The 57,671-nt window shown below is 56.4% G+C and carries 43 protein-coding genes (2 of these 43 only partly in view); 12 read left to right on the forward strand and 31 right to left on the reverse strand.

Annotated features, from left to right (window positions below; genetic code table 11):
- The 8 genes from D7M11_RS07290 to D7M11_RS07325 form a co-directional block, all read right to left on the reverse strand.
- On the reverse strand, positions 1 to 4,095 hold the 5' portion of the coding sequence (locus D7M11_RS07290; RefSeq protein WP_240040989.1) for an S-layer homology domain-containing protein. It extends 3,630 nt beyond the left edge of the window; 4,095 of the gene's 7,725 nt are visible here — the first part of the coding sequence; its start codon is at positions 4,093 to 4,095; its stop codon lies off the left edge, out of view.
- A gap of 221 nt (positions 4,096 to 4,316) precedes the next feature.
- Positions 4,317 to 4,706: a hypothetical protein gene (locus D7M11_RS07295; protein ID WP_120746510.1), complete on the reverse strand. Its 390-nt coding sequence runs from the start codon at positions 4,704 to 4,706 to the stop codon at positions 4,317 to 4,319.
- 168 nt (positions 4,707 to 4,874) lie between these two features.
- A complete protein-coding gene (locus tag D7M11_RS07300) occupies positions 4,875 to 6,197 on the reverse strand; it encodes an extracellular solute-binding protein (protein WP_120746511.1) in 1,323 nt (440 codons plus the stop codon).
- Positions 6,198 to 6,224: 27 nt separating this feature from the next.
- A complete protein-coding gene (locus tag D7M11_RS07305; protein ID WP_120746512.1) occupies positions 6,225 to 7,148 on the reverse strand; it encodes a carbohydrate ABC transporter permease in 924 nt (307 codons plus the stop codon).
- Entirely contained in the window at positions 7,145 to 8,053 is a 909-nt protein-coding gene (locus D7M11_RS07310) for a carbohydrate ABC transporter permease (RefSeq protein WP_120746513.1), read from the reverse strand. Before D7M11_RS07310 ends, D7M11_RS07305 begins: the two co-directional genes overlap by 4 nt.
- Positions 8,054 to 8,210: 157 nt before the next feature.
- Positions 8,211 to 8,585, reverse strand: a complete 375-nt coding sequence (locus D7M11_RS07315) for a Rieske (2Fe-2S) protein (protein WP_120746514.1) — start codon at positions 8,583 to 8,585, stop codon at positions 8,211 to 8,213.
- On the reverse strand, positions 8,582 to 9,736 hold the full coding sequence (locus D7M11_RS07320; RefSeq protein WP_120746515.1) for an amidohydrolase family protein: 1,155 nt from the start codon (positions 9,734 to 9,736) through the stop codon (positions 8,582 to 8,584). Before D7M11_RS07320 ends, D7M11_RS07315 begins: the two co-directional genes overlap by 4 nt.
- A 33-nt stretch (positions 9,737 to 9,769) precedes the next feature.
- Positions 9,770 to 11,110: an ABC transporter substrate-binding protein gene (locus tag D7M11_RS07325; RefSeq protein ID WP_147433404.1), complete on the reverse strand. Its 1,341-nt coding sequence runs from the start codon at positions 11,108 to 11,110 to the stop codon at positions 9,770 to 9,772.
- A 232-nt stretch (positions 11,111 to 11,342) separates the two neighbouring features.
- Between D7M11_RS07325 and D7M11_RS07330 the strand changes: the two genes are divergently transcribed.
- Positions 11,343 to 12,137: a helix-turn-helix domain-containing protein gene (locus D7M11_RS07330; protein ID WP_120746517.1), complete on the forward strand. Its 795-nt coding sequence runs from the start codon at positions 11,343 to 11,345 to the stop codon at positions 12,135 to 12,137.
- 497 nt (positions 12,138 to 12,634) lie between these two features.
- On the opposite strand, the gene mdh is transcribed toward D7M11_RS07330, so the two are convergent.
- The 3 genes from mdh to citZ form a co-directional block, all read right to left on the reverse strand.
- Entirely contained in the window at positions 12,635 to 13,576 is a 942-nt protein-coding gene (mdh, locus tag D7M11_RS07335) for a malate dehydrogenase (protein ID WP_120746518.1), read from the reverse strand.
- Positions 13,577 to 14,057: 481 nt separating this feature from the next.
- Positions 14,058 to 15,356 (reverse strand): NADP-dependent isocitrate dehydrogenase, encoded by a 1,299-nt coding sequence (gene icd, locus D7M11_RS07340; protein WP_120746519.1) that lies wholly within the window; start codon positions 15,354 to 15,356, stop codon positions 14,058 to 14,060.
- Positions 15,357 to 15,571: 215 nt separating this feature from the next.
- Positions 15,572 to 16,684 (reverse strand): citrate synthase, encoded by a 1,113-nt coding sequence (gene citZ / locus D7M11_RS07345; RefSeq protein ID WP_120746520.1) that lies wholly within the window; start codon positions 16,682 to 16,684, stop codon positions 15,572 to 15,574.
- Between the two features lie 201 nt (positions 16,685 to 16,885).
- Here citZ and D7M11_RS07350 point away from each other — a divergent pair, with 201 nt between their 5' ends.
- Positions 16,886 to 18,421 (forward strand): Ppx/GppA phosphatase family protein, encoded by a 1,536-nt coding sequence (locus D7M11_RS07350; RefSeq protein ID WP_120746521.1) that lies wholly within the window; start codon positions 16,886 to 16,888, stop codon positions 18,419 to 18,421.
- Here D7M11_RS07350 and ppk1 read toward each other — a convergent pair.
- From ppk1 to D7M11_RS07375, 5 genes are all read right to left on the reverse strand, one after another.
- Entirely contained in the window at positions 18,384 to 20,465 is a 2,082-nt protein-coding gene (gene ppk1 / locus D7M11_RS07355) for a polyphosphate kinase 1 (protein ID WP_120746718.1), read from the reverse strand. The genes D7M11_RS07350 and ppk1 overlap by 38 nt on opposite strands.
- 161 nt (positions 20,466 to 20,626) lie before the next feature.
- Entirely contained in the window at positions 20,627 to 21,025 is a 399-nt protein-coding gene (locus tag D7M11_RS07360; RefSeq protein WP_240040990.1) for an FxsA family protein, read from the reverse strand.
- Positions 21,022 to 21,507, reverse strand: a complete 486-nt coding sequence (locus D7M11_RS07365) for an acyl-CoA thioesterase (protein WP_120746522.1) — start codon at positions 21,505 to 21,507, stop codon at positions 21,022 to 21,024. Before D7M11_RS07365 ends, D7M11_RS07360 begins: the two co-directional genes overlap by 4 nt.
- A 311-nt stretch (positions 21,508 to 21,818) precedes the next feature.
- Positions 21,819 to 24,749, reverse strand: coding sequence for a hypothetical protein (locus D7M11_RS07370; RefSeq protein ID WP_120746523.1), 2,931 nt, complete (start codon positions 24,747 to 24,749; stop codon positions 21,819 to 21,821).
- Positions 24,750 to 24,776: 27 nt separating this feature from the next.
- The gene (locus D7M11_RS07375) at positions 24,777 to 26,138 is read right to left on the reverse strand and encodes an ABC transporter substrate-binding protein (protein ID WP_120746524.1); all 1,362 of its coding nucleotides are present in this window, start codon (positions 26,136 to 26,138) and stop codon (positions 24,777 to 24,779) included.
- A gap of 261 nt (positions 26,139 to 26,399) precedes the next feature.
- Between D7M11_RS07375 and D7M11_RS07380 the strand changes: the two genes are divergently transcribed.
- Entirely contained in the window at positions 26,400 to 28,643 is a 2,244-nt protein-coding gene (locus tag D7M11_RS07380) for a helix-turn-helix domain-containing protein (RefSeq protein ID WP_120746525.1), read from the forward strand.
- Here the strand turns inward: D7M11_RS07380 and D7M11_RS07385 are convergent.
- Entirely contained in the window at positions 28,600 to 29,460 is an 861-nt protein-coding gene (locus D7M11_RS07385; RefSeq protein WP_120746526.1) for an HAD-IIB family hydrolase, read from the reverse strand. The genes D7M11_RS07380 and D7M11_RS07385 overlap by 44 nt on opposite strands.
- A 122-nt stretch (positions 29,461 to 29,582) precedes the next feature.
- Here D7M11_RS07385 and D7M11_RS07390 point away from each other — a divergent pair, with 122 nt between their 5' ends.
- Positions 29,583 to 30,077: an LURP-one-related/scramblase family protein gene (locus D7M11_RS07390; RefSeq protein WP_120746527.1), complete on the forward strand. Its 495-nt coding sequence runs from the start codon at positions 29,583 to 29,585 to the stop codon at positions 30,075 to 30,077.
- A gap of 73 nt (positions 30,078 to 30,150) precedes the next feature.
- Here the strand turns inward: D7M11_RS07390 and pyk are convergent, their stop codons facing one another.
- From pyk to D7M11_RS07420, 6 genes are all read right to left on the reverse strand, one after another.
- Positions 30,151 to 31,905: a pyruvate kinase gene (gene pyk, locus D7M11_RS07395; RefSeq protein ID WP_120746528.1), complete on the reverse strand. Its 1,755-nt coding sequence runs from the start codon at positions 31,903 to 31,905 to the stop codon at positions 30,151 to 30,153.
- A 52-nt stretch (positions 31,906 to 31,957) separates the two neighbouring features.
- Positions 31,958 to 32,935, reverse strand: a complete 978-nt coding sequence (locus D7M11_RS07400) for an acetyl-CoA carboxylase carboxyltransferase subunit alpha (protein WP_120746529.1) — start codon at positions 32,933 to 32,935, stop codon at positions 31,958 to 31,960.
- A complete protein-coding gene (gene accD, locus D7M11_RS07405; RefSeq protein WP_120746530.1) occupies positions 32,928 to 33,806 on the reverse strand; it encodes an acetyl-CoA carboxylase, carboxyltransferase subunit beta in 879 nt (292 codons plus the stop codon). The genes D7M11_RS07400 and accD overlap by 8 nt, the downstream gene beginning before the upstream one ends.
- Positions 33,807 to 33,959: 153 nt before the next feature.
- Positions 33,960 to 34,148 (reverse strand): glutamate decarboxylase, encoded by a 189-nt coding sequence (locus tag D7M11_RS07410; protein WP_120746531.1) that lies wholly within the window; start codon positions 34,146 to 34,148, stop codon positions 33,960 to 33,962.
- 99 nt (positions 34,149 to 34,247) lie between these two features.
- Positions 34,248 to 34,772, reverse strand: coding sequence for a phosphatidylglycerophosphatase A family protein (locus tag D7M11_RS07415; protein WP_120746532.1), 525 nt, complete (start codon positions 34,770 to 34,772; stop codon positions 34,248 to 34,250).
- 494 nt (positions 34,773 to 35,266) lie between these two features.
- The gene (locus D7M11_RS07420) at positions 35,267 to 39,025 is read right to left on the reverse strand and encodes a DNA polymerase III subunit alpha (RefSeq protein ID WP_120746533.1); all 3,759 of its coding nucleotides are present in this window, start codon (positions 39,023 to 39,025) and stop codon (positions 35,267 to 35,269) included.
- Between the two features lie 168 nt (positions 39,026 to 39,193).
- Here D7M11_RS07420 and D7M11_RS07425 point away from each other — a divergent pair, with 168 nt between their 5' ends.
- The 3 genes from D7M11_RS07425 (at position 39,194) to D7M11_RS07435 (ending at position 40,632) form a co-directional block, all read left to right on the forward strand.
- The gene (locus D7M11_RS07425; protein WP_120746534.1) at positions 39,194 to 39,526 is read left to right on the forward strand and encodes a YtrH family sporulation protein; all 333 of its coding nucleotides are present in this window, start codon (positions 39,194 to 39,196) and stop codon (positions 39,524 to 39,526) included.
- A complete protein-coding gene (locus D7M11_RS07430) occupies positions 39,523 to 40,056 on the forward strand; it encodes a hypothetical protein (protein ID WP_120746535.1) in 534 nt (177 codons plus the stop codon). The genes D7M11_RS07425 and D7M11_RS07430 overlap by 4 nt, the downstream gene beginning before the upstream one ends.
- 282 nt (positions 40,057 to 40,338) lie before the next feature.
- On the forward strand, positions 40,339 to 40,632 hold the full coding sequence (locus D7M11_RS07435) for a YtpI family protein (protein ID WP_120746536.1): 294 nt from the start codon (positions 40,339 to 40,341) through the stop codon (positions 40,630 to 40,632).
- A gap of 52 nt (positions 40,633 to 40,684) precedes the next feature.
- Here D7M11_RS07435 and D7M11_RS07440 read toward each other — a convergent pair whose 3' ends face one another.
- The 8 genes from D7M11_RS07440 to D7M11_RS07475 all read right to left on the reverse strand — a co-directional run bounded on the left by D7M11_RS07440 (position 40,685) and on the right by D7M11_RS07475 (position 52,097).
- Positions 40,685 to 42,016: a DRTGG domain-containing protein gene (locus D7M11_RS07440; RefSeq protein WP_120746537.1), complete on the reverse strand. Its 1,332-nt coding sequence runs from the start codon at positions 42,014 to 42,016 to the stop codon at positions 40,685 to 40,687.
- Between the two features lie 562 nt (positions 42,017 to 42,578).
- Entirely contained in the window at positions 42,579 to 44,582 is a 2,004-nt protein-coding gene (locus D7M11_RS07445) for a glycosyl hydrolase family 28-related protein (RefSeq protein ID WP_120746538.1), read from the reverse strand.
- 50 nt (positions 44,583 to 44,632) lie between these two features.
- A complete protein-coding gene (locus D7M11_RS07450; RefSeq protein WP_120746539.1) occupies positions 44,633 to 46,786 on the reverse strand; it encodes a LamG-like jellyroll fold domain-containing protein in 2,154 nt (717 codons plus the stop codon).
- Positions 46,787 to 46,810: 24 nt separating this feature from the next.
- Positions 46,811 to 47,227: a sialidase family protein gene (locus tag D7M11_RS07455; RefSeq protein ID WP_120746540.1), complete on the reverse strand. Its 417-nt coding sequence runs from the start codon at positions 47,225 to 47,227 to the stop codon at positions 46,811 to 46,813.
- Positions 47,228 to 47,296: 69 nt separating this feature from the next.
- Complete coding sequence (locus D7M11_RS07460) at positions 47,297 to 48,571, reverse strand: sialidase family protein (protein WP_147433405.1); 1,275 nt, start codon at positions 48,569 to 48,571, stop codon at positions 47,297 to 47,299.
- Positions 48,572 to 48,593: 22 nt separating this feature from the next.
- Positions 48,594 to 49,910: an ABC transporter substrate-binding protein gene (locus D7M11_RS07465; RefSeq protein WP_158606493.1), complete on the reverse strand. Its 1,317-nt coding sequence runs from the start codon at positions 49,908 to 49,910 to the stop codon at positions 48,594 to 48,596.
- A 479-nt stretch (positions 49,911 to 50,389) separates the two neighbouring features.
- On the reverse strand, positions 50,390 to 50,671 hold the full coding sequence (locus D7M11_RS07470) for a hypothetical protein (RefSeq protein ID WP_193556134.1): 282 nt from the start codon (positions 50,669 to 50,671) through the stop codon (positions 50,390 to 50,392).
- Between the two features lie 115 nt (positions 50,672 to 50,786).
- Positions 50,787 to 52,097, reverse strand: a complete 1,311-nt coding sequence (locus D7M11_RS07475; RefSeq protein ID WP_158606494.1) for an ABC transporter substrate-binding protein — start codon at positions 52,095 to 52,097, stop codon at positions 50,787 to 50,789.
- A 329-nt stretch (positions 52,098 to 52,426) separates the two neighbouring features.
- Here D7M11_RS07475 and D7M11_RS07480 point away from each other — a divergent pair, with 329 nt between their 5' ends.
- The 5 genes from D7M11_RS07480 to D7M11_RS07500 form a co-directional block, all read left to right on the forward strand.
- Complete coding sequence (locus D7M11_RS07480) at positions 52,427 to 53,248, forward strand: helix-turn-helix domain-containing protein (protein WP_120746544.1); 822 nt, start codon at positions 52,427 to 52,429, stop codon at positions 53,246 to 53,248.
- 310 nt (positions 53,249 to 53,558) lie between these two features.
- Positions 53,559 to 54,932 (forward strand): YheC/YheD family endospore coat-associated protein, encoded by a 1,374-nt coding sequence (locus tag D7M11_RS07485; protein WP_120746545.1) that lies wholly within the window; start codon positions 53,559 to 53,561, stop codon positions 54,930 to 54,932.
- A gap of 15 nt (positions 54,933 to 54,947) precedes the next feature.
- Positions 54,948 to 56,093, forward strand: a complete 1,146-nt coding sequence (locus D7M11_RS07490) for a YheC/YheD family endospore coat-associated protein (protein WP_158606495.1) — start codon at positions 54,948 to 54,950, stop codon at positions 56,091 to 56,093.
- Between the two features lie 51 nt (positions 56,094 to 56,144).
- Positions 56,145 to 57,515 (forward strand): YheC/YheD family endospore coat-associated protein, encoded by a 1,371-nt coding sequence (locus tag D7M11_RS07495; RefSeq protein WP_120746547.1) that lies wholly within the window; start codon positions 56,145 to 56,147, stop codon positions 57,513 to 57,515.
- On the forward strand, positions 57,515 to 57,671 hold the beginning of the coding sequence (locus D7M11_RS07500) for a YheC/YheD family endospore coat-associated protein (RefSeq protein ID WP_120746548.1). Its footprint extends 1,007 nt past the window's final position; 157 of the gene's 1,164 nt are visible here — the first part of the coding sequence; it begins with the start codon at positions 57,515 to 57,517; the stop codon falls past the right edge of the window. Before D7M11_RS07495 ends, D7M11_RS07500 begins: the two co-directional genes overlap by 1 nt.

Genomic DNA, 57,671 nt, shown 5'->3' on the forward strand with positions numbered 1-57,671 from the left:
TTTCGTATCATAGCTGACATAGGAGGTTAAGGACTGCAGCTTCAAGCCGTTTGTTTCCACCTCGGCGCGGAGCGCGTGCATACCCGGATCGCCAAGATCGGGCAGCTCCACCTGGAGCGTCCAATATCCGTTTTGCGCCGCCGCCGCACTTCCCAGCAGTTCCCCGCCGTCGTACACTTTCACCGCGCTTTGCTTCGGCGCAACCCCGCTAATCGTCAGCTTCCGCTGGTAGACTCGTTCAGGCGCCTCGAGCGTCACAAGCGGTGCGTCAAGCAATATGGTGCCGATCGTCTCCTCGATTTGCGATCCGCCGATGGTCGCACGAATATGAGCGGAGGATCTCACCGAGCTTTGGTTAAAGGCCGGATCCGCCTTGATTTGGAAACTGACCGTACCGGACTGCTTCTTCGCCAGCAAACCGATCCGGATGCGCAGCGTCTGGCCGTCGAGAATCGCCTCACCGGTTTGCGGAACGCCGCTGACGACGATCCGGCCTGTGCCGTCTCTAACAACAGTCGTTCCCTCCGGTATATCGATCAGCAGCGACACGTCCTCTGCGTCGGCCGCATCCGCGTTTTTGTAGCCGACCTTGAACGTTACCGTCTCTCCCGGCGCGATCCGACTGTTCAAGACGTCGAAGTAGTTGCCGGAGTAATTTGCAAAAACGTTTCTTTGACTAAAACCGACTTGCCCAAGCTGTAAAATTTGTTTATCCGCCAACGTAAATTGAACGGTCGCATATTCGTATTTGACCGGGCGTACTTCTCCGACGCGTCTGGACAGCTCCATCACATAGGTGCCGGGCTCGGGCACATTAATATTGAACGTCCCGTCCGAATGGACATTGTTTTCTCCGATGTATGTCGAAGATGACTTGCGATTCCCGTTTTCCATTTTATAGAGCCATCCGGTTAAGGAGCCTTGATCGCCGGAAGCAAGCTTTCCTTGAATGCGCCCGCCCTTCTCCTCAAGATACAGCTTAGCCGTAGCATTGGCGTTCGCATCGAGCGTCACATCCGTGCAGGTTGTCATATACGCCGGCACCGTTCCCGTCACGCAAACGGACACCTGATCGCCGGGTGACCCTTGGAATTGGTACGCATTATGAAAATACCCGGTCATCCACCCAAACTTCGACTCCACCTTGGTCAGCATGCCCATCTGCTCCATGTCGACAGGCTCCCCGAAGTCGGTATCCTCGAGATATTTCAGCCGCACTTCCAGATTAACCACACCCCGGCTCGGCTGGTATACCGGAATATCCAATGGTGTCGTTTGACCTTCCGTCACTAGCGCCGTAATGATACCGTTCGTGCCGTACTCGTACGATGTCTCGTACGCTTCAATCCGAGCTTCGCCTTTCAGCAGCGACAGCATATACTCGCCATCCAGGTTCGTCCTTGCCTTACGAACAACCTGCTGCCCCCTGTACGTCTGAGTCGACGTGACGAGCGCGTTTCGAACGGCCTGCCCGTTCGGCGCCTTCACCAAGCCCCGCAGGATGCCCTCGCCTGGTGCCTTCAGCCGGATGACGGGTTCGTTAGTTCCAGGCATCAACACCACTTCTTGGTTCGGCACCGGCTCCATCATCATCTCGCCGATATCGAGCTTGGCGACGACCGTCTCCCCTGCCTTCAAGTTTTCGCCCCATCCGCTCCAGCCGTCGCCGCCGGTATAGAAGGAGCCGATAAACTTCTGCTCCGGGCCGAACAGTTCCAGCCGGACCCCGGATGCAGGCATTCCCGTCGGATCGACAACCTGAAAGCGGATTTTGGCCGGCCGCACGATCGTCATATCGACTTTTTTGCGTTTGCCCGCCTCCACCGGCACCTGCTCGAGCATTCCCCATACGTGGCGGTAATCCCGCGAACGAAGAACGAACGTATAGTTACCGCCTGGATACAATCCGTCTATAGTGATTGCATTCGAATTGGTCAGCAGTGCGACTTGCTCCCCGTATTGCATACTCATGGCGGAAAGTATGCTGCCGGCCAAATCGGCGTCGCCCCGGTTCGTAAACCCAAGCTCGATTGTTCCGGCCACTTGAAGCGGCAAACCGTCCGCCTGCTTCTCCTTCGCCTCGCCCGGCTTAAGCGGATCTACCAGCTTCACCGTTAAAGACTCAAGCCGGCTGACTCCATCCGCCAATTTCCACTCCCCAACGTAAGTTCCGGGGGATCCGGGGCGTTCCTTAAGCTCCAGCGACGCTTTGCGCGTCTCTTGCGACGTTTCACCCTCCCATGCCGAGTATGCCAGTTCCGCCGAAGCTTGCTTGTTCGGTTCCGCGAATGCAGTCACGGTCAGCTTGCTGCCCGGCATCGCGAGTCCGATGCGCATATTATCGATATCCCAAGAAACGCGAAAACCGCCCCCCGGATTTTCGCCGCCCTGACCGAGCTTGTAAGTCGGACCGCCAAAGCTTTCATTGAACTCCGCGTTTACCGCTTCCACCTGGAAGACAGGCTCGGTAACGGGATCAAGACCGGTCGCCGTAAACGTATAACCACCGCCGCCTGCGAACGGAACATAGCCGATAACTTGACCTTCCTTGTATACACGGTAGCCTAAAATACCGCTCGCATCCGAGGCGTTCTGCCATCCGAGCGTGACGGAATGATCCGTCCGGTTCGTCGCTTCCAGCTTGCTGCCCGCCGGCCATGCAGGAGCCGTCCCTCGAGAGGCGACGAAAATTCCGCTAAACTGTAAGTCTCCCGCCGAGCCGTATGTATCGATATATTCCGAGCTGTAAGCAACGAATTTTCCTCCATCGCCGACCGCCGGGGATAGACTCTGACCTACAACCCGATAAGGCGCGTTCTGAACCGTAACCTTGTAAGCAGCCTGTGCCGCAACGTCCGCAACATACGCTTCCTCCGGAATTTCGTCGTCCCCATTTAGCCACTCATGATCCAGGTGGAAGCCGACGTAGCGGCCATCTTTGCTGATGGAAGGGTTTACGCTGTCCCGGGTAAACGGAATGCCCCCCGGACCAACCGATACTCGAACGATGGACCCTATCCCGCGATTGTATACAAAAATATCTTTCAGGTCATTCTCATCGCCGTCAACCAAATTATTCGCATCCGATTCGAATGCGATCGACAATCCGTCAGCGCTGATCGACGGCAGCGTGCTGGCGCCATTCGCCCTTTCTCCGTTGATCCCGACGGTTATGCGCTCAAAGGAAGGGCCGCTTCCCAGAGTATCGTACACATAAATATGGCTATCGCCCCAGCCGTCTTCCTGACCGCCGGTCAGGTTGGCATTCGATTGAAAGGCGACGTAGCGGCCATCGGCGCTAATGGAAGGAGCTTCGCTGTCATCCCGGTCGAAATCCTGCATTCCCGCGCGCGTGCTGATCCGTTTCACAATCTTCTTTTCTTCGCGACTAAAAAGGAACACGTCGCGATAATTGTCCTGATCGTCCGCTACCAGCCCTTTTGCACTGGAATCGAATACAACATAACCGCCGTCGCCGGTGATGCTCACCCGATCGCTATGTTCGTAGCCCGTCGTTTCGATTTCCCCCGTAATGGCGGTAAGATTGCGTGTGACCCGATCGAACAAATAAAAACGCACCTTACTGTCCATAACTTTCTCGCTGCTGTATGAGAAAGCGATGTAGCGTGCATCCGCACTCATATCAAAATGCAGGATTTGATCGTAGGTTAAAGCGGCATTCGGAACCTGAATATCGTCCATGCTGCCCGTCACTCGATCGTAGACGGTAATAATCGGTTGAATCGACACCGGGTTTGTGTTAATCAACATCCGTTTGAACCCGATGTACTGTCCATTTGCGCTCAATTTCACTTCCTGAGATTCAGGCTCGTAGATCGTCGGTATCATACCCCGGTCTACCTTTGCGAGCAGATTCCATGACAGCGGCGGGGCAGGTATTGCAGCAACTTTCGGCCTCGCCGGTTTCATGCCATAAACTGCGTTCATCACCGCGTTCGCAACCAGATTGCCGAGCGGGTCTCCCCTCTCCGACTCGGCGGCCGACACGACCCCAAGTTCCGGAACCGTTAGCACGGCGGCCAGCAGCAACGCGGTCAGCTTTCTCCACATTCGTTTTCCATTTCGACTTAACAACTCGCAGCTCCCCATCCCATGATACAAATTGTAAATTATCGATACATTAGGTATCATTATAGCGAAGACATTACACCACCCATAGTGACGTTAGTACCAGTGCAAGTTTGAATTTCTCGTACAAATCCGTGTCTTTTGAACTATTTTCATAATCCCCTCATACGATGTTGCAAAAAAAACCGGACCGCCACACGGGCGATCCGGTTCTCTTCCTTCTTTGTTTATTTCGGCCCCAGCATCATGGCCAGGAGCAGTACGTAGCTGACGCCGCTGATCAGCGTAAACACCCGCAGCTTGCGCAGCGCGCCTCCCGCCGTATCTCCCTTGACCAGCGCCTTAAACGGCTTGGAAGCCATTCCCGTCATCGCGAACATGACGAGCACGAGCACGACGGCGATCACCATCCACGGGATGGAATATTCCGCCTTGCTGACCATATAACCCCCCGACAAAAAAGCCAGCACCAATATGTACTGCCCGATCCGGTTGCCTCTGCTGAGCGCAATCGCTGTGGAACGGTTAGCCGCGCCTCCCGCCAGGAACGGAAGCAAAATGTAAAAAATGAGAACCAGCGCGGATAAAACATGAATGACGTACATCGCCTGATACACGGGCTTAGTTGCCTCCTTCGGATACACCGAGATCTCGTTTCAAAAGTAGTATACCGAAAAGACAGGCTTGACACAAACTTCCTGGCAGGCTTCTCGGGCGATAAGCCGAAAGTTCGCAAAGTGTACAAAATCGCGGCCTCGCGCGACGGCAATAACGCTAGCGCCATTCTATTTGCTTTTGGCCGCCGAAAGCGCCTTGTCGATCTCGAGCTGGATTTGCTTGTTCGCCTCGTCCAGCGCCTCCTGCGGCTTTTTCTTGTCGTGCACGACGGCATCGAGCGCCTGCTGCAGCCATTGGTCGTAAGCAGCCGGCGCCGGGCTTTTGTACGTATTGATCGTCGAATTCTCGAATACTTCCTTCCACACGCTCATATATTTCTCGTTCGGCGTTCCTTTGCTCATCGACTCCACCGCCTTGAACCACGTATCGAGACTGAGCTTGAAGTTGAACGGATTCGTGCCTTCGGCCATAAACGTTCCGGCCACTTTGTCGGTAAGCAGCCACTGCAGGAACAGCTCGGCCGCTTTTTTGTTTTTCGCTCCTTTCGGAATGCCGATGCCCCATGAAACGCCGGCGAACGACTTCGGCAGCGGCACGACGCCGTAATCGAGGTTCGGCGCGAACTGCTTCGCGTCGAGCAGACGCCAAAACCCGTCGACGACCATCGCCGTTTTGCCCGTGTAGAACGGGTCGTTGTTGCCGCTTGCTTTGGCGCTCGCCATTTTGTCGAGCTCGTCGATGCCGATAGCCTTCACTTCATTGCGGATCCACTCGTACGCCTGAACGAGCTTCGGGTTGTTCACAATCGCCTTTTTGCTCGCCGCATCGTAGAATTCGCTGCCCATCGCGACGCCGACCGCATAGGACGACACATAGATGTTCAGCGGATTCAGGCCGATCCGCTCGATTCCGCCGCTCGCGTTTTTCCTCAGCAGCTTCTGGTTCGCCCGGCTCAGATCGTCCAGCGTGCGCGGCGGCTTCTCCGGATCGAGACCGGCTTCGCGGAACGCCGCCTTGTTGTAGAAGATCGCCGGACTGTCCGCGGCGAGACCGATGCCGTACAGCTTGCCGTCCCATGTATACGAGGCGTTGACGTCGGCGCTGAAGTCTTTGGCCGAATCGAAATGGTTCGTCTTCATGAAATCGTCGAGCGGCTGGAGCGCCCCGTTCAGCGCGTAAGGAACGGCGAAGCCGGAGTTCAGGTACGTCAGGTCGGGCACTTTACCCGAGGCTACGGCCGGCAGCAGCTTCTCATCGACCTTCATATGCGAGATCGTCACTTTCAAGTCCGGAACCTTCGGCGCGAAAAATTTGTAAACCGCGTCATCGAAAATTTTGTTGTACGATTCGCCCCAATCCGCCCACCAAATGACCAGCTCCCCGGACTCGCCGGACTTGCTCCCGCCCCCCGTGCATCCGGCAAGCAGTCCAAGCAGAAGCGCGGATACAAACGCCAAAATCGTCATTTTGCGCCGCAGCGTTGCTCCCATACGACATTCCCCCTCTTTCCAAACGATTTACTTGAACCCTGTCATCGACAACCCGCGTATAAACGACTTCTGCGCCATGAAAAACAAAGCCAGCGGCACGAGACTCATCAAAACCGCATAGGCAAACATCGTCTGCCACATCTTCACATGCGTGGTCAGAAAGCTGTACAAGCCGAGCGACAGCGTAAAATGCCTATCGTCCGTCAAATAAATGAGCGGGCCGAAAAAGTCGTTCCACGAGCCCATGAAGGCGAATATGGCGACGACCCACAGCGGGCTTTTCAGCAGCGGCAGGATGATGCGGGCGTAAATGCCGAACTCCGAGCAGCCGTCGATCTTGGCCGCCTGCGACATCTCGTTCGGCAGCCCCATCATAAATTGGCGCAGGATGAAGATGCTGAACGGATCGCCGAACCACCACGGAATAATGAGCGGCTTCAGCGTACCGATCCAGCCCAAATGTTTGAAGACGGTAAACAGCGGAATCATGACGACCTCGAACGGGATCATCATCGTTACGAGCATAAGCGTAAACAGCAGCTCCCGCCCCGGCCAATCGATTTTGGCAAAGCCGTAGGCGACGATCGAGGAGCTGATTAGCGCGCCCAGCGTCGCCAGTACGGCGATGAACAGCGAATTGCCGAAAAAACGGAGGAAGCCGGTCGCTTCCAGAACGTAGCTGTAATTGGACCATTTGAATGGATCGGGAATCCAGATCACCGGGTCGGCGAACAGCTGTGTATCCGGTTTCAAAGAAGTCGAGAGAAGCCACAGCAGCGGAGCGAAAAAGACGACGACAACAAAGGCGAGCACAATCCGCACGAACCAGTCGGCCAGCCGCTCCCTCCATTTATTCCCGATCCGTTTGTGCGGTTTGCCACTCCTCCCGTCCCCGGCCCTGCTAAGCCCGCGTCTGTACGCTTTCGCATCCGTTTGATCGGCAGCGCTCATGCGATCCCTCCGTCCTGCATGTAATGGACCTTCTTCCTCGACAAGCGGAACGTAACGAGTACGGCCAGCAGCGTTGCAATCGCGAGAATCCAGGCCATCGCGGAGGCGTATCCCATATGAAACAGCTTAAACGCCTGATGGTAAATATACGTGCTGTAAAACAGCGTGCTGTTTTGCGGATTGCCGAGCGAGCCCCCCGAAATAAATCCGGACGTAAACACTTTAAAGCCGCCGATCGTGCCGAGAATGACGCTGAGCAAAATTTGCGGGCTGATGAGCGGCAGCGTAATGCCCGTCAGCCGTCGCCACGGCGAAGCCCCGTCGATCTCCGCCGACTCGTAGAGCACCTTTGGGATATTGCCGAGCCCCGACAAATAAATGATCGTTCCTTGCCCTCCCGTCCAGACGGCCAGCAGCACGAGAGACAGCTTCGCCCATTGCGGATCGATCATCCAGCCCGGCCCTTCGCCGCCGAGCGCTGCAATGACTCCGTTAACCATCCCGTACTGCGCGTCCATCAGGAAGATCCACAAAAACGTCACCGCCACGCCCGGCAAAACGCTCGGAATGTAGTAGAGCACCCGGTACAGCGCGATTTCGCGCAAGCCGCGATTCAGCAGCAGCGCCAGCGCAAGTGCGGCGGTCTGACCGATCAGCAGCGAGAAGAGCACATAATAAAGCGTGTTGCCGACCGCCGTCATGTACAGCGGATCTTCCGTGAAGAGCTCTTTGTAGTTGGCCAGTCCGACCCAGCTTCCTTCGTTCAGCCCGTTGTAATCGGTAAAGCTGTAATATACCGAGGAACAAACCGGATACGCGATAAAAACGAGAAATCCGACGATCCACGGAGAAACAAACAACAAACCGTTCCGGATGCTGCGTTTTTGCTCCCGGCTTCTTCTCATGTTCAGGTCACCTCACACCATTACGTATATGGCCCGACCCGATCGAATAGATTTGCTCTTTTTTCCGCATTTTTTATATGTTTACGAAACGCAGACTCAAAAAAAAGCAAAAGGCCGAAGCCCCTTTACGGGAGCCCCGGTCTTGACGACAAGCAGCTTACTTCAAATGAACGAACAAATATTGCTCATCGACGGATACCTCGTACTTCTCCACTGTCACGTCGTACGTTTTCGTTCTCGTCTTCGGATCGACGATCATGCAGCCCGTCTTGATGTCAAACTCCCAGAAATGCCAAGGACATCTGACGATTTCGCCTTCCCGCTCATACGAGAACCGGCCAGGCCGCTCCGAGGTAACGTACGAAGCCGTAACGCCTTCGCACAGTCCGGCTCCTTGGTGCGGGCACAAATTGCGGATCGCGTGAAACTGCCCGTCCAGGTTGTAAATGCCGATGCTGCGGCCGCCGACCTCCACGATTTTTTTGGCTCCCGGTGGAATTTCCGATGCCAAACCTATCGCATAACTCGTCACAGGCCCTCGCCTCCTTCGGCGGCGGCGCGCTGCGGCAGGCCGTACAGCTCTGCGGCATTTTGATAAAAGATGCGCTCCCAACGCTCGTCGGACATTTTCGGAAAAGCGAGCTGCGGCGAATCGAAATCCCAGTGCGGGTAATCGCTCGCGAACATCAAATTCGTTTCGGCATAGATCGCATCCATAAGCGGCGCGAACAGCTCCGGCTTAGGCGGCAGCTCGATCGGCTGCGACGTTACGCGGAAATGGTCTCGGTAATATTCGCTGGGCGGCTTTTTCACCCACGGCGTATTGTGGCGGAGCGCCTTCCAATCCTGATCCATTCTCCAGATCGCCGGAGCAATCCAGAGCATGCCCGCTTCGATCATCACGACTTTGAGCGTCGGGAACAGCTCGAATACGCCCTCGTAGATGAAGCTGGCGAGATGGGTCATCATAATGCCCGCGCGGGCGAGCCGGTATTCCGCGTAATGCGATACGTAACCCGCGCCGGTCGGCGGCGGATTGATGCCGATCCCTTCCATGCTGACATGGATCGCGAACGGCAGATTGTTCCGTACGCACGCCTCGTAGATCGGGTAATAGTGCCGATGGCCGTACGGCTTCTCCGCCCCGTTTGAGACGATCGCCTGGACAAAGCCGGGATGGGAGCCGACGCGGTCGATCTCCTTCGCGGACAGTACCGGGTCCTGCTTCGGAATCATAATAGACGCCCGGAATCTCGGCTCTTTGTCGAGCACATGCTCGATCGTATAGTCGTTGCACGCCGATGTAACCGCGGCCGCATAATCGGTATCCGGAATCGTATTGATGCCGTAATCCATGCCCGTTATAATGCCATATTCGACGTTATACTTGTCGAGCAGCTTCGAGCGGATGTAGTTCAGCGCATCCGTTTCATCGCCGGGGGGAATTTTGTGGTCGTTTTTCGTCCCGTTCGTTCCGCCGTTATTGTACATGCCGATTTGGGCCGGGACGCGGGGTCCCCATGTTTCCAACTGCTCGCGGTAAAACCGCGGCAAATACGGCTTCAGGGCGTTAAATCCTCCCCGCAAGGGCACCAGGTGCAAGTCGCAATCGATGATCGAGCGTTTCATCTTCACTTTTGGTTCGGCTGCCGTTGTTTCCGGATTTTGTTCGGTCAAACTCATTCGCTCTCTCTCCCATCCGTCTTGTGTTGATCTCTATTTTTTTTGCGCCATTTTTTCGGCGATTTTCTGATTCGCCCGCTCGTCCGCTTCCCGCAGCGTCGTATTCATGTCTTTGCCGTTCAGCAGGATATCCTTCATGATCGTCTCCAGCTCGGCTTTGGCAATCGCATGGTACGGGGTTGCCGGTACGATCGGCGCGGGATTGTCGGGTATCATCGCCTTGATGTTTTTCCCCTTCATGAACGGCAAGTCTTTGCCGTATTCGGCCCAGACGGCCGCGTCTTTCAAGATCGGCGAATAACCTTTGCGCGCCATATGCTTCTGGAACTCCTCCGACGTCACGTAAGCGGTTACCTGAAACGCCATATCCTTATGCTTGCTCATGACCGGGATGAGGAAATAGCCGGGATTGAGCTGCGGACCGACGTTTTTCTTCTCCTTGTAGTGCGGATACGCCGCCACATCCCACTCCAGGCCCGGCTCCTTGTCGGCAATAATGCGCGTTCCGGTGGCGCTGACCGAGAGCAGCATCGCAATTTGCTGCTTCTTGAACATTTCCAGCTGCTGCGAGCTGTAATTCCAGGACGTGCTGTCCGGCTTATTGTTCGTTATCGTGTAAAATTGGGTCAGCGTCTGGAACATTTTTTTGAACGTATCCGACGAAAACATCGCCTGGTTTTTCGTCTTGTCGACAAACTCGGGTCCGAGCTGGTCTGCGATCGTTACATGCATCGGCGACATCCCGAGTCCCATATACCGCACTCCGCCCTCGACACGGGCCATCTTTTTGGTCAGGTCGTACATGTCTTCCCATGTCATGTTATCCGTCGGATACGGAACGCCGAACCGGTCGAACAGCCCTTTATTGTACAAAATGTTGACCGAGTCAACCGAAACCGGCAGTCCGTACATCCCGCCTTTGGCCACTTCGCGCATGGCCGCCACGGAAGTGGGCTCCAGCTTGGAGCTGTCGTATTTGTATTTCTTCATAAGCTCGGAGATGTCGTACTGCAGCCCGTATTCCAATAAATATTGATGCAGCTGACCATAGGCGTCGTAAAAAATATCGATCGGCTCTTGCGTTTCGACAAGCGATTTCAGGGAAACCCCTTTCCCCGGCGCTATAAATTTCGGGGTCACATTCGGAAATTTTTCTTTAATTTTGTCTCCGAACACTTTCATAAAGCTTTCGTTATCCGATATGGAGCCTACGTGCAGCCAAAAAGCCAATTCCACCGGTTCGTCGGACGGCGCGGGCGCTGCCGCTTCTCCGCCGGTACCCGGCTGCACCTTACTTCCCGCACAGCCCGCCAGAAGACCTGCGGTCGTCATCATCACAAGCATAAGAGCATACAGCCGATAGGTACGGTTCAAAGCATCTCCCCCTTCGAATAGGCAAACGTTGCGGTTTATGTTGCGGCGGCCGGCCGAACCGCTCAACGAGATCTCCACTTAAGCGTACCTGTTTCGGCTTTTCATCGTAATACACGGATTTTACATTTTTTTAGCACTTTTTTTGGTGATGGAGCCGTTTACAACAAGCTCCCCGGCTGCGATACTCTCTATGTAGGTGCGACATTTCAAAAATACATATGGGGGAGTCGGCATGAACCATCGGATCCATATCAAAAGCTACGTTTGCGCCGGCCCGCAGCCCGGATTTCTGAAGGCCGAGGAGACAGTTCCCTTTTATGTCCTGCTCGGCGCGGAAGCGGGGGCTTTCGAATACGGCGTCGGCGACGACTGCGGTCGTGCCTCATTCGGCGATGTGGTGATCGTTCCTCCGGATACGATGTTCCGGCGCCAATCGCTCGAGGACAGCATCACCTTTCATGTGTTTAACTTCGACTTTACCGAAGAAGCCAGTACGGGACACGGCAGTTCCCTGCCGACCGGCAAAATTACAATCGGGGATGCTACCCGGCTCTCCTCGACCTACGGGTATTTACGCAAAGCCCATCGCGAGCTGGACTACGCTCCGAACAAACGAAGCTTGTGCGGCCATTTGCTTGCCGACCTGCTCCAGCTGTGCGAGCTGGAGCGGCATAATGGCTTGAAGCGTAAACGAATGATTGGGCTTGACCCGCTCATGCAGCAAGCCGCCGGGTATATCCACCGGAACGTGTTCGGCGAAATGAGCCTGCATCGCATCGCATCGGCGCTCGGCATCAAACCGTCGGAGCTCACCCGGCGATTCCGGCTTGCCTTCGGCACATCCCCGATTGAGTATGCAACCCGGCTCCGTCTCGAAGAGGTGCAGCGGCTGCTCCGCGAAACGAACGAGACGCTCGATGCCATTGCCGCACGATGCGGTTACGAGAACGGCTCGTATTTGAGCCGGGTGTTCCACGCCAAAATCGGAGTCGCCCCGTCGGCTTTTCGGAAGCGTTATCAATTTTAGTCATGTTTAAAACGAAAACTATCGCCAGTCCCATACACGCCGCGCCGCTCCTAACTTGCGGCTCGTTGTTGCTCTCCGTTCCGGCCAAACACCTCCGAAGATTTGGGGCCGGACTGGAAAAGTGCCAGGCCAAGCAGCGGATTCCAGCATAGCGGAACTCTAAGTTCCGCTAACGCCGCTGTGCGGGCGGTATCTGCCCGCATAACGGAAGCGCCACTTCCGTTATTGTCCATTTTCCTGCTTTTACAAGGGCGAGTTAGCGGCGATTACGGAACTTTTACTTCCTTTATCGCCCCAATCAGCAGCGTGCCGCGTGCCATAGCGGAACTTTTACTTCCGCTCGGACCGGGCACCTGCTTGGCTGTGATGCAAATCCTTAATAAGGAAGGGGAAAGCTTCGTTTGCTTACTCCAAACCCACATGGCAAAAAGCCTTCAACCTCACCGAAACCGGCGGGATTGAAGGCTTTTACATGCAGAGATCACGTCAAACGGGGATTAGCCGTTTACGATCTTAATGACATTTCGTACCGAGTCGGCCGACTTGTCCATAGCCGCTTTCTCGTCCGCCGTCAGCTCCAGCTCGATTACTTTCTCGATGCCGTCGCCGCCGAGAACGGTCAGCACGCCCATAAACAGATCGTTGTAGCCGTATTCGCCCTGAAGCAGTGCAATCGTTGGCAAAATGCGCTTCTTGTCTTTAAGAATCGCTTCCGTCATTTGCACGAGCGAAGCGGCCGGCGCGTAATAGGCGCTGCCGTTGCCGAGCAGGTTGACGATTTCGCCGCCGCCGGTGCGGGTGCGCTGAACGATCGCGTCGATGCGCTCCTTCGCGATCAGCTTCTCGATCGGAACGCCGCCTACGCTGGAGTAACGAACGAGCGGAACCATATCGTCGCCGTGGCCACCGAGCACGACACCGCGCACGTCTTCGACCGATACGTTCAGCTCTTGGGCGATAAACGTGTTGTAGCGGGCCGTGTCAAGCACGCCGGACTGGCCGATAACGCGGTTTCTCGGGAAGCCTAGCGCCTGAAAAGCAACATAGGTCATCGCGTCAACCGGGTTGCTCAAGATGATGACGTAAGCGTTCGGGCTGTATGTTTTGACGTTCTCGCATACCGATTTCACGATGCCGGCGTTTGTGTTCACTAGGTCGTCGCGGCTCATGCCCGGCTTGCGGGCGATCCCGGCCGTGATGATAACCACGTCGGAGTCTTTCGTATCTTCGTAGTTGGACGTGCCGACGATGTTGCTGTCGAACCCTTGTACCGGACTTGCCTCGAGCATGTCGAGCGCTTTGCCCTTGGTCGGGTTTTCGAGCTGGGGGATGTCGAGCAGCACGACGTCGCCGAGTTCTTTTTGTCCGAGAAGGAAGGCAGTTGTCGCGCCTGTGAAGCCTGCGCCCACAACCGTAATTTTTTTGCGCTGAATCGCCATAATTCAAGATCCTCCTTGACGTGTATAGTTGGAAAAGCTTCGATAGGTCGAGGCTTTTCGGCAAACACCATATAGCGGAACTGCTTTTCCGTTATCGGGGCGGAAATCGTGAATTCCGTGTAATAGCGGAACCGTTTTTCCGTTAAATGCCCTTCAACTGCCGTTTTTCGGCATATTTAGGTGAAAAGGGACCCGAATAGCGGAAAAGGAGTTCCGTTATTTCCGCGGATCTTACGAGATCCGGGGCAATAGCGGAATCCGGCTTCCGTTATGCCGAAGCGGCGCTACTTGCGGACCGCAATCTGGCTTAACTAAGTGTCAGGGCCCCGAGACATCTTATGGATGTCCCGAAGCCCTTATTTATGGTTTGGAATGAACTGCCCTTTGCAGCGAAGCCAGCTTCGCTTTCCGGCTTTTCCGGGGTCCCCGAAAAGTACTCGGAATTAACCTCGAAGCCCAGCTTCACTTTTTGGGGTATAGCTTAGTCCATGTTTTTGATAACGAGGTTAGCGAACTCGGAGCACTTCACTTCGGTTGCGCCTTCCATCAGACGGGCGAAGTCATAAGTGACCGTTTTGTCGGCGATCGATTTTTCCAGCCCTTTGTAGATCAGGTCAGCCGCTTCGAGCCAGCCCAGGTGCTCCAGCATCATAACGCCGGACAGCGTAACCGAACCCGGGTTAACAACGTCGAGACCTGCATATTTCGGAGCCGTACCGTGAGTAGCTTCGAAAATCGCGTGGTGCGACACGTAGTTGATGTTGGCTCCCGGAGCGATACCGATGCCGCCTACTTGAGCAGCCAAGGCGTCGGACAAGTAGTCGCCGTTCAGGTTCAGCGTAGCGATAACGTCGAAGTCCGTCGGACGAGTCAGCACTTGTTGCAGCGCGATGTCGGCGATGGCGTCCTTCACGATGATTTTGCCTGCAGCTTCAGCGTCTTTTTGCGCTTTGTTAGCCGCTTCGGCGCCTTGCTCTTCTTTGATGCGGTCGTATTGCGCCCACGTGAATACTTTGTCGCCGAATTCGCGCTCTGCGAGCTCATAGCCCCAGTTTTTAAACGCGCCTTCGGTGAACTTCATGATGTTGCCTTTATGCACAAGCGTGAGGCTCTTGCGGCCGTGCTTGATCGTGTACTCGATGGCAGCGCGAACGAGACGCTCGGAGCCTTCTTTGGAAACCGGCTTCACGCCGATACCCGAAGTTTCCGGGAAACGGATCTTTTTAACGCCCATTTCGTTTTGCAGGAACTCGAGCACTTTTTTCACTTCGGCCGAGCCTTCTTGCCACTCGACGCCTGCATAGATGTCCTCTGTGTTCTCGCGGAAGATGACCATGTCAACAAGCTCCGGACGTTTCACTGGGGAAGGAACGCCTTTGAAGTAACGAACCGGACGCAAGCAAACGTACAGGTCGAGCTCTTGACGAAGCGCCACGTTCAGGGAACGGATGCCTCCGCCTACCGGAGTCGTCAACGGGCCTTTGATAGCGACGATATATTCGCGGATCGCCGTCAGCGTGTCCGCAGGCAGCCAGCTGTTGTATTGGTTGAATGCTTTTTCGCCGGCGAATACTTCGTACCAAGCGATTTTTTTCTCGCCTTTATAAGCTTTCTCGACTGCCGCGTCCAATATACGTTTGGAAGCCGCCCAAATGTCAGGACCTGTACCGTCGCCTTCGATGAACGGAATAATCGGGTTGTTAGGGACGACCAGCTTGCCGTCGACAATCGTCAGTTTCTCGCCTTCGGTCGGAAGGGCGTATTGTTCGAATTGAGCCATTGTAAACCTCCTGGTAGGAATATAGTTATGGAAAACGCCGTTTGATTTCGTGGGCTCCCCGAAAGCTGCCGGAATCGGCCGCAGGTGGACTGCTGCTATCCGGGGAAAAGTGGCGTCTATGCCCGCAAAAGAAGGGGGAGCCCAGACGACTCATCATCGTCTGAAACACCCCGTTCCAGCCCATACTTGATAAAGTACGGGCTTGCCTGCTGCAATTAGCGGCTCTCGATCGGAACGTACTTCTGATTGACCGGACCGGTATACTCGGCGCGCGGACGGATCAGACGGTTGTTCTCGTATTGCTCCAAAATGTGCGCCGTCCATCCGGATACGCGGCTGATGGCGAAAATCGGCGTGAACAAATCGCGCGGAATTTCGAGCGACGTGTACACGGAAGCCGAGTAAAAGTCGACGTTCGGCTTCAAGCCTTTTTGGCCGGTAACGAGCTCTTCGATCTTGATCGACATCTCGTACCAGTTCATATTGCCGGTAATTTTGCCAAGCTCCTGCGACATTTTTTGCAAATGTTTCGCGCGAGGGTCGCCGTTTTTGTAAACGCGATGGCCGAAGCCCATAATTTTTTCTTTGTTCGCCAGCTTCTCCGTGATGTAGGACTCTACGTTCGAAGCCGAGCCGATCTCTTCTAGCATCGCCATGACCGCTTCGTTCGCGCCGCCGTGGAGCGGGCCTTTCAAAGCGCCGATAGCGGAAGTGACGCCCGAGTAAATGTCGGACAGCGTTGCAACCGTAACGCGAGCAGCGAACGTCGAAGCGTTCAGCTCGTGGTCGGCGTGCAGCACGAGCGCTTTGTTCAGCGCTTCAACCGCAATCGGTTCCGGCTCTTTGCCTGTCAGCATGTACAGGAAATTGTAAGCGACCGATACGTTCGCTTTCGGAGCGATCGGCTCCTGGCCTGCGCGAATGCGGGCAAAAGCGGCTACGATCGTCGGGAGCTGCGCTTGCAGGCGAGTCGCCTTGCGGAGATTCGCTTCCGGGCTCATGTCGTTCGCTTCGCCGTCGTACAGGGCAAGCGCGGAAACCGCCGAACGGAGCGCCGCCATGGAATTCGTGTTTTTCGGATACAGCTTGATTTGCTGGATGACTTCGTCGGCAACGGCCGCGCTGTCGCTCAAATCCTGGTGCAGCTGGTCGAGCTCCGACTTGTTCGGCAGCTTGCCATACCAGAGCAAATACACGACTTCTTCAAAAGAAGCGTGTTCGGCCAAATCGTCGATATCGATCCCCCGATATGTCAGTACGCCGTCAATGATCGAGCTGATCGAGGATGTTGTCGCCACTATGCCTTCCAAACCTTTGGTAGCTGTCATAACTGGTATCGCTCCTTTTCGCTATATGATGAGCAGAATCGACGCTTCATGAGAAAAACTATCAACTACAATGATAAATGATTTCAGACGATAAAGAAACAAAAGGGGGCATAAAACTTCATTATCGCCGCAATAAACAATTTTTTGGTAGAATAGATCGTAAGATCAAATGCAGACGCATGGAGGCGAAAAAAAGTACTCATGAATAGAGAACGCGTAGGCATTATCGACATCGGCTCGAACTCCGTCCGGCTTGTCGTTTACGAGCGAATCGGCGACAAATCGTACCGCGTCATCGATGAAAGCAAGGAATCGGCCAAGCTGAGCGCTACGATCGCTCCGGACGGCTCGATTACGAAGGAAGACATCAAGCGTCTGATCGACATCCTGACCCATTTCCGCACGCTGTGCAGCGTTCACCAAGCAGATACGATTCGCGCCGTGGCCACCGCGGCGATCCGCAATGCGACAAACGGCGACTATGTTGCGGAACAGCTTCAACTGGCGACCGGCCTGCATATTGAGATCGTATCCGGCGAAGAAGAAGCAAGGCTTGGCTTTGTCGGCATGATCAATGCGATGGACATCGAAGATGGCTACTTGATCGACATCGGCGGGGGCAGCACGGAACTGTCGCTGTTCCGCGACCGCAAGCTCGTTCGCAGCGTGTCGTTCCCGTTCGGCGCGGTTAATATGACCAAAGCTTATATGAATGAAGGCGAATTGACGAAAGAAAACGCCAAACGGCTTCGCGACTTCGTAACCGAAACCGCCAGAGGTGAAAGCTGGCTGCAATCGGGGCCCGGGCTTCCGCTTGTAGGACTGGGCGGCACGATTCGCTCCTTGTGTAAAATCGACCAAAAGTTGAAAAAGTATTCCTTTGCCCAAACCCATCAGTACGAGCTGTCCAAAACCTCGCTGGACGAGCTTGCCGAGTGGCTGCCGACGCTTACGGCGAAGGACCGCTCGAAGGTGGACGGGCTATCGCAAGATCGAGCCGACATTATCGTGCCCGGTTTGATCATCCTGCATACCCTGTTTTTACATATGAATGCCGGGCGCTGCCTGGTCAGCGGAGCCGGCCTGAGGGACGGCGTCTTCTACGAAACGGCGTTTCCCGGCGAGCCGATCATAGCGGACGTGCTGGCGGCCAGCGTTCTGAATCTGCTCGATCAGCATCCCGCCGTTTCCCGGGCGCACGCCATGCAGGTGAGCCGCTTTGCGGCCAAGCTTTTCGACGATTTGTCGCTTGGTTCCGTATTCGGCCCGAAGGCGCGTTCGCTGCTGCAGACGGCAGCCCTGTTGTACCGGATCGGCGTGAGCGTTCATTTCTATAATTTCTACAAACATACGTTTTACCTTGTCGCCCACTCCCGCCTGGACGGCCTGACACATCGGGAATCGGTGCTGTGCGCCTTGATCGCTTCGTTCAAATCGAAAAGCCGGGCCCGCTCGATGATGCAGCCGTACAAGGAGCTGCTGACCGATTCGGATGTCGACCTTGTGTACCGGCTCGGGTCGCTGCTGCAGCTCGCCATCGCGCTCGACCGGAGCGAAACGCAGCCGATTGCGGATATCCGGGCAAGCATCGAGAAGCAGGAGCTCCGCATCGAATGGACAAGCCGCCGCGACCCGGCGATCGAGCTGACGGAAATGGGACGTTTCGCCGGCGATTTCAAAAAGGGCTGGGGGCTGCGCGTCAAACTGAAGGGCTCTTCCGCTTCCACGTCCGGATAATCTGCGCCTCGAACTGGCTGCGCAGCGGCTCCCCTTCCACAGCCGGGCGGACGTATTGTCCGCTTGGCGTAAGGATGCGGGCTTTGACGTTGTCGGTCAGGCTTAGGCGCAAAATTTGGATGATCGTTGCTTTCAGTTCCGGATCGTGCACCGGGCACATCAGCTCGATGCGCCGGGTCAGATTACGCGTCATCCAGTCGGCGCTGGACAGCCAAACTTCCGGGTCGCCCCCGTTCTCGAAATAAAAGATGCGCGAATGCTCCAGAAACCGGTCGACGATACTGCGTACCGTGATCGACTCGCTTAGCTCCGGAACACCCGGCTTCAAGCAGCACACCCCCCTGATGATCAGATCGATCGAAACGCCCGCCTTGGATGCCTCATACAGCTCGTCCACCATCTCTTGATGCGAGAGCGAATTCATCTTCGCGATGATGCGGGCCGGCTTGCCGGCTGCCGCGTTCTCCGCCTCGCGCGCCATAAGCTGGAACAGCTTCGACCTCATATCGTTCGGAGCGACGCCGAACGCTTGCCAGTCGTGAGGGGCGGAGTAGCCGGTCATTTCGTTGAACAGGACCGAAGCGTCCTCGCCGATCACCGGATTGCACGTAAACAACCCGATATCCGTATACAGCCGTGCCGTATTGTCGTTATAATTCCCGGTGCCTACGTGCACGTAACGCCTTAGCCCATCTTGCTCCTGACGGACAACGAGCATAATTTTCGCGTGCGTCTTCAGCCCGACTAGACCGTAGACGACATGGCAGCCCGCCTTCTCGAGCTGGCGCGCCCAAGCGATATTCCGCTCCTCGTCGAAACGGGCTTTCAGCTCGACGATGACGGTGACTTGCTTCCCGGCTTCCGCCGCTCTCGCGAGCGCGCCGATGATCGCGGAATTGCCGCTGACCCGGTACAGCGTCATTTTGATCGCCATCACGTCTTTGTCGCCCGCCGCTTGATCGATAAAATCGGTTACCGCGTCAAACGATTCGTACGGATGGTACACCAGCACGTCTTTACGCCGCAGCACCTCGAAATAATCGTCCGCTTCGTCGAATTCCAGCGGATAAACCGGCTCCAGCTTCGGATACCGAAGCTGCTCGTAACCCGGGAGCGAAGACGACAGCTTCATTAAAAAGCTGAGATCGACAGGACCTTCGATGATGAATATATTGTCCCCGGTCTCGAATTCCTCCTTCAGCGTATCGAGCGCGTACGGGTGAAAACCCCGCTGCACCTCCAGCCGAACGGGCGAGCCCCAGCGTCTGCGTTTCAATTCCTTTTCGATTTCCTCCAGCAAATCTTCGGCGCCTTCCTCGTCCAGCGTCAAGTCGGCATTACGCGTAAGCCGGAACGAATCGACGGAGATCGGCGTGTAGCCGGCGAACATCGTCCCGATATGAGTTTTGATCAAATCCTCGAGCAGCACGAACTCCATCTTCGCACTGCCCGCCCGGGAAGGGATCTTGATCGTGCGAGGCAGGTTGGAAGGAACTTGGATGATGGCAAAATACGGCTCCTCGTCCGGCGCGTCTCCCTCCCGCAGCAGCGTGACCGCCAAGTACAGATTCAAGCTGTGCACGAGCGGGAACGGCCGGCTCTGATCCACCGCCATCGGCGTCAGGACAGGGAAAACGTAGTCGTGGAAGTAGGTGTCCATCAGTTTTTTTTGCGTAGGCGTCAAATCTTCGCATTCGGTAAAAATAAGCCCCTCCTTCGCAAGCGCGCGCGTCAGCTCGCGAAACGTGCGGTACTGCTCCTGAACCATTTTGCCGGTCCGCTTCATAATGCGCCGCAGCAGCCCTTCGGGCGTATAGCCGGTAAAATCCGTTTTCGTGTAGCCCGCCCGCAGCTGGTCGGTTAGGCCCGCCACCCGCACGCTCATAAACTCGTCCAAATTCGTCGACACGATCGACAAAAACTTGATTCGCTCGAGCAGCGGCGTCGTAGCGTCCTGCGCCTCCTCCAGCACCCGCCGGTTAAATTCGATCCAGCTCAAATCCCGGTTCATATATTTCGACTTCGCTTGAATGAACGGCTGCATCAGCTTCGACACTTCGGAATCCCCCGTTACGTTAACATTTGTTTCTTCTATTATCGCCGCGGATTGTTAGACCAATGTTAAGTAATCGTAAAATTTGCCGTAATCGTTGTAAACTTAGCGAAAAAAATCCCCCGAGCACCGTGGCCGGGGGGGGAAAAACGTTATCGGCGAAAAAAGAAAAACGGTCGGCCGCTCGCCAGCAGCCTCTGAATCCATACAAGCAGCAGGTTGCGAAATAACGCCCGGGTGAAAGGCAGCACGAGCAGAATGCCGGCAATGTCGGTGAGGAAGCCCGGCGAGATCAGAAACACGCCGCCCGCAAAAACGCAGATGCCGTCCAAAATCGCTCTCGTCGGCACGATTCCGGAGGCCATATCGCGCTGCGCGTATGCCCACACTCGGGCCGCTTCCTTCTTCGCCAGGTAGGCTCCGACAATACCCGTGAGCACAATAACTAGGAACGTTTGCCAGCCGCCGATCCGTTTCCCGACCTCCACGATCGTCCATAATTCGAGCGCCGGCACAATAATGAAGAGCACAAGCAGAATCCGGCCGATCATCGCTCGTCACCCAGCAGCCGGAACAGCTCTGGCGCTTCCCGGTCGAGGCGGACCGGCTTCCAGTCCCGGTTCAGCCATACGTGGCGGGTCATGCCGGCGACGAGCAATTCCCCCTCGGGCTCGATCAGTCCTGCCGCCGCATAACCCGACACCGTACCGCTCCCCGGCTGCCGTCGTATTTGCGACTCAAACTTGACGGTCAAACCGTTAAACGAAGAAATCCGCGTAAAAATCGCAATCTCGTCGTCATATTTGGCCGGCAGATGAAATTTCGATTCGAGCTCAACTACGGGTAAGAACAGTCCCATCTCCTCGATTCGGCTGTACGGAAACCCCCGATCCCGGATGAGTTCGGTACGGCCGAGCTCGAACCAATTGACGTAATTGGCGTGGTAAACGACCCCCATGCGATCCGTTTCCTGATAACGAACGCGTACGGCGTGCTTGTGCCATCGCCCCGGCGCTTGTTCATTTGGCTTCATAGTCGTTCCTCCGCTTCTCCGAAATTGCAGCAGCGAAGTTATGCAGCGCCGCTTCTATAGTTTCATATTACTAAACCGCGCTTCATTCCTCAAACTCCTGTCTATATCATCGTATGCACCGTAACGGTTTTCGATTGTCCCGCTTCCTTTAGCCGAAGCACAAATAACCCCACAAAAGTGAGGACTAGGCTTCAAAGCTAGGGGGCTCCCCCGAAAGTAAGCGGATTAAGCTACAGAGACCCGCTTCACTTTCGGGGGAATCGCGCTTGCTGCGGCTGCAACCGCGCACTGTGGTTTCTGACGGCAAAGCTTCAGTAGTTCACGAATTCCGCATTCAAATCAACGATGAAGCCGGCAAGCGGCGACGTACCGGAAATGCCTGTAATCCGAACGCCGATGCGATCCCCTCCTGCGAAGTCACTACTCCCGGCGATCGGCGCAATGACATAAGTTTGACCTCCGCTGGGGCCGTTTAATCCGGCCAGCCACGGCACGCCATTTTTAAGAACCTCGAACACAACGTCCGGCACCGTGCCTCCGCCCGCTTCGGCATATGCGGCGTAACCCGGCAATCGGCCGGCCTTGGGCATCAAATACTCCTGCGTCGGGTGCCCTGCCAAACGCTCCATCCGGATCGGGATCGCTCCTCCCGCAGCAGAGGCGGCATAAAAATGCAGACTTTCCGTCCTTCTGGAAGGATTTACCCACCGCGTGCCGTCCCACACAAGGAGTTGATTCAGCTCAGTATCAAAATAGCTGAAGCCTTTCTCCGAGCCTAACGTGCTGGCGGACGGACGCTGCGCCGTAGTGCCTTTGCGGCGCAGCATGTACGGGGATTCGGATTCATGACGGCTTCTGAGCATAAGCGTAAATTCCGGTTCGACGGGCGTTCCCGCGTTCGCGTAGTAATCCGTCAGTTCTTTGGCCAGCTTCGTATTCGTATGGTTGTAGCGCAAAGTCTGATTCACCTGAAGGAACTCGTACCGGCTGACAAGATCCGGTCTGGAGCTGCCGTTCACGATCGGAGCGTGTACCGTGCAGTTCGTAAGCCGGGTGCCGAGCGTAGCGGCGAGAAACAGAAAGTTTCGTCCGTCATCGAGCGCATCCGCACGAAAATCGCAATGGTCGAACGCGATCCTCCCCCGCATCGCTCCCCCTTCGTAGGCGTCGATACAATTAATCAGGCAACTTTGGAACCGGACGTCGGCGATGCTCCCCTTGAAATGCCCAAAAAAATCGCGGCAATCGATAATTTCGATAAACGGATACAGCGCATATTCATCGTCGTAAGCCTGGGAGCCAAGCGCATTCAGCAGGAAATGAACATGCGCGGCCGATTGCGACGTCTGGACCGGCACCTTCTCCAATTGAATATGTTCGAAGCGCATGGAACAGTTCGGCGTCACCTTCTGCTCATCGTATCCGCCCTTCCTGCGTACGTCGAAGCTTCGGGGATCTTTGATCTCCAGCAGACGCACGCCTTGCTCCCGTCCGTGCACGGATATATTCCGGCATTCGAGCTGCACGGGAAAAAACAGGCGCTGCCCTTCGTCCGTCTTGGAAAACGCGGCGAGCTTCATAATCCAGCATGGGAACACGGCAGCCGGGGCACCGGAAAAATCGAAAATAAAATCTTCGATCCGGATCGTTCTTCCGTAGCCGATCGTGCATTTGTAATCGTAGTTGGAAGGGTTGTAATAAAGCACCGACGCCATGCTGCCCGAATGAGGCACAACGATCCGGCAATTCCGGATCCGAATGTCGCCGTCCCATCTCGCGCCGTAGTCCGGCCGGAAATCGATGAAATTGTTGCCGTATCGCGTCGTATTCTCGACGAACAGTTGGCCTCCCCCGGTCAGCGACAAGCCCCGGTAGCCGATCTCGCAATCGCGGATGTACAGGTTCCAGCAATGAAAATGAACGTCGACCCGGTTCAGCTTGCAGTTTTCCACCCGAAAGTCTTTGAACATATTCGTGCCGAACACGCCCCAATGGACCTTGCTGCCCTCGGCGGTGACGCCGCGGAAGGTGGCTCGCAGCACCCGGTTCCCCCCGATGCCGTATGTTCCCTGCGGCACTTGGCCGGAGCCTCCGCGATCTTTCTCGTACGGGATGAGCCTGACGTTATCCAGCAGCACCTCGTACGCATAATTGAAGGTGTAAAACCCGTTGCGAGGGTCCAGCGCTGTATCGGCCTGGCCGGCCTCCAGACCGACCCATTGGTTGCGGATGACGGTGCGGCTGCGGCGAATCTGAAAACCGTTATTCCAATACCCCTGATTGCTGCCTGGACTGTTCCCCGACAAATAGAAGGTTCCGCCATCAATGATCAGGTAGCCGTCATCGCAAGGATAGGCGGTCAAGCTTGTATAGTCTTGAAACGTCCAGGCGATATCCCCGACAATGCGCCCGTGCTCCTCCACGTAAAAAAACTCTTCCTTCGACCACTGAGTCCCATAACCTTCCCGGCGGGCGACGATATCGTTTTTGTCGACGACAAAGACGAGACAATTTTTGTACGGAGCGAGCTCGGGGAGCTGAGTCGTTCCGGGCCGCAGCTTAGCGATCAAGGACGCTTTGGCTGCCGGGTCCAATACGATCGCACTCGATGGTTTGGCGCTCGTGATCATAAATTTCATATCGGATTTCGAGTTGAAGCTTTCGTCGATATGAAATCGGGTCGCTCCCCAGTTAACATTCGTCCTTATTTCGATTTTGTTCGTCGCTTTGAGCCAGTAATCCCCGCTCGTATGCTCGACCGGAAGCCCTGCCTTGTTCGCATAAGCGTGGGCTTTTTTGATCTGCACCCCATCGTCGTTCACGCCATCGCCTACCGCCCCGAAAATCCGGTAGTTCACCGAAGCTCCCGGAAAAAGCCGGGCTTGCAGCCCGTTCTGAAGCGTAACGACGCTGCCGCCGTCTTCCGGCAGCGTACCGGCCGCGATCATATATACCGCGCCTCCGCCATCCCCTGCGGCGTAATAGCCGTACGTTACGGCAATCATCCCGTCTGCCAGCTGAACCGACGCTTGCAGCTCCGTCAGCGTCCGAAAAGCGCAATCGCAGTTGCCGTTGTTTCCATAGGTTTGGCCCGTAACCGTTTGTCCGTCCGCCAGCATCGGACCGCCCGTTAGCAGCGACTGGGCGGTTACCGCCGCAGTTGCGGCACCGAATACCGTCAGCAGCTGGCGGCGACTCATCCGTACGGAATCGGCTATGGCGCTGCCTCTATCCTCTCCCATGCGACATCCTCCTTCGGCGAATCGCCGCTATTTCATTTGCGACTTGACCTGCTCGATCTTCTTGTTCGCCGACTCTTCGGCTTCTCTCATCGCCGTATTGAGATCCTTCTCGCCCATCGCCGCGGAAATAAACGCTTGCTCGAGATCCCCGCGAGCGATCCCGTCGTACTTGCTGCGGTAAGCCGGAGGCGCGAATTTGGCGGGCAGTATCGCTTTGATGTTTTTCCCTTTGAACTCCGGGTAGTTTTGGGCGAACGCCATCTGGATGTCTTTATTATTCAGTGCGGTCAGAATGCCTTTCTTGGAGTTTTCCATCTGGAATTCATCCGATGTTAAATACGCGAGCACTTCGAACGCCTGCTCCTTCAGCTCGGACGCAGCGGAAATATAAAAATACAACGGATAAGGCTGCAGACCCAAGCCCGGCGCATCTTTAAACGTAGGGACCTGGGTGAAGTCATAGTCCATATTTTTAAAGCTGAGCTCCCGAATGCCAGTGCCCGAGGCGTTCAAATACATCGCTACGACTTGATCTTTCTCGAACAGGTCTTTCCCGACCTGGCCGCCGAACTGGCCTCTCTTCTCCACCTGATTGTTCGGAATTTTGTACCCGCTGAGCATCGATTCGATATACTCTTTCCATTTGGGGCTGCTGAAGTCGGCTTTGTCCGTGTTCGGATTAATCAAGCTTAACGAGTACGGGTTCCGGTACAGCATGAAATTCGGGTATACGAGCGAGCCTTGATAGCGGACGCCGCCTTCTACGCGGGACATCTTCTTGGACACCTCGTAGAAATCGTCCCAGCTCATGTTGTCCTTCGGGTAAGGGACGCCGAACTTGTCGAACAACGTTTTGTTGTACACGACCGCCGAAGCCGCTCCCGCGACGGGAAGGCCGTATAAGCCGCCATTGGCCAACTGCTTGGCGAGCGCGAGTGCGGTCGGCTCGATCCGGTCCAGATTGTACTTGGTCGATTTGACCAAAGGCGTTAGATCGTACTGCAATTTGTTGTCGAGAATATTATCGTTAAACATAAGCAGGGAGGAGATGACCACATCGATCTTCGACTTCGCCGCAAACATCTCGGGAATGCTCGGCTTCGGATACGGGACGAACGATACTTTGATATGCGGAAACTTTTGCTGGATCGCCGACCCGTAGTCTTTCATAAAATCTTCCGCCGACCAGCCGAAGGTCGCGTCCTTGAATACGAGCTCGATCGGCTCTTTCTTCTCCTTCGGCGTTTCCTTCGCCCCGGCTCCCCCTTCGGCCGGCGCCGACCCATTTTTCCCGTTCTCCGCTCCGCTTGTTCCGCCGCATGCCGACAGCAGCGCCATCATTCCCGCGAGCAGCACGGCTGTTCCTTTACCGGTCCAACTTGACAACATGAACCCCTCCAGTATCGAATGTATGAATGCGCCTTCATTATGTCACGGCGGGTACCAAAAGTAGATTTCAAGTTCATGCGATTCGTTATACATATTTGCTCCGGCCTTATTCAAATATTTGACATGATCTTTGAAATCCCTTGATACGCCGGCCTTTTCACATTCCGTTCAGACTTTTGGACAGCTTCTTCGCATTATTTACAGCCACATGGAGTCGTGATACGCTAAGAGGACTTCAGCACAAAGGGAGCGAAACGGGAGATGAAATGGACGCTGCACCGCCGGTTTCAAAACCTTTATTTCCGCCGCTTGTTCCTCTCGTATGCGATCGTAACGATCGTCATTTCGCTATTGTGCGGAGCGATTTTGTACGGCAATGCGAAGCGTGCGGCGGAGGACAAACAGGAGCGGGACAGCCGGAACAAGCTGAGCCAAGTGAAAACCTATGTGGAGGAGCTTTATCCGGGGATTTTTAAAAACGCTTTCATAAGCGAAATATTAACGACGATGAATACGGCAAACGGAGCGGATGACGCCTTCACTTCGTTTTACCAGGAATACGGCCATAACTTATATCAAATCTACCGGGTCGCCAACCACCTGAAAACAACCGTGAGCGCCAATCCCGGCACGGAAAGCGTATCCGTTTATTTCAAAAACTCGAACCTGATGGTCGATCCGTACGCCTATTACAAAGTAAACGCCGTTTCGCCCAAATACGGCTTGATCGCCGAGCTCGAACAAGGTTCTCTCGCGCCCGACCAGTGGCTGTCTCGTTCCGTATCGTATGAGGACAAACTGACCGATCAACTGCTTACCTACATCTATACGTTCCCGATTCAAGCCCGCGGCGGCGATATTAGCGGGTATATGTTCATCGACATTTACAAGGATCACATTCGCGATATGCTGGACGGGCTGCTGAACTCCCAGGGGGAGAAGCTGCTGATGGTTAACGTGCCGCAGCGCTTTATCGCCGGCTCCGGCAATATCGGCAAAGAAGAGCTGGACCGGTATTGGATGATGCTAGCCGGAAGTCCCGCTGCGCTCACCAGAAAGGACGACCAACTTGTAACTGTACTGGGTGGCCAGTCGCCCGGAAACGATTGGCTGTTCGCTTCCGTACAGCCGTTGGTTTCTCCTTTTCTCGCTTCATCCGCCTCGACAAATTGGCAAGCTGTTGCCATCGGTTTGGGGCTGCTGCTGTTAGGCCTGCTGATCTCCTACTACATTTCGGTGAAAACGTATAAGCCCGTTCAGATCTTGCTCCGCAAGCTGCGGGAGACTAACGGCGGATTGTTTCCAGCCCAGGCCCAGCAGCAGAACGAATTCAAAATCGTCGAATCCGTCTTGTCGGGATTGAATCATAAGGTCAGGCAGCTGTCCGGGGAACTGGATGACAATAAGCTTGCGGCGCTGCTGGGCGGCATACTCGGCGAGGACGAATACCCGGAGAAAATCCGGGCGGACGGCCGTTACGTCGTCGTAAACGTAAAGCTGCGCCAGGACAACGCCAAGCTGTGGAAAGCGAAGTTTCGCAAGCTTTCCCGTTCGAACCGCTGCGAAATCGTGGAAAGAAGCCCGGCTGAGCTAAGCCTGCTTTATTTCGTCCAGGAAGCGGATTCGGACACAGCCGCCCTCTCCATACGCGAGGAATTGAAACGGCTTGCGCCGTTGTCGCCGGAAGGAGGGGACGTAGCTTCGTTCGCCGCAGGGATCGGCGGAATGGCCGATCACTCGGAATGGATAGCGAGATCGTACGAGCAGGCTGCGATAGCATTAAGATACGCTTTCCTCGACCGGCTAGGCCCAATCGTCGAGTATGACACGATCCACAACCGCACGGAAATGCCGGTTTTCGCTTACGAGCCGCTGGAGAACGCGCTGCGAGCCGGAGACATTCCCGCGATCGAACAATTTGTCGACGAGTTCGCCTTGGCTTTGCAGCGCGATACGTTGTCTTTGGAAGCGGTCGAGTTTTCGCTGATGCAGATTACGATGCTGCTCTCGAAGGTGATGATCGATATGAACTCGCAGGAACGGATGTATTCCCCGTCGCTGCTGTTTCGCGACCTGCGTCAGGAAACGCTTCGCGAGACGATCGCCGTCATCCGCGAGCGCTGTCTGCAAATCGGCGGACATATCCGCCGCCGGCTGCTCCACCATGCCCAGCACGACGTCTTTCACAAGCTGAAAGCTTATATTGACGAGCACTTGCGTGAAGATATTTCGCTCGATACTTTATCGGAGATAGCCGGATTGTCCACTCATTACTTATCCAGACAGTTTAAGGAGGTCCACGGGGTATCGTTCCTCGAATACATGACCAACGCCCGGCTGGAGCGGGCTTGCGAGCTGCTCCGCGGCGATCGCCGCTCCGTAACCGAGATCGCGGACCAGGTCGGCTACAGCAACGCTCCGTATTTCTGCACCAAGTTCAAGAACAAATACGGCGTCACGCCTATGCAGTACCGCAACTCTTATCGCGTGGCGCTGGAGGAATAATCGTCTGCAAATACCGGGCTACCCCGTGCTCCGCGTTAGTCGCGAGTACGCCGGTAGCTTTTTCCTTCAAGAGCGGGTGTGCGTTGCCCATCGCATATTTCTCGTCGGCGATCTCGAACATCGGTAAATCGTTCAGATTATCTCCGAAGCAGACGATGCGATCCGGCTGGAGCAGCCGCTTCAATTGGGCGACACCGTCCCGCTTGGTCGCCCGGGCGTGATTAATTTCCAGCCAGCAGTATCCGGGAGCGTAGATGTCCGGGCCGAAATGGCAAGTGAGGTCTAATCTAGCGCCAAACAGCTCTCGGGTGGCGGCCAGCTCCTGCTCCGTACCCATAACATTTATCTCCATCACCCGCTCGTCTGGTGGAATGTCGAGCTTCTCCACGAGCCGGAACCGTTCGTCCCCGGTTTTCAGCCGGTTTGTCACATATTCGCGCTCGCTCGCGTTGAAGATGCCCTTGTAATAAATTTTGAATTGCTGCCTCTCGTTCACCGTATACACAAAAGGTCGAAGCCCGAGCCGTTCCTCACCCTCTATAACGTCCCGCGCCGTCTCGTTATCCAGCAAGTTGGAAACGAGATACTCTCGCTTTACCGGATCGTACACGAACACGCCGTTCATAAGCACGACCGGCAGCCGCAAGTCCAGCCGCTCCAGAACCCGTCCGGCGGAGTCCCACGCGCGGGCCGTAGCGACGGAAAAACTCCCTCCCGCCCCGATCCAGGCATTCACGGTACGGATCGTTTCCTCCGACAGCCTCATCTGCTCATTCAGCAGCGTTCCGTCCAAATCCGATATGTATAAAATGTTCATCCGCCAACCTCCGTCTATTCGCTAACTTGGATCGTCTTGCAACTTTACTTGCCGGTGACGCGTATGAACTTGTAGAAGCTTAAAGCAGCGATACTTCCAAACGAAGGGGCTGATCGATCCCGATGAATCATCTTTATTTCAAGGACAATTTCTTCTCCTCCGGCGAAACGCCCATTACCGACGACAACGGGCAAGTGACGGGACATTTGAACCTGCATAGCATGTTTCATTCCGGCATAACGGTACAGGATCAGGCGCACAAACAGGTTGTATCCGGCAAATTCCGGGCGTTCTCCAATAAGTGGATCGTATCCGCCCGGTTCGACAGCGAGCTGGGCGTGTTGAAGCCGCGTTTGGCCTTCTTTAAACAGCGGCTCCTGTACACGAGTCACAGGCACGGGGAATTTGCGATCGAAAGCCCCGCTTTTTCCAAGGAATATATCATGACCGACAGCCGGGATCATACGGCCGCCCACTTTCGCCGTATCAGCGGCATGTTCGCTTCAGGCGCGTATCAGTTATCCAACAACTCTCCGCTGGCTGACGAAGAGCTGATCGCCGTCGTCATGGGGGTTCACGCGATCATCAAAAGACAGCAATCCGCTGCGGCCACCTAAGCTTGTTAAGCCGAAAACGATACAGAGAAGGCCCGGATCAAACCGATCCGAGCCTTCTATTTCGTTCCGCGGCTTACAGCACCTTCGCCTTGCCGGTGTAGATGACGCCGATTTCCGCATAAACGGTTACGTCCAGATCGTCGGTCATAATCGAGGTTGCGTTGTCCACGCCGACGATAACCGGAACACCCAGGCTCAGGCCGACAACAGCCGCATGGGACGTGATGCCTCCGGTTTCCGTAATAACGGCCGATGCCTTCTGGAACGCCGGAATATAATCTTTATCCGTTGCCACGGTGACCAGGATCGAGCCTTCGACCGTTTTCTCCAGCGCCTCTTGCGCCGAGCGGGCGATGACGACTTTGCCGGTTGCCGATTGGCTTCCGATGCCTTGGCCTTTGGCGATCATTTCGCCGACATGATGCACCTTCATCAGGTTCGTCGTGCCGGAACGGCCGACCGGTACGCCCGCCGTAATGATAACCAGATCGCCGAGCCGGATGAGGCCGGCCTTGATCGAATCGTCGACAGCCAGTTGGAACATTTCGTCCGTATTGCGCGCTTCTTCGCCTTGAATCGGCACGACGCCCCAGATGAGGCACAGACGGCGCATCACCTGCTCGCTGCGGGTAACGGCGATAATCTGCGACTTCGGACGGTATTTCGATACCATACGCGCCGTATATCCGCTTTCCGTCGGCGTAATGATCGCTTTGGCGTCCAGATCGAGCGCCGAGTTGGCTACCGACTGGCTGATCGCTTCCGTAATCGTCGTTTGCTGCGCCGAGCTTTGGCGTACGAAAATTTCGCGGTATTCGAGCGCCGATTCCGCGCGCTCGGCAATCCGGGACATCGTCAAAACGGATTCGACCGGATATTTGCCGGCGGCCGTTTCGCCGGACAGCATGATCGCGTCCGTACCGTCGAAAATCGCATTCGCCACGTCGCTAGCTTCCGCGCGAGTCGGGCGCGGGTTGCGCTGCATCGAGTCAAGCATTTGCGTCGCCGTAATGACCGGCTTGCCGACGAGGTTGCACTGCTTGATCATCCGCTTTTGCACGAGCGGCACTTCTTCGGCCGGAATCTCAACGCCGAGGTCGCCGCGGGCCACCATCAGACCGTCGGATACGGCGAGGATTTCATCCAGGTTATGCACACCTTCCTGGTTCTCGATCTTGGAGATGATCTGGATGTGAGGAGCGTTATGCTCTTCCAGCAGCTGGCGAATTTCGAGAACGTCGGACGCTTTACGGACGAACGAGGCGGCAATGAAGTCAACCCCTTGCTCGATACCGAAAATGATGTCGTTCGCGTCCTTCTCCGTAATGCCGGGCAGCGAAATGCGCACGCCGGGCACATTTACGCCCTTCTTGCTTTTGATCGTGCCGCCGTTGACGATCCGGCACTCGATATCGCTGCCGCTGATGCCGACAACGGTAAGGCCGATCAGGCCGTCGTCGATCAGAATGGTCGAGCCGACCTTCACGTCGCGCGGCAAATCTTTATACGTAACCGAGATGCGCTTGCTGTCTCCAATCATTTCTTCGGTCGTAAGTACGATAAGCTCGTCCTGAACGAGGTCGTACGAATCTTCCTTCAGCTTGCCGGTACGGATTTCCGGGCCTTTCGTATCGAGCAGAATAGCGACTGTTTTGTTCAGTTCGCGGCACGCTGCGCGTATATTTTTGATGCGGTTGCCGTGCTCCTCGAAATCCCCGTGGGAAAAATTGAGCCGGGCCACATTCATTCCCGCCGAGATCAATTGCTTCAGCGCGGGCAGCGACTCGCTGGAAGGTCCGATGGTACATACAATTTTCGTTTTGCGCATAGTCGTGTGGTTCCTCCTGAAATTTCGGGTAACGTGAAGTCGGCTGTACGGGTTACACCCGTTCAGCCGCTTCTTGCACATAAGTAAACTTGCCGATTTTGCGGAATTTTTCGTAACGGTCCTCTATAAGCTCCTCGGCGCTTTTCGGCAGCAGCTCCTGCAGATGCTTCCAAAGTACCGTGCGCAGCGATTCCGCTTGCTGCTCGAGACTGCGGTGCGCGCCGCCGCGCGGTTCCGGAACGATATCGTCGATCGCATCGAGGCGGAGTATATCCTGGGCCGTAATTTTCATCATTTCAGCCAGCTCGGCGGCTTTGGAGGCGCTCTTGTATACGATGGATGCCGCCCCTTCCGGAGAAAGCGCGGAATAAACCGCATGCTCCAGCATAAGGACCCGGTTGCCTACGCCGAGCGCCAGTGCGCCGCCGCTTCCGCCTTCGCCGATGACGACGGCGATGATCGGTACGCGAAAACGCGCCATAGCGAACAGGCAGCGGGCGATCGATTCGCTGACGCCTCTCTCTTCGGCGGCCGCTCCGGGGAACGCCCCTTTCGTATCCAAAAACGTGATGATCGGGCGTCCGAACTTGTTCGCCTGCTCCATCAGCCTAAGCGCCTTCCGGTATCCTTCCGGATGCGGGCTGCCGAAGTTGCGGGCGATGTTATCCTTCGTGTCTTTCCCTTTCTGATGACCGATTACGGTTACCGGTATCCCGCCCAGCTTGGCAATCCCGCCGACGATGGCCAGATCGTCGCCATACATCCGGTCGCCGTGAAGCTCGATAAAGTTGGTGCAAATCGCCTGGATGAAATCAATCGTCGTCGGACGGGCCGGGTGTCTTGCAATTTGCATTTTATCGACTGCGGTGAGCCCGCTGTACAGCTCGTCCTCCAGCACAGCGTACCGCTGCTCGAGCTTGGCGATTTCGTCGGTGAAGTCGATTTGCTTCTCCGCGCCGAATTTGCGCAGCTCTTCGATTTTGCTTTTTAATTCCGCCAGCGGACGTTCAAAAGGCAGTTCATTAGCCATTCGCGCTTGCCTCCTTCGTCGCTTTTACGGTGTGCAGTTCAAGCAGCTTCGTCAGCATGGCCCGCATGTCCTTGCGGTGTACGACTTGATCCAGCTGCCCGTGCTTTTCGTTGAATTCTGCGGTCTGGAACCCTTCCGGCAGCTTCTGGCGAATCGTTTCCTCAATGACGATCCGGCCGGCGAAACCGAATCGCGCTCCCGGCTCCGCGATAATAATGTCGCCGAGCATGGCAAAGCTGGCCGACACGCCGCCGAAGGTCGGATCCGTAATAACCGAGATGTACAGCCCGCCCTGCTCGTCGAACTTGGACAAGGCAGCGCTCGTTTTTGCCATCTGCATCAGGCTAAGGATGCTTTCTTGCGTACGCGCCCCGCCGGACGTGGAGAAAATGAGAAGCGGGTATTTCTTCTGCGCCGCCGTTTCGATGGCTCGCGTTATTTTTTCGCCCACAACGGAACCAAGCGTCCCGCCGTAAAAGTCGAACGACATAACCGCAATAACGACAGGGAATCCGCCGATCGTCCCTTCGCCCGTTACGACGGCATCGCGAAGCCCAGTCGTTTCCATCGCCTTGGTTAATTTGTTCACGTAGTCGGGGAACTCAAGCGGGTCTTCGGAAACCATATCGGGGTCATATTCGAAAATGCGGCCGTCATCTAGCGTATACTCGATGCGTTCCATGGCGTTTAATTTATTGTGATAGCCGCACGATGCGCACACCTTCAAGTTTTTGCCGAGCTCCTTGCTGTACTGGATCGTGCCGCAGCTCGAGCATTTGCTCATGATGCCTTCCGGTATTTCACGCTTCGTTTGTTCCGAAGGGATGGTAGCATACTTCCGCTTTTTCTGAAAAAAATCTTTAATTGCCACGTTTACACCTCTCCAAAACGGTTTCTACTACAGGCGCTGGCAAGACAAGCTTGCAGCGAAAAGGGGAGCCTGGCTTCTCGCGCGAACTGTTGGCGCTTTGCCCCACAAAGCCCAAAATCCAAAAGCGAAGCCAAGCCCCGATCCTTTGCGCGATCATCCGTGCAAAATCGTATTTAACACTTCCTGTACTTCTTCCAACTCGCCCTCGGGAACGAGAATTTCAAATTGATGCTTCGATAGACTGACAGGGCGTACTTGTACCAAAAATCCTTCTTCCGTAAGTTTCTGCTTGATGCGCTCTGCGATTTTCGCGGTCGGAGCTATATAAATAACCGTCCACATGATACAAAAAAACCTCCCTGACTACCGAAACGCCTCTCGTATACAATGGATTCATGATACCATATTCCGTCTTTTACCCGCAAGGAAGCTAGTGTCGAATCATGGCGAGGACGCTGTGTTCTTTTCGTCATTTTCCTCTTCGCCGCCGTATTCCTTGGCATTTTTGTTCTGATGGGCGATTCGCGCGGAGGCCGCCGCGGCAAGGCCTGCGACGAGGTCGTCCAGGAAGACGTGAATGCGGGAGGTGTTATTGTTCAGCGAACGGATGATGCCAGTTTTTTCTTTATCCAGATAGCCGAAGCTGGTTAGGCCAATCATGCCGTATACGTGCACGATGCCGAGCGCCAGCGTTTCGTCTACACCGTACAGCGACTCGTCGGTTTCCATAATCGATTGCAGCGGCTGCGGCAGCAGCCCTTTCTCCGCAAGCTCGTCAAGCGCGATACCGGTGTACAGCGTATACTGCACCTCCCGCTTGCCGAGTACCGTGAGCACGCTCTCCCGGCACTCCTCGAGCGTAAGCTTATCGTTGTAAGGCAACTGCAGCTTATATACGATTTCCGCGACCTGCTCCAAAGTAACGCCTCGCCGAGCTAACATTTGCAAAGCCAATTGTTTGGACATGGGTACATCCCTCCTGGATGACAAATAAGGGTGCCGGCGTATGCCCGGAGGGTCCAAGCTTCCATCCCGTCCGGGTTTTACTAAATGTATGCAGACACGCTGAGGAATGTTCATCAAATTGGCTTCGCCGGTGCTGGGCTCGGGCCTGCCGGAGGGAAAGCAGCTTCGGGTTCCCGATTGGCTTGCATCCGGAACAGCGATTCGCCTAGCGGATTGGCATAGCGGTGCGGCTTAGCGGCGGCTTAGCCCGACTACTCGGCCGGGCGACTAGGCCTTTACGGAATTTTTTTCCGCTATTCTCGAGGAAAGCGGTCTATTCGATCCGATTAAGGAACAAAAATTCCGCTATTGCTTGGGCTACCGGCTTTCGCCCCGCCTATTAGCCCCTTCCCTATGGAATAGCGAAAAAAAGATCCGCTATGTCCGGAAAATCGTCAAGAAATACAAAAATAGCGGAAACGGGTTCCGCTATTTGTTGCATGACATCGATACGGCTACTTCACCCGCGCCGAATCCGCCCCCATGATCTCGCTGATCCCGCGGATCAGCTCGGGCGACGGCTTGACGCTATACGTCTCGCTCAGCGCAAGCAACCGCTGCTCGCGCTCGTAGAACAGCACGACCGGCATCGCCCCCGCATGCTGCTGCAGCAGTGCCTGCAGCTGGCCGAGCCGCACCGGCTGTTCGCGGTCGGCCGCGATCTTGACGAACAGCCGCTGCGCCCGTCCGGCTACGCCGCGACCGGGCTCCGGCTGCTGCGTCTGCGCTCGCGCCGCAGCGCCGCCTTGCGGCTCCGCCGCCGCAGGCCGCTCCGCGGGCACGCGCCCGCCCGCCGGGCGAGCCGCCGCTGCTGCGTTCGCGCGCGGCGCGGCCGGCTGCGCTGCGGCGGCTCCCGCGCGCTCGCCTGCGGCGCGGCCCCCCGCGGGGGCGGCCTGCCCGGGCGAGCCCGGGGCCGGTGCGCTCGCGGGGCCGCGTGCGGCTTCGCCGCCGCGCGTAGCGACGCTGCGCCCGGAGCCGCCGCCGCGTCCGGCCGGCGCCCGGCGCAAAGCGCGCGCCTGCTCGGCGGCGCCCGGCGCGTCCAGCGCGATCACGCGGTCCGCGAGCAGCTTGACGTCCTCGTCCTGGTGCGTAAGACGCCCGCGGATGAGCAGAGCGCGGCCCTTTTGGGCAATCACGGACGCCGTCTTCCACACGTCCGGAAACAGCACGACCTGGACCTTCGCGATTCGGTTTTCCAGCTCGACAAACCCCATCGTCTGCCCTTTTCTGGTCACAAACGGCTTGTCTGAGAGCACCATGCCGGGAACGATCACATCGGCGTTATCCGGGTAATCGGGAAGCTCATGGATCGCGTCCGCGTCAATTTCCTCGATCAGCCCCTCGTGAACGTCGAGCGGGTGACCCGACAAGTACAAACCGAGCAGCTCCCGCTCGAACTCTAGCTGCTGCATCCCCGTGTACGGCTTCACCTCCGGCAGGTCGATCGTCCAGTTCGTCTCCTCCGTGAAGCCGAACAGATGCAACTGAAGCTCCTCGCTTTCCTTCTTCCACTTCTGCGCCGCTTCTACCGTTTCGTCGAGCACGGCGATGTTCTGCGCGCGGTGGCCCGGCAGCGAGTCGAGCGCCCCGCCCTGAATGAGCGATTCGATCACGCGTTTGTTGCAGACGCGCAGGTCGACTCGCCGGCAAAAGTCGAGCAGGTCGGCATACGGAGCCCGCTCCCGGCCGGCGATAATCGATTCCATCGCATGCGTACCGACGTTTTTGATCGCGGCCAGGCCGAAGCGGATCGAGTCCGCCCCGGGTGTAAACTGAATGCCGCTGCGGTTGACGTCGGGCGGCTGCACCTCGATGCCCATCTTGCGGCATTCGTCGACATATTCGGCTACTTTGCGGTGGTTGCCCATAACGGAGGCGAGCATGGAGGCCATGAACGGAATCGGGTAGTGCGCCTTGAGATACGCCGTCTGGAACGCCAACACCCCGTAGGCGGTAGCATGGGCGCGCGGAAAGCCGTAATCCGCGAAGCGGACGATCATGTCGTACACTTTATGGGCGTCAGCTTCTTCATGTCCCATCTTCAAGCAGCCGGCAACGAAATGCGCCCGCTCCTCGTCCAGCACCTCGCGCTTCTTTTTGCTGACGGCCCGCCGCAGTTGGTCCGCTTCGCCGAGCCGGAAGCCGGCCATCTGCGAGGCGATCTGCATAATCTGCTCCTGATATACGATAATGCCATACGTATCGGCAAGGATCGGCTCCAGCGACGGATGCGGATATTCGATTTGAATGTGTCCGTGCTTCGCCTGGATGAATTTCGGGATAAAATCCATCGGTCCCGGCCGGTACAGCGCCACCATGGAAATAATATCCTCGAACGTCGACGGCTTCAGCTCCTTGAGCTTCCGTCTGACGCCCGGGGACTCGAACTGAAAAATGCCTGTCGTATCTCCCCTGCCGAGCAGCGCATACGTCAAAGGATCGTCGTAGGAGATCGTATGAAAATCGATCGTCACACCCTGAAGCTCGCCTATCCACTTCAGCGTCCTTTCGATGATCGACAAATAGCGCAAGCCGAGGAAGTCCATCTTGAGCAGTCCGACCTCCTCCAGATCCTCCATCGGATACTGCGTCAAGGCGACGGCTTCGGCCCCTTCCTGAAGCGGCACATAATTCGTCAGCGGCTCGCGGGATATGACGACCCCCGCCGCGTGCGTCGACGTGTGCCGGGGCATTCCTTCCACCTTCATCGCCATCTCGATGAGCCGCGCCGTCCCTTCGTGCTTGCCGCACAGCTCCTTCAGCTCGTGAGCGGTTTTCAGCGCTTCCTCGATCGTAATGCCAAGCTGGTGCGGAATCAGCTTCGCCGCCCGGTCCACTTCGTGATACGGCATATTCATCACCCGTCCGACGTCGCGGATGGCCGCCCTCGCCGCCATCGTTCCGAACGTGATGATCTGCGCCACATGCGCTTCCCCGTATTTGCGGACGACATAATCGATCACCTCGTCCCGCCGCTCGTCGCTGAAGTCGATATCGATATCCGGCATCGACACCCGCTCCGGGTTCAAAAATCGCTCGAACAGCAGCTCATACTTGATCGGATCGACATCCGTGATCCGCAGCACATAAGCGACCAGACTTCCCGCCGACGAACCGCGTCCCGGTCCGGTTACGATGCCCTGCTCATGGGAGAAGCGGATAAAATCCCATACGATCAGAAAGTAATCCGAATACCCCATATTGCCGATAACGTCCAGCTCGTATCGCAGCCGGTCCGCGATTTTCGTCCGGTAGTCGGGATCGTCCCACTCCGGGGTAATGGCGTAACGCTCTTTCAGACCGTCCTCGCACAGTTGACGCAAATAAGCGCCCGCATCCAGCCCCGGCGGCAGCGGGCGGTACTCCGGCAGGATCGACCGGCCGAACTCCAGCTCGAGACTGCATTTCTCGGCGACGCGCAGCGTATTGTCCAGCGCCTCGGGGACGTGCGGGAACAGCCGCGCCATTTCCTGCGGGCTTTTCAAATACATTTGGTCCGAATGGGACTTCAGCCGCTCCGTATCGTCCAGCGTCTTGCCCGTGCCGATGCAGATGAGCACGTCCTGCATGACGTGGTCTTCGGCGTTAACATAATGCACGTCGTTCGTCGCAATGAGCGGAATGCCGGTTTCGCGGGCGAGCGCAATCATCTCCTGCATCACTTTTTTCTGCTCGAGCATGCCGTGGTCCTGAATCTCCAAATAAAAATCGTCGCCGTAAATGCCGCGGAAGCGTAGCGCCGCCGCCTTGGCCTCCTCGCGCCGGTCGTGCAGCAGATGCTGCGAAATTTCGCTGCCCAGACAGGAGCTGAGGCAGATGAGCCCTTCGCTGTGGAGCGCCAGCTGCTCCACATCCGTTCTCGGCTTGTAGTGAAACCCGCGCAGATGAGCGTCCGAGCACAACCGCATCAGGTTGCGGTACCCGGCTTCGTTTTTGGCGAGCAGAATCAAATGGCGCGTCGGCTGCTCCTGCCGGGACGCCTTCGTTAACATCGAACCCGTCGCCACGTACATTTCGCAGCCGATGATCGGCTTGATGCCGTTTTCGATACAGGCTTTATAGAACGGAATCGCTCCGTACATTACGCCATGGTCGGTAAGCGCAAGGGCCTTCATCCCGAGCTGTGCCGCCTGCCGCGCAAGATTCTCGATCCGGGAAGCTCCGTCGAGCAAACTGTATTCGCTATGTACGTGCAAGTGCACAAACCCGTTCATACGATAACCCTCCCGCTGTTCGTATTTTGTTCGCTTCTTTTATTGTAGCATATTCGCCGGGGGGATTCCCATACAATAGTGACAAAAGCTTCGGCCAAGCCCGCTGCCGGACAAGCGGCACCTATATGCGGGAGAAGCGAGCTTCGCAAATAAGGAGTTGAACGATCGATGAGGGAATTTATGACCAACCTGGCGATCGATTTTTTTGTCGCCTTCGGTATTGTGCTCGGCGCCTGTATGCTCGCCGGAATCGGATCGGTGCTGACGCTGCAGGCGCCCGCCTTCAAAATGCTCGATATCGCAGGCCGCATCAAAATATGGGCGATGGTGGCGGCCGTAGGCGGCACGATCGATCCGCTCCGCGTCATTGAAACGAACTTCCTCGAAGGGCATTTGTCGCCGGCGTTTAAACAAATCCTGTATTTCGTCAGCGCTTTCGCAGGCGCCCATATCGGCACCGTGCTCGTCAAATGGATCTGCCAAGGGAGCGTCGAATCTTGAGAGCCCCGGCCCAGCATCTGCTCAAGGGCTGGCTGCCCGGCATCGGTTTGTTTCTGTCCGGCATGATTGTCGGCAGCGCGATCTACATGAGCATGCATCAGACGAGCTACAGCTTGCTCGTGGAACGCAATTCGGTGCTGCTGGACGAGAACGAAAACCTGAAGAAAGAAATCCAGAACCTCAAGAAATTCCGCAACAGCCAATCCGTCGTCAAAAAAATAACGGTCCGCTACGAAAACGAAAACTCCGCTCCGCTCGATCCGGCCATTCATCAGGAACTGAAAAAGCAGGTGCAGTTGAAGCTGGAGCCTGTCTACGAGGGTCACAATCTGGCGTTGTTCACCTCCGGCACCGAGCAGGACCGCACCTCGGAAATCCGCAAGCTGCAGGAAATCGTCTCCGACCAGTATAACGTTAAGGAGCACAGCTTCAAGGTGGAGGCGACAAGCGTCGCCATCGTCCAGACCGAGCTGATCGTGTATATCAAGGCATATGCCTCCGGCGTGTCCGATTCGTTCCGATTCCGTTGATTTTTGCCTGTAAAACGGATAAAGTAAGAAAAGCTGCTAATCGAAGCTTTTCGATGAGGGGCATTCGTGTTTTAGCGGTAACTTTTCTTGCAACATCAGAATCCTTGAGCTTCGCTCAAAACTTATTCCTTCTGAATGTTAGAAGAAAAGCTACTAATCGATAAATACAAGAAAAAAGTCTATCGCTGCCTCTCAAAAGACGGGAGGCCTCCGCTATCTCCGCAGAGCGAATACTAGCTCCCAAGAGAAACAACCGATAGACGCCAAAGGAGTCTCGACATCATGCAGTGGCTTCACGGAGCCCTTCTACTCATTTTTGCCGGTTCGCTCTTCTGCTCGGTTCTGTTCAGCGTCCGCTACCGGAGACAAATTTCGCGGAAAGCGCGGGGCTTGGACGCCGCCAAGATGAACATGAGCATGGGGACGATGCTGATCTCCATCTCCATTATTCAGCTGTTCCTGTTCTCCGGCTCCACGGTGCGCGTCATCGTCGGACTGGTCATGCTGCTGCTCGGCCTGTTTAACCTGTTCGCCGGCATCCGCAACTACGGACTATACGACCGGATCAAGGAATGATCCGCTCTCTTTGGGCTTCCGACGGGGCGCAAGGGCCGCAAGGCCAGGCAATCTAGTCGATCGCCTGCGCGGCGAGCATCGCCTTGCATACAAGGCCGACCCCGTGGTAGATTTCTACGTCGACTTTGCCGTATTTGCGGCTCAGCTCGATGATTTTCGGACGAATCTCGATCTGGCTCTCCAGTTGGAGCGGACGCAGGAAGTAGGCGGTAAAGTTCTCGAGAACGAAATCGCCTTTTTTTTGCGTCTTCAGCGAGCGGTACGCGCACTGGGTCATCAGCGTAGTCAGCACGCCCTCGGAGACGGTGCCGAGCCGGCTCGTCATCTGCGGCGTAATAACGCCCCGGTACAGGAGCTGGCCGTTTTCTTCGCGCACTTCCTCGAAGCCGGCAACGATCAGATCCTCGAACGTCTCCCCGATCTGCGGCTGCTTCTGGATCACCTGCAGCGCCTTGAGAACGTCCTGACGGCTAATGACCGACAGCAGCCGTCCCTTCGCATCGACGACCGGCAGCAGCTCGATGCCTTCCCATACCATCATATGGGCGGCGGAGGTGACGGATGTCTGCGGTACGACGGTGAGCGGATTGCGCGTCATCAGCTTGTCCATCGTCTGTTCCTTCGGCGCGGCGAGCACGTCCTTGGACGCGATCATGCCGATCACCCGGTTCCAATCGTCGACGACGGCGAAGCGGCTATGCCCCGTTTCCTCCACCAGCTTCTCCCAGTCCGCCACGGTGCTGCTGCCTTTGAGCGCGCGCGGCGGCAACTGCGGCGACAAAATATCTTCCACCAGCGTAATTTTTTTCTTAATCAGCCGGTCGTAAATAGCGCGGTTAATAAGCGAGGCGACAGTGAACGTGTCGTAGCTGGTCGAGATGATCGGAAGTCCCGATTCGTCGGCGAACCGCTTCACTTCGTCATTCGTGTCGAAGCCGCCTGTGATAAGCACGGCCGAGCCATGCTCCAGCGCATACCGGTGCACTTGATACCGGTTGCCGACGATGAGCAGGCTGCCGGGCTCGATATAGCGGGCCATCGCCTCGAGCTGCATCGCGCCGATAACGAACTTGCCGAGCGTTTTCTCCAGCCCGTCGGCGCCACCCAGCACTTGGCCGTCCACGATATTGACCACTTCCGCAAACGTCAGCTTGTCGATGCCCGCGCGCTGCTTCTTCTCTACGCGCACCGTGCCGATCCGCTCTCTCGTGCTGACAAATCCTTGATTTTCCGCCTCCTTGATCGCCCGGTAAGCCGTTCCTTCGCTCACTTCCATCTCCCTGGCGATTTTGCGGACCGATATTTTCGTGCCGATCGGCAGCGTTTCGATATATTTCAATATTTGCTCGTGCTTCGTAACCGAATCCGTAAGCAGCTCATCCATACTGTTATACCCCATCTCGTCTCGTCTGTACCTCTCTGTACTATATTATAGGGCCAGAAACCGGACGTGGCAACAGCGGCTGGATCGTGCTTACGATCGGATTTCGTTAACTGGTGAGGACTTCACAGGCGACCCGTACATTTTTCGCTCCAAGCCGCTAACAAGCAACAGTCTTTTGGGACTCTTATTTTTCTTCAAAAAGGGCAAATTGGAAAAATAGAATGTTTTTGAGCCTTTTATTTCCACCCCACTCCCCTCCAATCCCGATTTCGGCACCAAACAAGAGTCCCAAAAGACTGCTACGCCTAAATAATTCCAAATCATATGGATTTAAAGTGCTCTAAAGACTCCTATTACAGCAAATTCGCGGTGTCCGGAACATCGACTGCACCGGTGGCCCGCTAATGGCGCCGTTGTCTTCAAGTTGTAGCGGCAGCTTTGCTTGCAACATCAGAATGATTCTGCTCGCTCTAATCTTATACATGCTGTTGTTGTAAAAAAAGCGCCGGGAGGCTCGGGGAACCTCTCGGCACTTAAAACGGCTTTAGCCGCGGCCCCCCGCTTATAGCAAGGAAGCTTTAATCGTTCCGTCGTTGTCGACGTACAGCTTGTACGTTTTCGTCCCGTCCGGCGTCGTCATCGCTATGCCGTCCGCTACGTGAACGCGGCTCCACCGCTTGGCCGCTCCGCCGAGGCTCGCCCCCTTGTCCGTCTTCGGATGGACCCCGCCGGCAAATTCGGCGTCTCCTGCCGGGGATATTTTCAGCTTGCTGCCGCTCGTATCGAGCAGGTTGCCGAGCAGCTCGATATTGCCGCCGGGCGTGATCGCCATCGCCGTCTGGCCGTTTGCATTTTGCAGCTTGATGCGCTGATCCTTCGGCCCGCGAATCAGGAAGTCGCGCTCGTCCGCAAGCGGAAACGTCTCGAAGCTGTCGAACACGTAGCGCGGCGCGAAAAATCCCGTATCCGTGAAGCGGACGCTGGACATCCGTTTAAATTTCGGCGCTTTGTCCACCGAAACGTGGAATTCCGTCGCCCAAAATTGCACATTCTCCGTATGGCCGCAAGGGTACGCTCCTCTCGCTCCGGCCGAATTGCGGTAGGGCGCCGCGATCATTCTGCCGCCGCCGAGCGTGCCGTCGTATCGTCTGGCCGACTCGAAGTAGCAGCCGATAAACTGGATATCGTCCGCATCATGGAGATGCAGAAGGGTATCCTCGAGCCCGAGAACGGTGCAGCCGATAAATTTCAGCCCGCGCAGGTTGCCGCTCGCTTCGATGTTTTTGGAGACGCCGAGCCCGATGCCGTTATGCGACGCCCCTCGCTTCGAGGCATGCTCCAGACCGGCGATATAACAGTTGACGTACGTCGTTCCGGCAAAGCCCGAGCTGAACGGGGAAAGCCTCAGCCCGTCTCCGACGTTGCCGACATCGCCCGGATTGGAGGCAATGCCGCGCAGCGTAAGCTTGTCGCCCGAGACGCTCGTCGATGTATAGTTCAAATACGTTCCAGCCAGCCGAACCGTCCCCGACGTAGGAAGCGGACAACTGCTCCACCACGGAATCTCGATCGAATAGTTGCCCGCCGAGCCGCCGATGGCGGTAACCCGGTACAAGTCTCCCCCGCGCACGCAAACGCCGGTCTGTCCCTGGAACAGACAGTCGTAGAATCGATTTCTCTCCGCGCCCGCATCCTTGTATTCGTTCCCGAGCGAGCCCGCCGCCTGCAGCTTGGCCGCGATCCGCCAATAGCCGACAATCTGCACGTTATGCAGCATCGTGTCCTGCGCATTGTCGAGAAACACGCCTACATCCCATTCGTCGCCGAGCGCAAGCGCATTCGTGTCGTTGTAGCCGCTTATGCCGCCAAAATTGGGCACGAGACGCAGATTGCGCACAGCCGCATATTCGCAGCCTTTCGGAAAATAAATCCCGACCGAAAACTTGCGCGTCGTCGCAGGGGAGCTTGCCGTCGCGTCGGCGTTGCGGAAGTTGGTCAATCCGTAGCGGGAGTCGGCATGATTCGCTAGCGGCTCCGGATTATCCAGCACGCCGCCGGACGGAAGCATATCGGTCGCATAGGTTATTTCGTACGTTTTCGCACCGGTACCGGAAAAACGCAGCTCTGTAGGAGCGGGCCGCTTATGCCGGTTTGCGAAATATGGGTCCCAGGCGCTGACGCCCGCTCCTTCGAGGGTTACCGCCGTTTTCATTTGCAGAGTACCCGTTACGTTATAAATTCCCGTGGGAAGAAACACGACTCCCCCGCCCTGTCCCGCGCATGCGTCAATGGCCGCCTGGATCGCGGACGTATCGTCGGTCGTGCCATTGCCCGCCGCCCCGTAATCCATGACATTCGTGACGCCGTACGTCGCCTGCTGCACCGAGTAAGTCGACGCTCCTACCGTATTCGGCTGCGAAGCCGCATTCGCGTGCAGCAGTCCGCCCGCTGCGACAGTAAGACCTGCCGCCCCCAGAGACGCAAGCAGTTCCCTGCGGCTGAATGTTTTGGCGGCATCGCTGCCTGCCGGCTCGCCCTGATCTTTTTCATACCCGTCCTCGCTCATCCCATTCGCTCCCCTGATTTTGGAATCCAGCAATTCTCCCCCGGCTTTGCCTAACGGCCGTAAGAACCAGCCTGAACACGATACAGATAACCCGCCTCAGCGGCCGTCAGCGGCTTGCCGAACACCATCACGCGGCCCATCGTACCGGTGAAATACGAGGTGCCGGCCGGGCTTCGGCCGATCGCATCCGGCTGTGTCGGCACATGCCGCCCATACGTCCCGCTCGCAAACGGGATCGCTCCTGTTGAAGGCTGCTCCACCCCGTCCACGTACAGCCTGATCGTATTGCCGGCAAAGTCGAGCACGCCGACGACGTGATGCCAAGAGGCGGACGGCTGATACGGAAAGTCGCGCGATTTGTAGCCGTCTGTCGGGGCGCTCCGGCCGGCAACCCGGATCGCGTTCGGCAAAACGATCAGCTCGTAGCCCGCCGTCGCGCCGTCGATCCTCGTTCCGAAAAGGGTCCTGCCGCCACTGTCGGGCAGCACCCGCTCGTCGATCCAGGCGGCTACGCTGATTCCCGGCGAGCCGTACAAGGAAGCGCCGGTCTTGTAGCCGAGATCCACGTAGTCGACCGTTCCGTCAAAGCACAAACCGGTGTTCGGAGCCCCATTCGGCCGCGAAGCCCCCATGATTTTCCCGTCCAGATCAAACGCGCCGCTGTCCTCCGCAAGCGTGCCGGCCGAGCCTGCAAGCGCCCAATATCCTTTCAGGCCATCGTATACGATGCCGTTCACTTCCCCCGTTGTCAGCGCTTTCGGGTACACTTTCACTTCATCCAGCTTCCCCGCGAAAAATCCGCTCCCGTTCGGATCTTTGCCGATCGTGTCCGGAACGGTAGAGGAGGCCGTCCTGTACTGTCCGCAAGCGAACGATACGGCGGGGCCGTCCAGCGAGGGCTGCTCCACGCCATCCAGGAACAATCTGATCGAATTGGCCGCATAATCGATAATACCTGCGACGTGATGCCACTCTCCCGTATACCCGTATGCGAAGTCGCGATACTGGTAGCTGTCGCCGGAGTAGCTTCTGCCGCCGACCCGCAGCCGATCGCCGATCATGTACAGCTCCGCGCCGGCCTTGTCGGCCCCGGCATTCGTTCCGAACAGCCAATTCGCTCCGACTCCCGGCGAGGGAAGCGTATCGTTTCGCAGCCAGCCCGCTACCGTAACCGCCGAGGAGCCATCAAGCGCCGCGCCTAGCCCGTTGCCGAGCTGAACGTACTGGTTCGTCCCGTTCAAGGCCAAAGCGTTCCCCCGGAAGCCGCCGGTCAAGCCGCCGCCCCCGTACACCGAGCCGTGCACCCCGAGGCCGGAGCTGTCGTAAACCGTTTCGCCCACCGTCCGGTCGAACGTCCAATATCCCGCAGGCGCATCGAGAGCGTCCCGGAACTGCTTCAGCCTGTGAAACGTGATCCGATTGCTGTTGTGATACGAGTCCGCGCCGTCGTATGCCGCACGGACGACATAGATAAGATCGTCTCCGTCTAATTGCCAATCGACATACTGGAACCCGACCTTCGCGATAGAGTTTGCGACGGACAAGCCGGAATCGTCGGTCAACAGCGTTTGCACATATCGCCAGTGCCGCAGGTCGTCGGAGGCGTACAAGGAAAGCACGTTACGCTGATCCGGCTTGGAAGGCTGCGTAATCTGGTTCGTCAGCGTCAAGTATTGCCGGGTCCGCTCGTCGTAACGAATCGTAAACTTACCCATACCGCCGGGAAAATCGATAAATCCGTCGACCGGATCGAAGCTGACAGTGGCATTGTCGTTCGACAGCTTAACGATCGCCGCCTTATCGACCGCCGGAGCGGAATTGAAACGCAGCATGTTCCATATTTCCCCGTTCGGAGCGACGACTGCGTTGCCCTCCAGCCAGCCTGGCGTCGTGCTTTTCCAAAACGCAGGCGTCCATGCCCTGTCGTAAGCGAGCTCGTTCGTCCTGCTCCAGCTCGCGGCGTTCAGCAAATCCGCATCTTCCGGGGCGGACAGCATGAATGCTTTGAAATGAGACGGCCAAGCGTAAGGGGGACCGCTTGCCTCGAATGCCCGATAAATGCGGCCATTGGCATGCACCACCGGAGTAGGCGCGGTATGATAGGCATACGTACCGTTCGTTCCGTCGGCCGTAAACAACAGTCCGCTGGCTGCGTCGACGGGCGTGGTCCAGCTCAGCCCCCCGTCGGCGCTTTTGCGGATCACGATCGAAGCGAACGGCTTGCCTGACTAGCCTAGCAAATAAACGTTGCCGTTCAAGACGAACAGATTGCTCCAATACATTCTGTCGAGCTCGGCCGATACCGCCCAAGTAGCGCCGTTGTCAACCGACCGGTAGACGGTCGTCTGCCGGTTCGGGTCGCTCGCGCCGAAATAATCGTGAGACGCGAGCAGCGTCGTTTCGTTCACCCTCACCAGACTCGGCGAGCCGAGAAACCGCCCGCTCGAAGCGTCGCTGTAAGCAATTTGCGAAACAAGCTGGCGAGAATAGGCAGGATCGTACGGCTCCGCCGCTCCTGCGCCGCTTTCGGCAGGATCGCACGGAGGCGGCGACGACCATGCCCTTTGTCCGGGCAAAACGCCAACCACAGCCGTCAGCAGCATGATCGTAACAATCGCTCGCTTCCATGTACATAAACGCTCCATCTTCCGGTCACGTCCCTTCGCATGAATCTTGATCGGCTGGCTGGAACTGCTCCCGCCTCAATTTCCTTTTCAATAGACCAATTGCCGGAAATCGCGAATGCGGTGGAACGAAATAAAGTTGCCGTTGTGCGACGTCAGCGCCCGCTCGTCACCGGAGCGGCTCAGCACGAGCAGATCGTCGCCCAGTATCGCCATGCTGGCATAATGGCGCGACATCTTCGGATGATCCGCCTTGGCGACGAGTCCGGCAAAGCACCAGTCGATGCAGTTGCGGGAAAAATGCAGCTGAAGCCGCTGCCGTTCGTTGTACGGCAAGTCGAACCGCTCCGGAGGAAGCAGCTCCGCTCGCGTCATGCTGTCGGTCGACTGGGAGCTGAGCAGCCAGTACAGCCGGGATACCTCGTCGTACAAAATATGAAACTTCATCTGCCCGCCCGGGCACGGGACGAACGCGATCGTTTTGCCCGACGGCACCGTCTCCAGCATCGTCGTGATCGTACCGTCCTCATTCTCCACCGCCTTCGCGACATTCGCGAAACCCGTTCCTCCCGTGTGCGCCCGCATCCATAGATGGAAGGTGCGTCCGGCCGGATCGTGGAAATAGTGGTTCGGGTCCGTGAACTGCACGACGTTCGTCTCCAGCCAGCCGATTCGGACGGCGGGGCGGGCCGGCGCGATTCGCGCGATCGTACCGGGGGCGACCTTGTAGAACGGAACCCCGAAGCCGTCCAGCGTATCTTCGTCGATCGCATCACGGAAGCCTAGCTCCGAAGCAAACGTCCAGCTATCCCGGCGAGTCAAGTCGGCGCTGACGGATGCGCGCATCAGCACGGGAGCGAGAACGCTCACTCCCCATCCTTTATAAGCCGGATCGGTCATTTTCTCCATTACCATATACACATTGCCTTTGGCGTAATGCACATTGGCCGGCGCCTGATGCCATTTCTCGCCCTGCGTCAGAGCCGCAGGCTCGCTCCACGTGTCTCCCCCGTCATCCGAGCGGATGATCATCAGATCGTTGCGGTGGCCGAGCACATAAACCGAACCGCCCGCCGCAAAAGGTCTGGCATGAATGAACGGAAAATCCGTCCGATGTATCCACGTGCGGCCTTCGTCGTCCGATGTGAACACCTTGCCCTGCCAAGGTTTGCCCGGCTCCAGCTCGCCCTTGCATCCCGGTAAGCCGGCGACGCCCGGCCCTCCCAAATCCAGCGTCGCGACTAACCTGCCGCTAGGCAGCACGGTTATGCCGGGACTGTAAGTGAAAACGGTCGCCGGATCGGGCGATTCGTATAGTTTTACAAAATCTGGAGCAAGCTCTCGTACCCTGTAATCGGTATTCAACTTTTCTTCATCCTTTTCGCTGTTATTTTTTTCCTTCGGCAATGATTTTGTTGATTTCCTCGTCCATTTGACGCAGTGCCGTATTAATGTCCTTCGCACCCTTCAACACCTCGGTGTTATACTTGTTCATGGCCGTCCGGGCTTTGCTATCGTATGGAGTCGAGATGTGGGATTTCGCCGGCGTCGATTTATAGATGGCCTGAATGTTTTTTCCTTTCAAGTACCCTACGTTTTTCCCGAATTCCTCCTTTACTTTCGCTTCTTGCAGAACAGGCATTTTCGCGTTTCGCGACATGTCGAGCTGCGTTTCTTCAGAAAGAAGCACTTCCACTACTTTGTAAGCGGCGTCCTTATTCTCGCTGATCGAAGTGACAACGATTCCGTGTCCGTCGAACTCATGACCGATGCCCGGCGCCTCTTTGAAACTGGGGAAAGCGGCCATATCCCAGTTCAGCGTATCGGTTACTTTCGATATGTAGGGCAGCAGGTTGATTCCCGCGAACATCGCGACGTTCCCTTTTGTAAATTCGCCGTAATTGCCCGGGCTTACAAATTTTTCTTGATACCCGGGAATAGCGAAAATCGTCTTGTACATTTCGTAAATTTGCTTCCACTTCTCGTTCAAAACCGCCGATTTCTCCGTTTTCGCATCCACTATGGCCAAGCCGAGTGAAGAGGCGACGCGGAACAGGTGGTCCGGGTCAAGCCCGCGGTAGACGTTGCCGTCGGAAGTGCGAGACACCTTGCGGGCCAGCTCGATCGTTTCGTCCCAGGTCAAGCCGTCCTTCGGATAGGCAACCCCGAATTTGTCGAACAGATCCTTGTTGTAGTAGAGCACATTAAAGTGCCTCGTAAACGGAACGCCGGACAAATATTGGCCGCCGCTCGCGATTTTGAACGAATCTAATGCCACCTGCTCGATTTTGCTCAGATCGATTTTGTGCTTCTTGAGCATCGGCTCCATATTGTCGGCCAGCTTGGCCGAGATCACATCGTCGAAAAGCAGGTTTGCCTCGAACAGCAGGTCGAACTTTTCGCCCTTCGCGAGCAGCAGCTCATAGCGGTCTACCGAATACTTCTGACGGATCAGCTCCAGCGTGATATTCGGATATTTTTTCTTGACCGGCTCGACCAGAAAACGTTGAAACTCCTCGTCCGTCACCAGTCCGGTGTCAACGATCTTCAGCGTCACCGGTTTGGAAGCGTCGAAGCCGTCCGCCGGAGCGCTTGCCTTCGTATCGCCGGGTTTGGCTCCTTCGCCTGCTCCACCGCTTCCGCAACCCGCGAGCGATAAGGAAATAACTGCTGTAATTGTTGTAAATATACATTTTTTGAACATACGATCTCCCCTAATCATTAGTTTGCGCTACAATGAAACCGCATTCATCAGAACTTAAACAAACGGTCCCATACAACGTATGGAGTAACTGGTTAGATTCCATAGCTTCCGCTGATCGGTTCCGGATCCCGATCAGCTTCCTTATGTACTCCGGAAATATCCGCTTGTTCTGTATTGATGATCACCGTTCTCAAAATTAAGTATAGCGCTCACTCTCAGCGACTTCGTTGCAATTTTTAAGGTCATTCTCCCAATTTTTAAGTCGCTGGTAAACGGAGACGATCTTTGGCAGAAAAAACAGGCAACGAAAAGCCCGCCCATCGCCCGGAACCAACATCCAAGCGATAGACGAGCTTTCCGCTCGTTATGGACTTGCAGCCCTCATCCTGCCTCCTGCCTATGCCCCGCCGGGAAGCGCAACTTCCTCCCGCAAGGCGGCTTTGCCCCGTCCCGGAGCAGCCTTCGCCGCCCCGGAGCCGTTACTGCTTCTTCGAGGCCATCGCCCGCATTTTCCCGCTTAGCCACATTTGACGCTGCAGCCTGCTATATTTACGGACGCGGGCCATTTCGCGCTTCGTTTCTTCCTCCACGCCCAAGATGTGGTGAAGATGCGCTGCGACGATGAGCAAGGCAAACCCGATCCAGACGAGGCCGAACGCTCCTTCCGGCGTAAGGCCGGGGCCGATGTGAAGACGGGGGACGGCGTACATGAGCATGCCGAGTGCGAGACTCATGTAAACGACGCTTTTCCACTCTTTCACGGCAATCTCTCCTTCGGTTTGTGTTATCCCCATCCTATGAGACAACCCCCGGATTTATGCCCGAATCGCGCCGGCCTTCTGCCGGAATCCCGTCCGCGCGGGCGTCTGCCGCCTTTTATTTGCCGCGCTGCGCCTCGACCTTCTGATTGATCGCATCCTCCGTTTCGCGGATGAGCGTATTGATGTCTTTGCCGCCTCCGTACAGCTGAAGCGAGCGGGAATTGAGCTCGCCGTCGGCGGTGGCGTCGTACTTCGTCGGATTGTTGTGGATCGGCACGGGGCGATGTTTGAAAATCGCCTGTACATTTTTCCCCTTCAGCACTTCTGATTCCTTGCCGAAGCCCTCCCTTACTTCCTTGTCTACGAGCGGGGTGACTACGCTGCCCTTCTTGGAGGAGGCAAGCTGCGCTTCCTTCGACAATACCGCCGAGATAACCTGGAACGCTTCTTTCTGATGCTTGCTCTTCGGCGTGACGAACAAGTAGTAGGCGTCCGCTTCGCCGTAAACGCCGGGCTTGTCGGGAAACTGCGGGTAAGTGGCGAGATCCCAGTCCAGTCCGCCCTTGGCCGCTTCGCCCATCCGGTGGAACAAGCCGATATACGGATACATCGAGATCGTCTTGTCGTACAGAAACGCGTTCAGCTCGTCGCTGTTTTTCTTGTCGTTCGTATTGCCCGGAATCGAGACGATCGACTGGAACACCTGGAATGCCCGCTTGAACGCTTCCGTATTGACGCTCGCTTTCCCCGTAGCCGGATCGAAGCGGTTGAGCGCAAGCGGGGAAGCGATGCGGACCATGTTGCCAACCGCCAATCCCCGGTACTGAACGCCCCCGTCCGTACGCGTTACTTTTTTGCCGAGCTCAACGACGGCGTCCCACGTCATGCCGTCGGTCGGATAACTTACGGCGAAGCGGTCGAACAGCGACTTGTTGTAGTACAGCGCGTCGTAATTAAGCCCGTAGGGCAGAGCGTATATTTCGCCTTTTTTGCCGAATGCCTTGATCGTCTGCACAATGATCGGATCGAGACGGTTCATATCGAAGCTTTGCAGCTTGATCTGCTCGTTCAGATCGAGCGCCACGCCCAGATCGAGCATTTGCTGCATATTGCCCGTCCCCATGATGATCATATCGGGAACGGTGCCTGCCGCAACCATCGTCGTGATGTTGTTATTGGTGCTCGAAACCGTTACATTCAGCTTGATATGCGGATATTTGGCCTGAAGCGGCTTGTAAAAAATTTGCTCCAGATCCTCGTCGGCGATTTTCCAACCCGCCAGCAGCTCGATCGTGACCGGTTCCGGCGGCGTTTCCTTCGGTGCAGCGTTTTCCTGCGCCTTCGGCTGCCCGGCACCGCCGCATGCCGAAGTGATAACGATTGTTCCCGCCAGCGTAAGCGCCGGCATCATTTTTTTGAAAAACATTTTAATCCCCCCGAACTTAATTAGTGGATGTTCCCGCAATACATATAGTAAGCGCTTACACATTACCGTTTCGATTATAACGATCTTGACGATCGAGCGCTTACCCCTTAAGTCCCGCTTCCTCTTCACTTCCATCGTCTCTCGCTTTGTGAGGGCTTACCGCCGCTTGGCGGAAGCAACGACTGTTTTTTCCCAACCTCCCCATGCACTCATTTCTATCTGTTATTTCTGTGATATACTTATCCTAATTAAAGACACTGCCTATTTCCATGCACTTTTTTTAAGCCCAATTTATCTAAAATTTCCCGGGCACGAGTGGGGGGTATCCATTGCACAAACCGCTGTTATCCGGCTTTTTGCCGCAGGTGAACCTGTCGTTTTATTGGGAAAACAAAGAAAGGTTTCTGCTGTACGAGGACGTCTACAAAATGTGGGTGCTCTTCGCTGTCGTTTCCGGCTCGTTTTACTACGAAATTGGCGACGAAAAGGGCTCGGCCGCCTTCGGCGACATCGTCCTGTGTCCGCCCGACACTCCGTTCCGCCGGGTCGTGAATGCCCCGCTGACCTTTTACTACTTCGAGTTCATTTGGGCGGATACCCAGCAGCTCGGCCCGCAGCGCGGGGAGGAGATGCTCCCGACGGGCAAGATCAGCATTCTCGACACGAACCGGCTGGCGCAAAATTACACGATGATGAAAAAGTGGCGCTCCTGGCCGCTCTCGGTCCGCATTCCCCAGTACAACCACTTTTGCCAGGACCTTTGGCTGCTTTATTGCGACGGGCTGGGCGAAGGAAATTTGCCGGCCGAGAAGGCGTTCGATCCGCACTCCGATCCGCTCATGCAGGAGGCGCAGCGGCTCATCCAGCAGCGGGCGTTCGCGACCCTTAATCTGAAGGAAATCGCCTCCGCCCTCGACATTACGCCGGTGCAGCTGACCAAAAAATTCAACGCCGCCTTCGGCGTCACGCCGCTTCGCTACTTGACGTCGCTTCGTCTGAACAAGGCGAAAACGCTGCTGCTCGAAACCAAAATGACGATCGAGCAAATATCCGAATGCTGCGGCTACCAAAACGGCTTTTATTTGAACCGCGTATTCGTCAAATACGAGCATACGACCCCGTCCCTGTACCGGAAAACGCATCGCATCTGAATCAGGGGAACTTGTCCCGCGGGCGAAACCTCCCGCCGCCTGCAGTCAGGCGGACGAGAGGTTTTTTTGCCGTTTGGCCCTGCAAGCCTGACCGCTCCAAAAAACAGTCCGTCTCCCCTAGTTCCGCCCCGCGAAAGGCCGTCCGCTCATTCACCACTGGATATATGTCCTCATATGATGGGAGTAGTCTTTGGAAACAGCACTGAAATAATCCCGCAAAATGGGATGAATGGCCCTGCGTAAGATAGCTGATCTTGGGTTCTGAAAGTACGTTAAATTCGCAGGATGGCGCTTCTAAAGGAGACACACCATGACCAGTACGAAAATGACAATCCATGTTCAAGGCATGGGCGGCCTGCTCCAAGAACAAAGCCTCGTCATCGGGGAACGCGCGGTCCGCTTGCACAAAATTCCGACCGGCTCGGCGGTCACGCTCCAGTTCGGCGCAGCGAGGCATCAGGTGAAGGTCGTCTCCGCCTCTCATCTGGACGGCATCCGCATCGGTGAACCGCTCGCCGACAAGTTGGGCCTCCATCATGGTTCGGTGGTCGGCATACGCTACAAAGCAAGCAGCAAAACGCTATCCATCGGTCCACTGATCGGTGTCATGATGAGCCGGGTCTACTCCGGATCGCACGACCGCCCTTTCGGCAACAACACCACTTTTTGCAAAGAGCTGACGGACACCTGCCGAACGTTCGGCGCCTTCGTTTATTTTTTCACCGCAAGCGATGTCGGTTCTGGCCATTCGACCGTCAAAGGCTGGGCGTGGAGCGGCCGCTCCTGGTACAAAGCCGACTTCCCGGTTCCGGACGTCGTCTACAACCGGCTAACGACGCGAAAGCTGGAAAACGACCCCGGCGTGCAGCAGTTTATGCGCGAAGTTCGCTCCCGTCACGGAGCCGCCGTGTTCAACGAAAAGTATTTGGACAAAACGGACGTTTTTGAGGCGCTGAAGAAGGATGCTTCGCTGCTGAAATATTTGCCCGAGTCGCATATGTTCAAAAACTTCCAGATGCTCAAATCGATGTCGTCCCGGCATCAGGTCGTCTTCCTCAAGCCGATTACGGGCAGTCTCGGCAAAGGGATTATCCGGATCGCCCGTTTGAGCAGCCAGTCGTATTCGTGCCAGACGACAAGCCTGAACGGCACGGTGCGCCAAACGTTTCCGAGCCTTGAGGCGGCGTTCGGCTCCCTCTCCGGCAAGCTGAAGCAGCGGCGCTACCAGATTCAGCAGGGTCTCCACCTGATCGAAACGGGTGGAAGGCCGATCGATTTCCGAGCGCTTGTGCAGCGCGGCAGCGGTGGAGCCTGGGGCGTCACTTCCATCGTCGCCCGCATAGCCGGCAGCAATCATTTCGTTTCGAACCTGGCCAGAGGCGGATCGCTCAGCCGGGTGAAGGAAGCGCTCGCCAAAACAGGTCTGACTGCGCTACAGCAGCGAAACGCCTCCGTGGGTTTGCGCAAGGCGGCGCTCGATATCGCTGGTGGCATCGAAAAGCAGGTAGCGGGGCATTTCGGCGAGCTTGGCGTCGATCTGGCCGTTGATATGAACGGCAAAGTGTGGCTGCTCGAAGTTAATTCCAAGCCTTCCAAAAACGACGGTACGCCGCTCGCCGAAGGCGCGATACGTCCTTCCGTCAAACAGACAGTGCTTTATGCCCGGTATTTGGCCGGATTTTAAGCGATGGTGAAGTCGATGAACACGAGGAAAGTGCAGACGGCGCTTCGTACGGTCGGCATTATGACATGCCCGGCTGCGGGAGAGGTGCCGGTGCCCGAAAAGTTTTTTTTCCGCAAGCTGACGTTAATCGGAAAAGAGCTCGGGCTCACCGTATTTGTTTTTTTTCCGAACCGGATCGATTGGCAGCGCCGACGCGTTGTCGGGTACGCCTATTCGGCGGAATCGGGGCGCTGGGAGAAAGGCGTATTCCCTTTCCCGGACGCCGTCTACGACCGCTGCTTTTATTCGAATCGGAGCACGTATGCCGCTTACCGCGAACCGATCCGCCGCCTGATGAGCACCCCCGGCATCCACTTTCTCGGTTACGGCCTCAAGGGCAAATGGAACGTCCACCAAATGCTGATGCGCGACGAGCGGATCGAGCCTTTCCTTCCTGAAACCGAACGGCTTCAGGATACGAACGACATCGCGCGCTGGCTGGACGGCAAGGGAGAGCTGTTTCTGAAGCCCCAGGGCGGCAGTCACGGCAAAGGCGTTCTGCGCATACAGAAAATACCAAACGGCTTCGGCGTAACCGGACGAACGTCCCGCAACGAGCCGGTGTGCTACGACTTTCGCTCCTCCCGCCGGATGCTCGACTGGGTCCGGCAATTTACAGACGGCCGACCGTATTTGATCCAGCGTTACTTGCATCTGAATACCGCAAGCGGAGACGCATTCGATATTCGCGCGCTGATGCAAAAAAACCGCAAAGGCCTCTGGGAGCTGACGGGACTCGCGGTCCGTCAAGGGGCGCCAGGCAGCGTAACGAGCAATCTGCATGGTGGCGGCCATGCGGAGGAAGCGAAGCCGTACCTCGGACGGCTATACGGAGATGCGGCGGGCGACATCCTGGAAACCGTTAAAACTTTAGCGCAGCGCGTGCCCGAGGTGCTGGAGCAGCATCACGGCCGGCTGGTCGAGCTCGGCGTCGATATCGGCGTCGACACGGACGGCAGCGTATGGCTGCTCGAAGCGAACTCGAAGCCCGGACGGTCCGCATTCGCGGCGCTCCCGGGCAAACAAGCAAGCCTGGCAGCGGTCCGGAACCCGATGTTATATGCCAAATATGTGCTCGACACGAGAAAAGGCGTACCTGCCCGTCAATCGGCGAGCCTATGACGGACGTCAAACGCCGCTAGAGCTTCTCGCAACCTTTTAGGAGGGTAACTCATGAGTTTGACAACGTGTACTATCCATTTCGCGGCGCGAAGCGACAAAACGCTCTATGTCAGCTCCGCCCTGCTCAAGTCGCTGCAGCTCACGGGGTCGAAGCAGGTGACGCTAAGACTGGGAAGCAGAACGGCTAACGCAGGCATCAAAGTCGTGAAAAAAACCGGCAACCATCTGTATATTCCGGTTTCCGTCAAAAACCAGCTGCAAGTGCCGCGAAGCGGAACATGTATGGCTGTTTCGAACGGGGCGAAGGAAATTCAGCTCGGACCGCTTATCGGTATCTTGACGAACGCTTCCTCCCCGAACACCGCCCAGCCGTTCGGGTCGCGTTCTGCGCTGCTGCGGGATTATATACGGCCGGGCAACAAAAAGTCGTTCTTCTTCGCCTTCGTGCCATCGGACGTAGACTGGACCGCAGGCAGCGTTGTTGGCTACTTCATGACCGAAGACGGCTGGATCCGCAAAACGGTTCCGCTTCCCGATGTCGTCTATAACCGCTTATCCAGCCGCAGGGCGGAGAAGTCGGTATCGATCGAATCGTTCAAGGAGCGGTTCGTGCGGCGAGGCATTCCGCTGTTCAACTGGAGCTTCTTCGATAAATCCGACGTGTACAGCCTGCTTGACGGCGACAAGGAAGCGTTCAAGCATGTGCCTGAATCGCATCTCAACCCGACGCCGGATAAAGTGCGCGAAATGCTCGAAAAACACCGGTTCATCTATCTGAAGCCGACCGGCGGCAGCCTCGGCATCGGCATATACCGGGTTACGTATCATCCGAAACGGGGATATTTCGTCCGGTTCCGCCGCGGCGGCAAAAATGTACTGTACCGGTTCACGCAATTTTCCAGCCTGATGAACCTGCTTAACGCGCGGAGCGGACGATTGCGCAACTACGTCGTCCAGCAAGGCATCCGGCTGATCGAGATCGACAGCTGCCCGATCGACTTCCGCTTCCATCTGCATAAAAACGGCAGCAACCAGTGGGTCGTCGCCGGCATCGGCGCGAAGAAGTCCGGCAAAGGCAGCGTAACGACGCATGTGAAAAACGGCGGGCAGGTGATGACCCCCGAGCAGGTGATGGACCGCGTGTTCGGCAGCAAGGCCGATACGATTTTGCAGCATTCCAAGCAAACCGCGATCAAGCTGGCCGAATCGATCGAGAAGAACAGCCCCCACATCCTCGGCGAGCTCGGCTTCGATATCGGCATTGACCAGAACGAGCAGGTTTGGATGTTCGAGGCGAACTCCAAGCCGGGTCGGTCCATCTTCAAGCATCCGTCGCTGAAGTCGCAAGGCAAGACGTCGCTTAATCTCATCTTTGATCACTGCCTCTATTTGAGCCGCTTCAAGGTCAGGAGGGAATCGTAATGGAGCTTTCCTCCGCGCTTTCGATTCACCGGCCGCTGCTCGGCATCCTGACGATGGACGACTCGGAGGAGCTGTTCCGCGGCAACCGCAGCAACTTTATCGATATTATCAAAACCGGCACCGAAATGGGCGTTTCCGTCTGCGTCGTCACGGTCA

The sequence above is a fragment of the Paenibacillus ginsengarvi genome (genome assembly GCF_003626695.1).
Lineage (GTDB): Bacteria > Bacillota > Bacilli > Paenibacillales > NBRC-103111 > Paenibacillus_AB > Paenibacillus_AB ginsengarvi.

What these genes read in the sequence shown, in the direction of transcription:
- D7M11_RS07300 (WP_120746511.1), bottom strand. Translation starts at nt 6,197, where the DNA reads ATGGGAGCAACGCTGCGGCGCAAAATGACGATTTTGGCGTTTGTATCC.
- D7M11_RS07305 (WP_120746512.1), bottom strand. Translation starts at nt 7,148, where the DNA reads ATGAGCGCTGCCGATCAAACGGATGCGAAAGCGTACAGACGCGGGCTT.
- D7M11_RS07310 (WP_120746513.1), bottom strand. Translation starts at nt 8,053, where the DNA reads ATGAGAAGAAGCCGGGAGCAAAAACGCAGCATCCGGAACGGTTTGTTG.
- D7M11_RS07320 (WP_120746515.1), bottom strand. Translation starts at nt 9,736, where the DNA reads ATGAGTTTGACCGAACAAAATCCGGAAACAACGGCAGCCGAACCAAAA.
- D7M11_RS07330 (WP_120746517.1), top strand. Translation starts at nt 11,343, where the DNA reads ATGAACCATCGGATCCATATCAAAAGCTACGTTTGCGCCGGCCCGCAG.
- mdh (WP_120746518.1), bottom strand. Translation starts at nt 13,576, where the DNA reads ATGGCGATTCAGCGCAAAAAAATTACGGTTGTGGGCGCAGGCTTCACA.
- icd (WP_120746519.1), bottom strand. Translation starts at nt 15,356, where the DNA reads ATGGCTCAATTCGAACAATACGCCCTTCCGACCGAAGGCGAGAAACTG.
- citZ (WP_120746520.1), bottom strand. Translation starts at nt 16,684, where the DNA reads ATGACAGCTACCAAAGGTTTGGAAGGCATAGTGGCGACAACATCCTCG.
- D7M11_RS07350 (WP_120746521.1), top strand. Translation starts at nt 16,886, where the DNA reads ATGAATAGAGAACGCGTAGGCATTATCGACATCGGCTCGAACTCCGTC.
- ppk1 (WP_120746718.1), bottom strand. Translation starts at nt 20,465, where the DNA reads ATGCAGCCGTTCATTCAAGCGAAGTCGAAATATATGAACCGGGATTTG.
- D7M11_RS07360 (WP_240040990.1), bottom strand. Translation starts at nt 21,025, where the DNA reads ATGATCGGCCGGATTCTGCTTGTGCTCTTCATTATTGTGCCGGCGCTC.
- D7M11_RS07365 (WP_120746522.1), bottom strand. Translation starts at nt 21,507, where the DNA reads ATGAAGCCAAATGAACAAGCGCCGGGGCGATGGCACAAGCACGCCGTA.
- D7M11_RS07370 (WP_120746523.1), bottom strand. Translation starts at nt 24,749, where the DNA reads ATGGGAGAGGATAGAGGCAGCGCCATAGCCGATTCCGTACGGATGAGT.
- D7M11_RS07375 (WP_120746524.1), bottom strand. Translation starts at nt 26,138, where the DNA reads ATGTTGTCAAGTTGGACCGGTAAAGGAACAGCCGTGCTGCTCGCGGGA.
- D7M11_RS07380 (WP_120746525.1), top strand. Translation starts at nt 26,400, where the DNA reads ATGAAATGGACGCTGCACCGCCGGTTTCAAAACCTTTATTTCCGCCGC.
- D7M11_RS07385 (WP_120746526.1), bottom strand. Translation starts at nt 29,460, where the DNA reads ATGAACATTTTATACATATCGGATTTGGACGGAACGCTGCTGAATGAG.
- D7M11_RS07390 (WP_120746527.1), top strand. Translation starts at nt 29,583, where the DNA reads ATGAATCATCTTTATTTCAAGGACAATTTCTTCTCCTCCGGCGAAACG.
- pyk (WP_120746528.1), bottom strand. Translation starts at nt 31,905, where the DNA reads ATGCGCAAAACGAAAATTGTATGTACCATCGGACCTTCCAGCGAGTCG.
- D7M11_RS07400 (WP_120746529.1), bottom strand. Translation starts at nt 32,935, where the DNA reads ATGGCTAATGAACTGCCTTTTGAACGTCCGCTGGCGGAATTAAAAAGC.
- D7M11_RS07410 (WP_120746531.1), bottom strand. Translation starts at nt 34,148, where the DNA reads ATGTGGACGGTTATTTATATAGCTCCGACCGCGAAAATCGCAGAGCGC.
- D7M11_RS07415 (WP_120746532.1), bottom strand. Translation starts at nt 34,772, where the DNA reads ATGTCCAAACAATTGGCTTTGCAAATGTTAGCTCGGCGAGGCGTTACT.
- D7M11_RS07420 (WP_120746533.1), bottom strand. Translation starts at nt 39,025, where the DNA reads ATGAACGGGTTTGTGCACTTGCACGTACATAGCGAATACAGTTTGCTC.
- D7M11_RS07425 (WP_120746534.1), top strand. Translation starts at nt 39,194, where the DNA reads ATGAGGGAATTTATGACCAACCTGGCGATCGATTTTTTTGTCGCCTTC.
- D7M11_RS07435 (WP_120746536.1), top strand. Translation starts at nt 40,339, where the DNA reads ATGCAGTGGCTTCACGGAGCCCTTCTACTCATTTTTGCCGGTTCGCTC.
- D7M11_RS07440 (WP_120746537.1), bottom strand. Translation starts at nt 42,016, where the DNA reads ATGGATGAGCTGCTTACGGATTCGGTTACGAAGCACGAGCAAATATTG.
- D7M11_RS07445 (WP_120746538.1), bottom strand. Translation starts at nt 44,582, where the DNA reads ATGAGCGAGGACGGGTATGAAAAAGATCAGGGCGAGCCGGCAGGCAGC.
- D7M11_RS07455 (WP_120746540.1), bottom strand. Translation starts at nt 47,227, where the DNA reads ATGGAGCGTTTATGTACATGGAAGCGAGCGATTGTTACGATCATGCTG.
- D7M11_RS07465 (WP_158606493.1), bottom strand. Translation starts at nt 49,910, where the DNA reads ATGTTCAAAAAATGTATATTTACAACAATTACAGCAGTTATTTCCTTA.
- D7M11_RS07475 (WP_158606494.1), bottom strand. Translation starts at nt 52,097, where the DNA reads ATGTTTTTCAAAAAAATGATGCCGGCGCTTACGCTGGCGGGAACAATC.
- D7M11_RS07485 (WP_120746545.1), top strand. Translation starts at nt 53,559, where the DNA reads ATGACCAGTACGAAAATGACAATCCATGTTCAAGGCATGGGCGGCCTG.
- D7M11_RS07490 (WP_158606495.1), top strand. Translation starts at nt 54,948, where the DNA reads ATGAACACGAGGAAAGTGCAGACGGCGCTTCGTACGGTCGGCATTATG.
- D7M11_RS07495 (WP_120746547.1), top strand. Translation starts at nt 56,145, where the DNA reads ATGAGTTTGACAACGTGTACTATCCATTTCGCGGCGCGAAGCGACAAA.